Origin of the sequence: uncultured Gilvimarinus sp., from assembly GCF_963975215.1 — a bacterium.
Lineage (GTDB): Bacteria > Pseudomonadota > Gammaproteobacteria > Pseudomonadales > Cellvibrionaceae > Gilvimarinus.
The window spans coordinates 1-57,671 of the sequence record NZ_CAXBFW010000021.1; the positions used below are offsets into that span (position 1 = coordinate 1).

Consider the following 57,671-nt stretch of genomic DNA (forward strand, 5'->3'; position numbering starts at 1 on the left):
AAAACACATTAGCCTATGAGGCTAGTTGGCTGACACAGAGTTTTGAACACCCTCGATGCCGCCGTTGAGCTAAGTGCCAAAACACTTGCCATCGTCGCAACGATTGTTCCCTTTACTGAGTTCATAGCTCTTCCCCTATCGACATTTACAGTCGCAATGATTCAATACGCCTTGGTGGCGCATTGCCGATATTTTAGCATCCTATGGATGACGGGGGCAGGGGGGAGGACAAGATTACAAAGGGATACGAGGGCCGCTGTTATTGCTCGGTAAAGCTCCAGGCCAGCACCCGGGTGATTTTTTTGCCCTGAGTCATGGGGATCTCGTTAATTTGGCTGGCGCCCAGTTTGCGCAGCTGCTTTGTTAGCGGGGGCACATTCTCGCTTTTGGATACTAAACTGCTAAACCAACGGCATTGCTCGGCAAATGTATGGCTCTCTTTAATCAGTTTTTTAAGAAACAGCCGCTCACCACCGTTGCACCACAGCTCGGCGGCTTGGCCGCCAAAGTTTAAGGTGGTGGCACCTGTTGAGCTTTGTTCGTCGGCGGCAGAGCGGTTGCGCGCCAGGTTTTTTAGTTTGCGCAGGCTACCTTTTAGCGCTTCGGCTTCACTGGTATGAAACGGCGGATTACACACGCTTAGGTCATAGTGCTCGCCGGGCTGGATAATACCGGCAAAAAACTGGTGTTTGTCGTGCTGGTGGCGAAGCTCAATCCGCGGTTTAAGCGCTGGGTTGGCGGCGATGATGTTTGCGACATTATCCAGTGATTGCTGATTAATATCGCTGGCAACACAGTGCCAACCGTATAACTGAGTGGCTAAGAGTGGATAAATGCCACTGCTGCCGGTACCGATGTCGAGCATCGTAACCGGGCTCGCGGGTGCCGGTGTAGCGGTGGACGCGGCAAGGTTAAGCAGCTGCGCCATATAGTGAATATAATCGGCCCGGCCAGGCACGGGTGGGCAGAGGGCGCCATCCGGGATATGCCAATCTTTAATGTGATAATGGTGCTCTAGCAGGGCCGCATTTAGGGTTTTAACGGCCTCGGGGTCGGCGAAATCGATTGTCAGCTGCTGGTGTTGGTTGCGCGCCACAAATCGGGCTAACGCTGGATGTGCGGCGATGAGCGCGGTAAAGTCGTAGGGCCGGTTGTGCAGGTTGTTTGGGTGCAGCTCCTTTGTTTGATTGGGCGTGCTCACAGGCGTGTGTCCGAAGTTTGGTGGTTAACAGTTTGGTGGTTAACAGTGGCACCGCCCTGAACGACCGGCAGTGGCGCTCGGGTGCCGCTGCTCGCTTTAATCGTCGTCGCCGGCGTCGGCTGCGCGTATGCGCTCTTGGCGCTCTTGCTCCTCTTCTAATGCGGCTTTAATTTCTTCCAGCACCGAGTCTACATCGGCATTGTCTTCCGGGTCGTCAAATTCACCAGTCAGTTGGGTGTCGGGTTGTAGCTCACCCTCTTCGTACAGCGCCCACATCTCGTCGGCGTAGCGGGTGTCGAGTAGCTCGGGGGCAAACTGGCCGTAGTATTCGGTCATGTTGCGCACATCGCGTTCGAGCATGCTTTTGGCGTTGTTGTTGGCGGCGGCGTCGACGGCCTGAGGCAGGTCGATAATGACCGGGCCGTACTCGTCCACCAACACGTTAAACTCGGATAAATCTCCGTGGATTAAGCCGGCACAGAGCATTCTAACCACATCCTGCATGACAACGGCGTGATCTTCCAGGGCTTGCTCGGTCGACATGCTGACGTCATTGAGCCGCGGCGCGACGTCGCCGTCATCGTCGGTAATCAGCTCCATCAATAACACGCCATCAAAGCAACCGTAGGGCTTGGGCACCCGCACGCCGGCGGCTGCGACTTTATACAGGGCGTCTACCTCGGCGTTTTGCCAGGTGTCTTCCTGCTGCTGGCGGCCAAACTTTGAGCCTTTTTCCATGGCGCGGGCACGCCGGCTGTTACGCACTTTGCGGCCTTCCTGGTACTGCACGGCTTTTTTAAAGCTGCGTTTGGCGGCGTCTTTGTACACTTTGGCGCAGCGGATTTCATTGCCGCAGCGAACTTTATAGACGGTTGCTTCTTTACCGCTCATCAACTGGCTTATGACCTCATCGACCAGGCCGTCGTCCACTAGGGGCTGTATTCTTTTGGGTGTCTTCATGGGCCTCAAACTGTTTCGCAGTGCCAGCACCTTTGGGTGGTGAAATGCAGGGTGACGTTATTTAACAGGCTGTTAATCCGGGCGCTATTGTCTGGTTTTTATAGCCTCTTGTGCAAGCGGGGCGTTTGGCGCTGGCCAGAGGGTGTGGCAGGGCTCACCAAGAAGGGGGATCGCATGGCCCGTCCGGTTTGGTTTATTCCCGCTTGTAGCGCGGGCGATTAGGTGGGCCGGTATTACGCCACAGTGTTGCGGCGCTGCCGGCGGAGTCAGCCCGTGTAGATCGAGAGGACGTCTCGCGTAGCGCCATTGTGGATGCTGCTGGATGTGGAGCTCAGAAAGCGCTTTAAACCCTGCTTACCGTGGCTGCCGGTCACGATCAAGTCGGCGCCAAGTTTATTGGCAATGACGTGAACTTCCTCGCCGGGGTCGCCAAAGGCGATGTGGATGTGATCGTGCGGGACCCGATGCTGATCGGCTATGGCACACAGCTTTGGGTAAACCGATTGCCTGATGTGCATCTCATTGACGCTGTGGTTACTGCCTGTCGCACCGCCATAGCCGGTCACCGGGTGCTCTTCGATATGGACTATGTAAAGGTGTTCTGGCGCGGCAATAGATGCCGCCCGGCTCAGCAATCGGCCGGCCTCCTGCTCCAGGCTCAGGGCGACTACAATGCGTTTATAGCTGCTCATGGTTTTCTCGTCTCTTGCTGGGCAATCTTTAGTATAGCTTAGCGGGCGAGCCCAGCGTTGCGGCCCGGTGAACAAAAATCTCAGCCCATACGTATAGCACCATACCCTACAGGTTTTTGGCAGGAGGCGGATGATGAATCTTATTGATTTACACGATAGCCGGTTATTAGTAACCGGGGGCACAGGTTTTATTGGCCAGTTACTCTGCCGGGAGTTGTGTCATAGCGGTGCCGAGGTGACCGTGCTGACGAGAAACCCGGCAAAGGCTCGCCAGAGCTTTGCTACGTTGCCGGTTATGGCAACCGATATGACTGGCTTGGCCGAGTGCGACCGCTTTGACGGCGTGGTTAATCTGGCCGGCGCCACCGTTTTAAGCCGGTGGAGCGCTAAGCGCCAGAGGGTGCTGCGAGATAGCCGAATTACCTTTACCCAAAACCTGTTGCAACAGCTTGATAAAATTGGCCCGCCAGCGGTATTGATCAGCGGCAGCGCTATTGGCTTTTACGGTGATACGGCTGACGATACCGCCACCGAAGCGTCGGCCTGCGGAGAGGGTTTTGCCGCGCAGCTTTGCCACGATTGGGAGGCACAGGCTTTGGCAATGGAAGCGCCCAACACCCGGGTTTGCCTGTTGCGCACCGGTATTGTGCTGGATCACGGCGGCGGTGCATTGGGCTCGATGTTGTCGGCGTTTCGGCTGGGCCTCGGCGGGCCCATTGCGGGCGGGCAGCAGTGGATGAGCTGGATTCACCGGCAGGATTTAGTATCGCTGATTATCTGGTTACTAAGCCGGCAGGATGTTAGCGGGCCCGTTAACGCGGTAGCGCCAGCGCCTGTCAAGAACGCTCAGTTCGCCTCTGCCTTGGGCAACGTGTTACACCGCCCGGCGGTGTTACCGGCGCCCGGCTGGGTGTTGAAGTTACTATTGGGCCAGGCCGCTCAAGAGTTGCTGCTAAGCAGTAACCGCGTGGCACCGCAGGTGGCGTTAGAGGCGGGCTTTAATTATCGCTACCGCGATTTAACCGCTGCGCTAAACGCGAGTGTATAAAAAATTATCTTGCTGGGCTTGTAATGATTTAAGCCGACCCTATATAGGTTATGTACCGGCTCAAAAGAGGGGTACAAAACAGCCTGATCCGATGGATAGGCACTTTAAACATATTGCTCACTTTGAGGATATTATTTATGCGTAATTTTGATTTAACACCACTGTATCGTTCTTCTATTGGTTTTGACCGCGTTGCCGGGCTGCTGGATAGCTTATCGCGCAGCGAGCAGAGCCAACCGAGTTATCCGCCGTACAATATTGAACTGACCGGTGAGGATCACTACCGAATTTCTATGGCTGTGGCCGGCTTTGACCGCTCCGAGCTAAACATCGAAGTAAACCAAAACAACCTAACGGTTGCTGGCAATAAGCATGCTGACGACAAATCGCGCACTTACTTGCATCAAGGCATTGCCGCGCGCAATTTTGAGCGCCGCTTTCAGCTGGCCGATCATGTGCGGGTAGAATCCGCCACGGTTGAAAACGGACTGCTGCACGTTGACTTAGTGCGCGAAGTGCCCGAGGCCATAAAGCCCCGCACTATTGAGATCTCTGATGGCTCGCCACAGCCGACGAGTGTCACTCAGGCGCGCAATAGTGATACGGCCGCGGCTTAATAGCACTGCTTAATACGTTAGGTTTCCCAGTCAGGTTTTCTAACGAACAAAACGCCGGCATCGCCGGCGTTTTGTGTGTCTGAGTATAAACTTTATGCCCGCCACTTTAGCTTGCCCACTGTGTGCCACACATTGCTCTTATGATGGCGCGGCCGTATTTTACCGCGATCGCAAGCGCGCTTATCTGCGCTGCGAATTGTGTGATCTAATTTTTGTTCCCCCCGAGTATTATCTGTCGCCCGAGCGTGAAAAAGCCGAGTACGACTTGCACGATAATCAGCCGGATGATCCTGGCTACAGACGCTTTCTAAGCCGGCTTTTTACGCCTTTAGTCAACCAGCTGGCGCCCGGTTCTGTCGGTTTGGATTTTGGCTGTGGGCCTGGCCCGGCGCTGGCGGCCATGTTGCGTGAGCGAGGTTTTGCGGTGGCGCTGTACGATGTGTTCTATCACCCCGACCGGTCGGTGCTTAATCGGCAATATGATTTTATAACCGCCACTGAAGTCGTCGAGCATTTGCATGACCCACAACAGCAGCTGCAATGCCTGTGGGATTGCTTGGCTCCTGGCGGCATACTGGCCATTATGACTAAGTTGGCATTGGATGTTGATGCGTTTGCCCGCTGGCACTATAAAAATGATCCGACCCACGTGTGCTTTTTTTCCCATACAACCTTTGAATTTTTAGCTGAGCGGTTTAGTGCGTCACTTGAATTTATCGCCGACGATGTGATTTTTTTAACCAAGCCGCGTAAGTAACTGGCCAAACTAATCTGTGCGAAATAATTTGGCTCGCACCATCTCGCGGTAAGCGCTTGGTGTGGTGCCCAGTTGTTGTTTAAACAGCTCGGTAAAATAAGCGCTGTCTTGATAGCCGGATTTTTCGGCCACCTCCACAATGCTCAGGTTGCTGGTTTTTAGCAGCTCGCGGGCAATTTTAATTCGCACATCGCGCAAATAAGCCAAGGGCGTTGCGGCTGTGGCATTTTTAAAGCGACGGTTTAATGTGCGGGTGCTCATACCAAAACGCTGAGCCAAATCGGCCACCGTTATGGCGCGCGGGTAATTGTCGTGTAGCCACAGCTGGATTTGAATGATCGCCTCATCCGGGTGGGGGTGGCTGGTGTCTTCGTAAAACGCCGAGCTCTCATAGGAGCGTCGAATCTCGTGAGAAAAATGCCGCTCGACGTGGCTTGCTACCGTTTTACCCATTAATCGCTGAATAAAGTACACCGTTAAGTCTGCGAGCGAGTTAACACTGGCGGCGCAATACAAATTGCCTGCCTGAGTAATAAAGTGCTGCCGCTTGAGGTGTACATTCGGGTAATTTTTTTGAAATTGATCAAAGTAATGCCAGTGGGTGGTAGCGACTTTGTCATCCAGTAGGCCGGCTTCGGCCAAAAAACAGCAGCCGGTACCCACGCCACAAATGGTGGCGCCGTTGTGATGCTGCTCTTTAAGCCATTCGATTAAGGCGCCCGCACGGCGCAACACCGGGCGCGGGTTACGCCAAAGCGCGGGCAAATAGATAATATCGTTATCGGGCGCTTCGTCTAAGGTGACGTCGGGTGCCCAACGCATACCGGTGGGTTTGGGCAGCGCGGTGCCAGCTGCCACTGCCGTGCGCATGGCAAGGTTGACCCGGCTCGCCTGAGTGGATTGATGGCGGGCCAGCTGAGCAGTTTGCAGCATCTCGAGCGGCAGGGTGGTGCCGGTGGTGAGCATGTGCTCAGACAAAACAAAGGTGATTTGGGTTGTGTTGTCGCTCATGGGGGCCTCATTTGCACGCTTGTGGCCAGAATACCATAGTATATGGCTGGTATGGCCATGACCCTCTATTGTTTAAGCTTCTACACTCTGCGCTGCAAATACTTCCTGTCACAGCTTTGGAGAACGCTATGTCGCGCTTGCCGGTTATTGTCGGGTTTGGTGGCTTTAATGCCGCCGGCCGCAGCTCGGGTCACCACGCCTTTCGGCGCATGATTATTGAGAGCTTAGACGATACCGCCCGACGAGAAACCCTGGCGGCGCTGGCCGTTATGATGGGCCGGGTACGCTTTGGCGAAAGCGGGTGGCAGGATCTGGAAGGCCGAGCCTTGAGCCTGGCGGATATTGAGGCGCGCTTTGGCGACGAGGTGCTTAACGGCAGCTTGATCCGCCGTATCGACCCTGGCTTTTTTGATGTCGACAGCGTGCATTGGCAAAAATCGGCCACGCTTAACCCCGAGAACGACAATCAGCGTTTTGTGATGAAAACCCGCGAGTTACCCGAGCCGTTACCGGCTAATTGGCAGGTAACCGAGCTGGATGCGCGTCAGGTGTTGGTTGAAGTTGCCGGGGCGCTGGAGGTTAAGATCGACAGCTTCCGCGATTGTCCGGTTAAATCCGCGGGGCAGCTGCCGCAGGGATTTGACCCGACGAACTTGTACAACGCCCGGTTTCACCCGCGTGCGCTGCAATTAGCCGTTATCTCGGCCTCGGATGCGGTGCGCTCTATTGGTATCGACTGGGCCGATATTGTGGCGCAAATCAACCCCGATCAGGTCGGTGTTTACGCCAGTAACGTTATGAGCCAGCTGGATGAGGATGGTTTTGGCGGTTTGCTGCAGTCGCGTTTGCGCGGCGGCCGGGTAAGTACCAAGCAGTGCCCGCTGGGGCTCAACAGTATGGTCGCCGACTTTGTGAATGCTTACATACTGGGCAGTGTCGGCCATACCGGCGCCAACGCCGGGGCCTGCGCATCCTTTTTATACAATCTGCGCTCGGCGGTCGAGGACATTACCAGCGGCCGCTGCCGGGTAGCCGTAGTGGGCAACGCCGAGGCGCCCATTCTACCCGAGGTGATTGATGGCTACGCTACCATGGGCGCGCTGGCGAGCGAAGATAAACTGCAAAAAGTCGATGGCGCCGAGACTACCGACCCGCGCCGCTCCAGCCGCCCGTTTGGGGAAAACTGCGGCTTTACCATTGCCGAGTCGGGCCAGTATGTGGTGCTGATGGACGACGAGCTGGCCATGACATTGGGGGCCGATATTCACGGCGCGGTTAACGATGTGTTTATTAACGCCGACGGCTATAAAAAGTCCATTACCGCGCCGGGCCCGGGCAATCATATTACCTTTGCCAAAGCGGTGGCCTCGGCCCGCGCTATTTTGGGTGACGAAGCGATCCGCGAGCGCTCTATGGTGCACGCCCATGGCTCTAGTACGCCGCAAAACCGCGTCACCGAGTCGCAGATTTTTGATCAGGCCGCGGAGTACTTTGGTATTACTAACTGGCCGGTGGCGGCGGTTAAGGCCTATGTGGGCCACTCGTTGTCGCCCGCCAGTGCCGATCAGATGATGGCGGCGTTGGGCACTTTTAAATACGGGGTGATTCCCGGCATCAAAACCATTGATGCGGTTGCCGATGATGTATACGGCGACCGGTTGCATATTCCGCTGGGGGATTTCACCCCGGAGCAGGGCATAGATGTGGCCTTTTTAAACTCTAAGGGCTTTGGCGGCAATAACGCCACGGCCAGTGTGCTGGCGCCCCGCGTGGTTGAGCGCATGTTGCGCAAGCGTTACGGCGATGCCGCGTTTGAATCCTATTGCGAGCGGCGCGAGCAGGCCCGCACAGCGGCCGCCGCCTACGACAGCGCCGCTACCAAGGGTGATTTTGCCACTATTTATCGCTTTGGCGAGGGCATGATTGACGAGTCTAAGGTAGTGTTTGACGCCAATGGCGTGAACCTGCCGGGCTTTGCCAAGCCGGTCTCGCTGGACATTGGCAATCGCTTTGATGACATGATCTAGAACTGATCTCGCGCTATTGCGTAAAACTTGCTCAATAGCGCTATACAACGGCAATCGTTTCCCTTAGAATACGGCGCCTTTCGCGGTGGACTCGCTCCGCTGATGAACCTAATTTTAAACCGTGTGCGGGCAAGGCCTGCGCCAATGAAACTACAGGAAAGCAAGAATGGTAACTATTCGTCTGTCACGTGGTGGCTCTAAGAAGCGTCCTTTTTACCACCTGACTGTAACCAACAGCCGCAGTGCCCGTAATGGTCGTTTTATCGAGCGTGTAGGTTTCTTTAACCCTATCGCCCGCGGCCAGGAAGAGCGCCTGCGTGTTGATCAGGAGCGTGTTAACTACTGGGTTGGCCAAGGTGCACAGCTGAGCGAACGCGTTGCCAAGCTGGTTAAAGACGCAGCCTGATTACTCGCCCGGTGTCTGCAGGTTCTTCTAATCTGGTCAACGTCGGGCAGGTGACCGGCGTGTTCGGTGTGAAAGGGTGGATAAAAATCCGCTCGCACACAGAGCCCGCCGCCAATCTCTTTGACTACGCACCCTGGTGGCTTAAAACCGCCCACGGTGTAAAAGCTTTTGAGATTGATGAGTATCGCGAGCACGGCAAAGGTTTTGTCGCCCACATCAAAGATGTTGATGACCGGGATATAGCGGCGCAGTACACAAATTGTGTTATTGCCGTTGAGCGCGATCAGCTGCCGCCCTTGGAAGAGGGCGAGTTTTACTGGCATCAGTTGCAAGATATGGCTGTGCTTAGCCGCTTTGACGGAGGTGAATATCGCCTCGGTTCGGTTAAGAAGCTCATGGAAACTGGTGCCAATGATGTGCTGGTAGTAGCGCCCGATGCCGATAGCATCGATGAGCGCGAACGCCTGATCCCCTATGTGCCGGATCAGTTTGTTACCCACATCGATCAGGCGACAAACACCATCGAGGTGGACTGGGATCCATCTTTTTAGGGCCGACAACAACGGGAGCCCCAGGTGTTTGAGCCAGATGACCCAGATGACAAAGTTGCGACAACCATGAAAATTGCGGTTGTAACGCTATTTCCAGAGATGCTGGCCGCGGTGCGCGATAACGGCATCACGGGCCGCGCGGTAACGCGAGGGCAGCTGGAGATACAGTGCTGGAACCCGCGGGATTTTACCGCCGACCGGCATAAAACCGTGGATGATCGCCCTTACGGGGGTGGCCCCGGCATGCTTATGAAAGTACAGCCACTGCGCGACGCGGTAGACGCGGCCAGACAGTGGACGGGCGACGCCCGGGTGCTCTACCTCTCGCCTCAGGGGCAAGTGTTTGATCAGTCGGCCGCCACGCAAATGGCGCAACGCGGCAATTTGATTTTAATTGCCGGGCGCTACGAAGGCATCGACGAGCGCTTAATTCAGGCGGTGGTCGATGAGGAGTGGTCCATCGGTGACTATGTATTATCGGGCGGCGAGCTGCCAGCGATGGTACTGATCGACGCGGTTACCCGCTTGTTGCCGGGCGTACTGGGCGATGCCCAGTCGGCAGTGGAGGATTCATTCAGTGACGGGTTGCTCGATCACCCGCACTACACTCGCCCGGAAGTACTTGATGGCGAGGCGGTACCCGCGATTTTGCTCTCGGGTGACCATGAAAAAATTCGGCGTTGGCGCTTACAACAAGCGCTGGGGCGAACCTGGCTCAGACGGCCAGATTTGTTGCAAAGCAAAAACTTAACCGAGGAGCAGCGGGCGCTGCTGACGGACTTTCGTCGGGACCTTGATAACGATTGATTCTAGCTGTGAAGCTACAAACTCTTTAGGAGAATTGAAATGACCAACAAAATCATTCAAGAGCTCGAAAACGAACAGCTCAAACAAGACGTACCTTCGTTCTCACCAGGCGACACCGTTGTCGTTCAGGTTAAAGTAACCGAAGGTAGTCGCGAGCGTCTGCAGGCTTACGAAGGTGTTGTTATTGCCAAGCGTAACCGTGGTTTGCACTCGGCTTTCACCGTGCGCAAAATCTCTCACGGTGTTGGTGTTGAGCGTACTTTCCAGACTCACAGCCGTCAGGTTGATAGCATCGCGGTTAAGCGTCGCGGTGATGTGCGTCAGGCTAAGTTGTACTACTTGCGTGACCTGACCGGTCGTGCCGCACGTATTAAAGAAAAGTTGGGTTAATCGCTCAGCAATACTAAGCGCACGTTTTGTTAAGTGCGTTTTGTATAAAAAAAGCCGATGTGGGAAACTACATCGGCTTTTTTTATGGCCCATCTTTTATGGGGCATTTACAGTCACTGCAGCGGAATAACCATGACATCTACGCCCTTGTCGGCTGCCGATACGGCAGTGATTGATGCCTATCTGGATCGCGTGTGGTTGGAAAAAGGCCTGTCGGAGAATTCGCTGGCCAGCTACCGGCGCGACTTACAAGGGTTGGCGCGGTACCTTGCCGGGCAGGGGAGGTCACTGGCCGCGCCCATAACCGGCGAGCCGTTATTGGGTTATCTGGCCTGGCGCCACGGCAAAGGTTACACCAGTCGTTCTACCGCCCGGCTGCTGTCCTGCTTGCGAGGCTTTTATCGCGATCAGGTACGCGAAGGGCTGCAAGAGCTCGATCCGCTGGTGGGTATTGAGAGCCCCAAGCTGCCTAAATCGCTGCCAAAACTTTTAACCGAGCGGGATGTCGAAGCCCTGCTTAATGCGCCGGATATTTCTGATCCGGTGGGCCTGCGTGATCGCGCCATGTTAGAGGTGCTGTACGCCTGCGGTTTGCGCGTGTCCGAGCTGACGAGCTTAACCCTAACGCTGCTAAACCTGCGTCAGGGCGTGGTTAAAGTGATGGGCAAGGGCAGTAAAGAGCGCTTAGTGCCATTGGGCGAAGAGGCAAGCTACTGGCTGACACGCTATATGCGCGAGGCGCGGCCGCTGCTGGTGGGGGAAAAGCCCCTGGAGGTGTTGTTCCCCAGTACCCGGGTACAAGCCATGACGCGCCAGACCTTTTGGCACCGTATTAAGCACTGGGCTCTGGTGGCTGGTATCGACAAGCCGCTGTCGCCACACACATTGCGTCACGCATTTGCCACGCACTTGTTAAATCACGGTGCTGATCTGCGGGTGGTGCAGTTGCTACTAGGCCACAGCGATCTGTCGACCACACAGATATACACCCATGTCGCCCAGGCGCGGATGCAGGGGTTGCATCAACAGCACCACCCCCGGGGCTAAAGCCCGTGGATGAGTTTGTATGGTAAACTGGCCCCGGAAACGTAATGTACCCGGGAACATTCCCTAACGAGTAGAGTTTATGGTTTTACGAGTCATCAAATACGGTTTGGCGTTGGGTTTGTCCGCAGCGCTGACAACAGGCGCTTATGCGGAAGAAGCCACATCTGCGGCCTCCCCGGAGGCGGCGTCTCCCGAGGAGACTATTAAACAAGCCCTCACGGCATTAACCGATGGCGCTCAGTTGGGTGCGATACGCCCGGCGGCGATTGATGGCTTGTACAACGTGCAAATCATCGGTGGTCCGGCGGTGATTATCTCGGCGGACGGCAAGCACCTGATTATGGGTGAGATGTTTGACGTTACTGACACGGGGCTGGCCCCGGTGCAGGACCCTTACTTGCTTAACAGCCGTCGCGAGTTCATCTCGAGCTTGGGTGAGCACGACAGCATTAAATTTGCGCCCGAGGGCGAGACAAAGCACGTCGCTTACGTGTTTACCGATGTCGATTGCGGTTATTGCCGCCGTTTGCACAGCCAAATGCACAGCTATAACGAAATGGGCGCTAACAAGCCCGGCTACAATGATCTGGGTATTGAGATTCGCTACCTGGCTTACCCCCGTGCCGGCGCTAACAGCCCCTCGGCGGCTAAACTCGAAAGCGCCTGGTGCGCCGACGATCAAAAAGCGGCGCTGGATAAACTAAAAAACCTCGAATCGGTTGAACCCGCCACCTGTGAAAACCCCATTGAGCAACAGTATTTAAAGGGCGGAGAAATGGGCGTAACGGGCACCCCGGCTATTTTACTGCCCGATGGCCGCCTCTTTGTGGGCTATCAGCCACCAGAGCAGCTTTTACAGGCAATCGAGAAAAAGTAGTGACTCCCGCTGGCCGGGCTGACGCCCGGCTGGCAACCCCCTCGCTAGGCAATTGACAGCAACCCTCGTGCTGAGTAAGGTTGCCGTCTTTTAATTGTTCAGAACTCCATCATAAAGAGGAATCGATGTTGAAACCGGTCAGATTAGGTATCTGCGGTCTGGGAACCGTAGGCAGTGGCACCGTAAACGTACTGGCGCGCAACGAGCGCGTCATTAATGCCCGCGCCGGTAGCGACATTAATGTAGAGCAGGTTGGCGCGCGCCGGGACAACCCCCACTGCGACATGACCGCGTTAAATGTCACCCGCGATGTGTTTGATGTGGCCCGCAACCCCAATGTCGATGTCGTGGTCGAGCTGATGGGCGGTGTTACCGTTGCCCGCGATTTGATTATGACCGCCATCGAACATGGCAAGCACGTGGTTACCGCCAACAAGGCCCTGATTGCCGAGCACGGCAACGAGATTTTTGCCGCCGCCGATAAAAAAGGTGTGACCGTGGCATTTGAAGCCGCGGTGGCCGGCGGGATTCCGATTATTAAATCCATTCGCGAGGGGCTTGCGGCCAACCGTATCGAGTGGCTGGCCGGCATTATCAATGGCACCGGTAACTTTATTCTGACCGAAATGCGCGACAAAGGCCGCGACTTTGACGATGTGTTGGCCGAGGCTCAAGAGCTGGGCTACGCTGAGGCGGACCCGACGTTTGATGTAGAGGGCATTGATGCCGCCCATAAGCTGGTGATTTTGGCCTCTATGTCGTTTGGTATTCCGCTGCAGTTTGACAAAGTGTTTACCGAAGGCATCAGCAAAATCGAGCCCGTGGACGTTGCCTACGCCGATGAGCTGGGCTATCGCATCAAACACCTGGGCATTGCCCGTCGCACCCGCGATGGTATCGAGCTGCGCGTGCACCCGACGTTAATCCCCGCCAAGCGCCAGTTGGCTAACGTTGATGGCGTGATGAATGCCATTATGGTGAAAGGCGATGCAGTAGGGCCCACCATGTACTACGGCGCGGGTGCCGGCGCCGAGCCAACGGCCTCGGCCGTAATCGCCGATATCGTTGATGTGGCCCGCACCCTTACCGCTAACCCCGAGCACCGGGTGCCGCACCTGGGCTTCCATCAAAGCAGCTTAGGCGAAGACGATATTCTGCCTATCGAAAATGTCGAGACCGCTTATTACCTGCGTATGTCGGCGCTGGATAAGCCCGGGGTGTTATCGCAGGTGGCGACTATCTTAAGCGACTCGGGTATCAGTATCGAAGCGCTGATTCAGAAAGAAGCGCCCGACGATGAAGAAATTGTACCGCTGATTCTGCTGACCAACCGCGCCGTTGAGAAAGATCTGGCCACGGCGATCAGCAAGATTGAAGCGCTTAGCTCAATCACCGGGGCGATTACCCGCATCCGTCTTGAGCCGTTAAAATAAACGGGCGGCTAGCCCGCCTTTATTGAACATGTTAATCAGGTTACTAGCGTGAAATACATCAGCACTCGCGGCCAAGCGCCCGCACTGTCATTTGAAGAAGTGGTACTGACCGGCCTGGCCCCCGATGGTGGCCTTTATGTGCCCGAAACACTGCCCGAGTTTAGCCGCGAAGAGATCGCCAGCTGGGCGGGTTTATCCTACGAAGAGCTGGCCTTTAAGGTTATCTCGCCGTTTGTGGACGGCGCCGTGCCCGATGCCGACCTGAAAAAAATTATTGCCGATTCCTACGCGACTTTTCGTCACAAAGCCATTGCGCCGCTGGTGCAAACCGGTCACAACGAGTTTATTTTAGAGTTGTTTCAGGGCCCCACGCTGGCGTTTAAAGATTTTGCGCTGCAGTTTTTGGGGCACCTGCTCGATTACATCTTAAAAAAGCGCGATCAAAAAGTGGTGGTGATGGGTGCAACCTCGGGTGATACCGGCTCGGCCGCGATCGAAGGCTGCCGCCGTTGCGACAACATCGATATTTTTATCTTGCACCCGCACAATCGCGTGTCCAACGTACAGCGTCGCCAAATGACCACGGTACTGGAAGACAACGTGCACAACATTGCGCTGGACGGTAACTTTGACGATTGCCAGAACATGGTTAAAGCCAGTTTTGCCGACCAGTCGTTTTTGCCCGAAGGGCGCCAGCTGGTGGCGGTTAACTCCATCAATTGGGCGCGCATTATGGCCCAGATCGTTTACTACTTTTACGCCTCGCTGGCGTTGGGTGGCCCCGCCCGTCCGATTTCGTTCTCGGTGCCCACCGGTAACTTTGGCGATATTTTTGCCGGCTACCTCGCTAAGCGTATGGGCCTACCGATCGATCAGCTGGTGATTGCCACCAACAGCAACGATATTTTGCACCGCGCCATTAGCGCCAACGATTTAAGCAAACAGCAACTCGAGCACACTTTGTCGCCCAGTATGGACATCATGGTATCGAGCAACTTCGAGCGTATGTTGTTTGATTTGTACGATCGCGACGGCAGTAAAATTGCGCAGTTGATGGAAGACTTTAAATCCGGCGCCATGCACTTAGATGAAAACGCCCTCAGCCGCGCGCGCGAGTTGTTTGCCAGCCATCGGGTGGATGACGAGCGCATGCTCGAAGTGATTCGCGAAGTGTTTGAAAACACCGAGTATTTGCTCGACCCACACACCGCCATCGGCGTCGAGGCTGCCCGGGCTACCCGCCGCAATCAAGATGTGCCTATGGTGTGCCTGGCCACCGCACATCCGGCTAAGTTCCCCGAAGCGGTACAAAAGGCCGGCCAAACCGAAGACCCAGCGCTGCCCCATCATATGGCCGATTTGTTCGAGCGCGAAGAGCGCTACGAAGTACTGCCTAACGATGCCGAAACCGTACACAAGTTTATGTCCGGTCATTTGGCTTGTTGATTGTGTGTCTGACGTCTGAAGCCGAACGTCAGACGCTGCACTTCTAATCGCGTACGAAGCATAGTTATCGATTGTGCTTCGTGCGTCAGACTTCAGACATCTGACGTCCGACGAGTCTTCAATGCAAAAACTTATCAAACGCCGCTCTACCGAGGCCGCTTTTAGTAGCGATTCGCTCCCCCCTTTACTGGCGCGTATTTATGGCGCGCGGGGCGTAACCGACGAGCGTGAATTGGCGCTTACGCTAAATGAATTGCTCAAGCCATCCATGAAAGGCTTGCCCGAGGCGGCGAGTTTGCTGGCCGATGCGGTGGTGGCCGATGCCCGTATTTTAATTGTCGGGGATTTTGACTGCGATGGCGCTACTAGCTCGGCTCTGGCGGTGTTGGCATTAACGGCCATGGGCGCGCGCCAGGTTGAGTTTTTGGTGCCCAACCGATTTGAATACGGCTACGGTTTAACGCCCGAGATCGTGGCGGTAGCGGCCGAGCGGGAGCCGGATTTAATCGTTACCGTGGACAATGGTATCTCCAGTATCGATGGTGTGGCGGCCGCCCAAGCGCTGGGCATTGCGGTGTTGGTTACCGATCACCACTTGCCGGGTGCGCAATTGCCGGCGGCCGAGGCGATTGTAAACCCCAACCAACCCGGTTGTGACTTTCCCAGTAAAAACCTGGCCGGTGTCGGGGTTATTTTTTATGTGCTTAACGCCTTAAGGCGAGAGCTTAGCCAAATTGGTTGGTTTGCCGAGTCCGGCATTAAAGAGCCCAACATGGCGCAGTATTTAGATTTAGTTGCCCTGGGCACCGTGGCCGATGTGGTGCCGCTGGATCACAACAACCGTATTTTGGTCGAGCAGGGGCTACAGCGTATTCGCGCCGGTGTGGCGCGCCCTGGTATTTTGGCAATGCTTGAGGTGGCCGGCCGCGGTCGCGAGCGCTTGGTCGCCGCCGATTTAGGCTTTGCCTTAGGGCCGCGCTTAAATGCCGCCGGCCGGCTCGACGACATGAGCATTGGTATTCAGTGTTTGTTGAGTGACGATTTAATTGCCGCGCGCGAGCTTGCTGTAGCACTGGACGATTTTAACCGCGATCGCAAAGCCATTGAGAGCGGCATGCAGCGCGAAGCCTTGCAAATGCTGGATGGCTTAGAGGTAAGCGAAAATGGCGAGCTGCCCTGGGGCTTATGCCTGTACGATGCCCGCTGGCATCAGGGCGTTATCGGTATTCTCGCCTCGCGTATTAAAGATCGCCACCACCGTCCGGTCATTGTTTTTGCCGATGCCGACGATGGCACCATTAAGGGCTCGGCGCGCTCGATTCCCGGGCTGCATATTCGCGATGCGCTGGATGCTGTTGCCGCGCATCACCCCGAGCTGCTGCATAAATTTGGCGGCCACGCCATGGCGGCGGGTATGAGCCTGGCCAAAGACGATTTTGCTGCGTTTGCCAGCGCTTTTGATGCCGAGGTAAGGCGTCAGTTAAACGATGATGACTTACAGGCCGTGGTACTGAGTGACGGCATGTTAAGTGATACGGAGTTTGACCTCGGCTTAGCGCACCAGTTGCGGGCGGCGGGCCCCTGGGGGCAGCACTTTCCCGAGCCATTGTTTGATGGCGAGTTTACCTTAGTGCAACAACGCATCGTCGGCGATAAACATTTAAAGCTGGTGCTGGCGCCGGAGGCGAATAATCAGCTCGCCATCGATGCTATCGCTTTTAATGTGGATTTAGAGGTGTGGCCGAGCCCTGCAACCACGCGTGTTCGCGCCGCGTTTAAACTGGATGTTAACGAGTGCCGGGGTCGTGAGTCGCTGCAGTTGATGCTGGATTATATCGAGCCTCTCGATTAACCCTTAAAGCAGGGGTTGTAAAAAGGGCCAGACGTTGTCGAGCAGTGTGGCCTGCGCGTCCGTGTTAGCGTGGATGCCGTCATTTTGCATCAGCTCCGGCTCCAGTGCGATGCCCTCTAATAAAAAAGGCACTAACGGCACGTTAAACTGCTCGGCCAGCTCCGGGTATACCTTGGCAAACAGTTGGGTATAGCGGGCGCCGTAATTGGGTGGTATTTGCATGCCCACCAGTAGCACGGTGGCGCTAGCGGCTTGCGCTTTTTTAATAATATCGGTGAGGTTCTGCCGCATCAGTTTAATGGGTTGACCGCGCAACCCATCGTTACCGCCTAACTCGACAATAATAATCTCGGGCTGATGAGTTTTCAGCAACGCATCCAGCCGGCTCAGGCCCCCCTGGGTCGTCTCGCCGCTGACGCTGGCGTTAATGACCTGATAGCGACTCGCGTGGTCTTGTTGTGCTAAGCGCTCGCGCAGTAATTGCACCCATCCCTGTTTTAAGTCCATGCCGTAGCCGGCGCTTAAACTATCGCCTAGCACCACAATTGTGGCGGGTTTTGCCTGCGCGTACACCGCGCTTAGGGTAAGTAGTAGCAAGGCAAAAACAGCGTGGTAAAAACGCTGATACACAGGTAATCGCATGGGCCGGGTCCGAAATTAACGAGAGCAAAGGGCAAGCCTACCTCAGTGGTTGGTGGCAGGCAATTGTCTGGCGTGGGGATGTGAGCTTGTAGTGCTTATGGTGTATTCTGCAGCTTGATCAACAGTAGGGGAAGGCCTTGAAGTCGTCGTCATTTACCCAGGCGCTATACCGCAAGCTGCGCAATGAAGAGGACGCCCGGGTGTGCAAATCCATTGCCCCTGAGGCCTGCCACCAAGTGCCGGGTAATTTTCTGCGTTTAATTTTTACCCACTTTTTGTCAAAGCTGGGCGACGCCTGCGCCAACCCCAAAATTGTGCTCCCCTGGCTGCTGGAGTCACTGGCGGCCCCGGCGTATTTGCTGGGCTTTTTGGTGCCTATCCGCGAGTCCGGCTCACTTTTGCCGCAACTGATGTTGGCCAGCTACGTTAGGCGGTTGCCCATTCGCAAATACGCCTGGTCCCTTGGGGCATTGCTGCAAGGGTTGTGTGTCTTGGCTATGGCTGCGGTTGCTATGGTGCTGGAAGGCGCTATCGCCGGATTTAGTATCGTCGGTTTGCTGGTGGTGTTTTCTCTGGCGCGGGGGCTCTCGTCGGTGGCGGCTAAGGATGTGCTGGGTAAAACCATTCCGCAAAAGCGCCGCGGCCGCGTTAACGGTTGGTCGGCCAGTGCCGCTGGGTTGGTGACCGTCCTGTTAGCGGTGGCACTGATACTGCATCAGGCGTCCGGCAATGAACTTACGGCGGCAACGCTGTTACTGGTGTTAGCCGGCGGGCTTTGGCTGTTAGCGGCCTTGTGTTTTTTACGCGTTAAAGAGTATCCCGGCGAGGTGAGTGGTGGCGGTAATGCCTTAACCGAGGCCGTAAAGCGTTTAAGCATTTTATCCAGCGATGCGCCTTTTAGGCGTTTTGTGATCGCCCGGGCGCTGTTGTTGTGCTCGGCGCTTACCGCACCTTATTACGTCGCTCTGGGACAGCAACACTTAGGCGGGCAAAGCGCGCTACTGGGTTATTTTATGCTGGCCAGTGGTTTGGCCAGTTTACTGTCGGCGCCTTTTTGGGGGCGTTTTGCCGATGCCTCCAGCCGCCGGGTGATGGTGTCGGGCGCAATCATCAGTGCGGCTTTGGGCCTTGTGGTGTTTTTGCTGGATCTGTTTGAGGTTGGTTTGGCCCAGTTTTTTATGTTGCCGCTGTTGTACTTTTTACTGACCGTTGCCCATCAGGGCGTGCGGGTCGGGCGCAAGACTTATGTGGTTGATCTGGCCGAGGGCAACCGCCGTACTGATTATGTTGCGGTAAGCAACAGCGTGATTGGTGTGGTGTTGTTGTTAATGGGGGCAAGTGGCGTTTTGGCCAGTAGCCTGGGTTACGGCGCGGCTATTTTAGCTTTATCGCTGGCGGGTGTCGCAGGCGCCGTTATGGCGTATCGGTTGCCCGAGCTGGGTTAGTGTTGCTAGTGCCTGCTAGCTGACTTAAATAATTATTTTCACAAGAGCGAGTGTTATGCAAAACATTATCAGTGCCCAAGGTTTGGTTAAAACCGTTACCACCGCGGCCGGCGAGCTTACCATCTTAAACGATATTTCACTCGCGGTAGCGGCCGGTGAGTCGCTGGCGATTACCGGCGCCTCGGGCTCGGGTAAGTCTACGCTGTTGGGCTTGCTGGCCGGTTTGGATGTGCCCAGCGCGGGGGTTATCTCGCTGGCGGGTAACGACTTAACCAAGCTTGATGAAGAGGGCCGTGCCGCCGTCAGGGCGCGTCATGTGGGTTTTGTGTTTCAGTCGTTTCAATTGTTGCCGGGGTTGACCGCGCTTGAGAACGTCATGTTGCCGCTCGAGCTGCGCGGCCAAAAAGGCGCCGAGGCCTCGGCCAAAACCTATCTGGATAAAGTCGGGCTGGCGCAACGGCTTGGCCATTATCCGCCGCAGCTTTCGGGGGGCGAGCAGCAGCGGGTTGCCATTGCCCGCGCGTTTGCCTGCGAGCCCGAAATTTTGTTTGCCGATGAGCCCACCGGCAATCTCGATAGCGCCACCGGGCAAACCATTAACGATTTATTGTTTGGCTTAAACGCCGATGCCGGCACAACCTTGGTACTTATTACGCACGAGCAACGTTTGGCCGCACGCTGCCAGCGCCATATTCAAATGGCGGCGGGTGAGCTGCTCGGCTCTGCCGCTGTGGAGGTATAACCGTGCTCGCATTACGGCTGTTGTGGCGCAATTGGCGCGCCGGTGAAATTAAACTACTTGCCATTGCCATTATGTTGTCGGTGGCGGTGGTTAGCACCATTGCCATTTTTACCGATCGCTTAGAGGCCACATTACTGGAGCAAAGTAATTCTCTGCTGGGCGCCGATAAAATTGTTGCCAGTAATCAGTTGCCGCAACCGGCCTGGCAATCGGAGGCCGAGGCCGAGGGCATTCAGCAAACCCGCGTTGCCCACTTTGCCTCGATGGTGTTTGCCGACGATGAAATGCATCTGGCCTCGGTTAAAGCGGTTGAGGCTAATTACCCGCTGCGCGGCTATATCGATGTCAGCCAAACCGCCTTTGCCGTCGATAGTAGCCTTATTCAGCGCGCCGGCGGCGTACCCGCACCGGGTGAAGTGTGGGTGGATTCGCGGCTATTGCCGTTGCTCGGCATTGAACTGGGCGATGCGCTGCAAGTGGGGGAGCGCTCGTTGCAGGCGACCCGCGTGATTATCGATGAGCCAGACGGAAGTGGCCCCTTTAGCCTGATGGGCGCGCGGGTGATGATGAATTGGAGCGATCTGGCCAGCACCGAGGTGATTCAGCCGGGTAGCCGGGTCGAGTACCAGTGGTTGTTGGCCGCTGTGCCGGCAGAGCTTAATAATTTTATGGCCTGGCTGGAGCCCGAATTATCAGAGCACGAAGAGGTAATGGACATCGAAAACGCCCAGCGTCGGCTGCAAGGGACGCTGCAAACCGGGCGGCGCTTTTTGGTGCTAGCGGCCATTATGGGCGTACTGCTTGCCGGTGTGGCTATTGCGTTGGCGGCCCGTCAGTTTGCCGAGCGGCACATCGCCCCGGTGGCGCTGCTTAAAAGCCTCGGCTCGTCGGCGCGGCAAATCCGTTACTTGTATGTTGCTCAGCTGGTGGTGTTGGCGCTGTTGGCGTCGGCGGTAGGGCGGGCATTAGGAGGTGCGCTGCAGGCTTTGGTGGCCGAGGTGGTGTTGCGCCTGTATCAGGTGGTGATGGCGCCGGCGACGCTCGGCAGTTATGCAATGAGCTTTATCAGCGGGCCTTTGTCGCTTTTGGGTTTTGCCTTGCCGGCGCTGTGGTTTTTGCCCACGGTGCCGCCGGTAAAAGTTTTGCGGGCCGAGCTGGCGGTGAAAACCAGTGCGGTTGTCTGGCAGGTGGCGGCGGCTAGTGGTGTGTTGCTTGTTTTGGTGGCAGTGTTTAGCCGCAACTTGCAATTGGCGCTAACGGTAATTGCCGCGCTGGCGGTGGTGGCGGTGCTGGCCGTGGGTTTGGCCTATGGCCTGTTAGCGGTGGGGCGCAAGCTGGGCGCCCAGGCCGGCAGTTATTGGCGTTTGGCTTGGGCAAGTATTCAGCGCCGCCGCGCGGCCAGTGTGTTGCAGGTGGTGGTGTTTGCGACAGCGATGATGTTACTGCTCACCCTGACGGTGGTGCGCACCTCGCTGATTGACGAGTGGCAGGTAAAAGTACCCGATGATGCCCCCAACCATTTTTTGCTGAACATTGCCCCGGCAGACGTGGACGTATTTAAGCAGTTATTAACCGACAATCAGTTGTCGATCGAGCAACTCTACCCCATGGTAAGAGGGCGGCTGAGCGAGATTAACGGCGAACCAAAACCGCAAGACGCTCTAAACCGCGAGGCGCAACTGACCTGGAGCGCTGAACTGGCGGACAATAATGAGGTGGTGGCCGGGCAGTGGTGGGGCAACTGGAGCCGCGATGAATCTGACTTGCCGGGCGTGTCGGTCGAGGTTGAAGTGGCCGAGCGGCTGGGTATCGAGCTGGGTGATCGGCTGACGTTTTCCATCGGCGGCCTGGTGGCCGAGGCGCAAGTGGCCAGCTTGCGCACTTTGCAGTGGGAGTCACTACAACCGAACTTTTACTTTATTTTTGAGCCGGGCGCGCTGGATAATTACTCGCCCATGCACATGACCAGTGTGTACTTGCCGCCCGAGAAGAAGCAATTTATTAATACCTTGCTCACCCAATACCCCACCGTTGTGGTGATTGAGCTGGACCGCATTATCAACCAAATTCGCACCATCATCGCTCAGGTGAGTGATGGTGTGCAGTTGGTGTTGATTATGGTGTTGTTGGGCGGCTGCTTAGTGCTGATGGCGGCGGTTAGTGGCAGCCTGGAGTCGCGCAAGCAAGAGGTCGGGCTGCTGCGCACCCTGGGCGCCAGCGGGCGGCTGATGCTGGGCAGCGTGTTAGTAGAGTTTGCGCTGCTGGGGTTAGCGGCCGGCACCATTGCGGTAATCGCCTCCGAGGTGCTGTTGCTGGGGCTGCAGGTATATGTATTTGAAATTCCGGTACAACCACACTACGGTTACTGGGTGGCATCGCCCTTGGTGGGGGCTGTGTTGGTCGGGTTGCTGGGCACCGCCAGCTGCCGCCGCGCGGTATCGACGCCACCGGCGATTATTTTGCGTGAGGCGCAATAGGCACCTGATTTTTAATTAAATATCATAATTATCGTGGTTCTGAGGTTGTAATTGCCTGTAATTCCTTTCGTTATTGGTTTAAGGCACTGTATAGGCTGTTTTGTTGAGTCTTTGGTGACGTTTTATTGTCGGCAATAGGCTACGATATCGGCAGCCGTTAACGTTTTTTTGGCTTTAGCACTACACGCTAAAGTAATGTTCGTTTTGGCCGATAGTGTGGGCTAAGGTCTAAAAAATGACTCCATAATTGAGCGTTGAGAATCAACAAAACTGAATTAAGAGAACAATAAATCTTTCCGTTAAACTGATTTTCAAACAACGCTAGTTAGGGAGAACAACATGAGTGAACCATTTTTAGGCGAAATTCGCGCAGTAGGCTTCGATTTTGCTCCACGTGGCTGGGCGTTTTGCGCTGGGCAATTATTGGCTATTTCTCAGTACTCGGCTCTGTTTTCATTGCTTGGCACAAAGTACGGCGGCGATGGCCAAACTAGTTTCGGCCTTCCAGATTATCGGAGCAGAAGCCCGGTTGGTATGGGACATGGCCCGGGTTTGTCGCTAATTACCCAGGGTGAAAAAGGGGGGGCGGAGCATGTCACTGTACTTCAGGCGAACATGCCAGCTCACACCCATAGTACCTCGCAGTTATCTGCTGCGGTTGCCATTCCTGCGGTTACTTCAAGCACCAATGTTTCTGGTGCGCCCTCTGTCAGCAGTATTTTGGGGCCGGTTACCGCTAGTGGTCGCGCTGCAGAGCTTTACAGTACCGATGCCGCAGACGTCACTCTAAAGCCGTTTGATGCCCATGTTACAGGCCATACCGATATGTCTGGTGGCGGTCTACCTATAGACATTCGCAATCCTTTCTTGGGTACCAACTTTATTATAGCTCTGCAAGGGTTGTTTCCCTCGCGAAGCTAGAGGTTAAGGCCGTATTATAGCGGCCTTACGCTTTTTTTGTTTTTGCTTTACGTAATGTAAATTATAAATATCTTTCGAGGGGAAGTAGGGTATGTCGATAATTCACACCGCTATCGGTTTAGCGAATAATTTTAGGTGCGTATGGCAACGTACGGCGGTGATTTTTACCGGTATTTTATTAATAACGACGGTAGAAAATAGTGTCGCGGCGGCAACGGACGAGAACTATAACGACGACGCTAACCAAACCTTCACCTCGAGTATTTTTGATTTAGATGGCCTTCGGTACACTTTATCAGGCCCTAGTGGTACTTATTCATCGGAAGTTTCAAATGGTAGTTACATTGGTGGCGGGCTAGACTTTGTTATGAAATTTGATTCTGGCGGCAGATATGACTTGGCAAGTGTTCGAATCGAGGCTGCGGACGGCAGTAACTTTCGCCTAATGGGCTTTGTGCTTGATGGTCTTGCTTCCGGGAACATTAGCGTTACCTCCAATACAGGTGGTAACGTGAGCTACCCGAGTAATAATATTTTTACTACCGAAACTGTTGACGTCTCTGGCAACTCAAGCTTCGACAACATCTCCTATTTCACGATTTCAGGCCAGGACCTGGTCCTCGATATCGATGACTTGAACTTTGACGAGCTAGTGCCGGACACTGACGGTAACTTAACAGCCGGAGTTGGCGTTACCGAGCCGGTAAGTTTGAACACCGTCGCGGACACCGTTGGCGAAGCGGTGAATGTTTTTGATTTTACCTTAAGTGACGGTGGCACCAACGATGGCCTGCCGCTCAATGTTAGCCAAATCACAGTGAATGTGTCGGGCACCTCTACTGATACCGATCGCGCAAACATTACCTGGCGTTTAAACGGTAACGACGCGAATAATGTGACCGGTACGTATCACGCTGTTAGCGACACGATTACCTTTGCAGGTTTAAGTATTTCTGTTGCCGATGGGGGATCTGAAACCTACACCCTCAACGCCTACTACAACGATAACACCAACGTGGTGGATGGCCGTACGATTGTGCTGAGCGTTGATGGCGATACCAATGTCACCGTGGCTGGCTCGGGCACGCAGATGGCTAGCACCTCGGCGATTACCAATGGCAGCGGCACCGTAATGGACGTGACCGCGAGCCAGTTGACGTTTACCACTCAGCCTGCGGGTAGTGTGTCGGGCGCGGCGTTAAGCACTCAGCCGGTCGTAACCGCACAAGATGCCTTTGGCAATACCGATACCGGCTTTACCGAAACAATCACGCTAATCGAAAGCGCCAGTGGCTCACTAACGAGTAACTCCGTAGCTGCGGTGGGTGGTGTCGCTACGTTTACAAACCTGACTTACACGGCCACAGCTGATCAACAAAGCTTTACCTTAACAGCCAATGATCAGGATGGCGTGGGGTCCAATCTTGCAACGGTTGATGCCACTGCTGTCACCTCCGATGTTGTAGCCACAGCGCTGGCTTTCGCTACGCAGCCGGCGCCACTTAATCTGTCACCGGGCAGTGCCACTAGCTTGACCACGGCGCCCGTCGTGCAAGCGGTGGATTCACTCGGTGTGGTAGATACCGGCTACAGCACAGACATTACCCTGTATGAGGTGAACGGCCCGGGTGGTGTGCTTATGAGTGGCACGGGGGATAACGATGGCAATGGTGCGACGGTATCGCTCACGCCAAGCAGCGGTGTTGCCACCTTTAACGGCATGCAGATTACCTACGCGCCGAGTGGCTCTGGCCCCGAGAACTTTAACTTGCGCGCCGAGTCAGGAGCTTTGAGCGTCGCGGATAGCGCCCAGTTTACCGCTGTCGATAACACGCCTCCGAGTGTAAGCAGCGTATCGCTAACGGGCGGCCCGGCGGCGAATGCCAGCTCAGTGAGCTACATTGTAAGCTTTGATAAAGCCGCCAATAACGTCAGTGTGGATGATTTTGCGTTGACGACCACCGGCACCGCCACAGCAGATATCGCCAGCGTATCGGCGGCATCGGGCAGTGCGATTACTGTCACGGTTAACAATATTGCGGGCGAGGGCACACTGCGTCTAGACCTGAATAGCAACACCAATATTGTCGACGGCAATGGTAATGGCAATGGCACCAATGGCTATGTGGCGGCCTTTACCAGTGGCGACACTCACACCCTTGATGCGGTGGCACCAACGGTAACGGGTGTCACCGCTACCGCCGCCGATGGCACCTATGGCGTGGGCGATGTGATCAGCCTGGCGGTGAGCCTGAGTGAGAGTGTGACCGTGACCGGTACACCGACGTTTACGCTGGAAACCGGTACGTCTGATCGCTCGGTGAGCTACACGAGTGGGTCCGGCAGCAGCACCCTGACGTTTAACTACACGGTTCAAGCGGGCGATACCGCCACTGATTTGGACTACGCCAGCACCACGGCCTTTGCCTTAAACGGCGGAACAGTGGCCGATGCCGCCGGCAACGCCGCTACCTTAACCTTGGCCTCGCCCGGCGCGGCCGGTTCGTTAGCGGCCAACAAAAACATCGTGATTGACTCGGCCGCGCCCACCTTAGCCGCCAGCCAACCGGTGGATGACTCCACAAGCTTTGGCCACGATGACGACTTGGTGTTTACCTTCTCGGAAGCGGTGGTGGCCGGTACTAGCGGCGCTAATACCATTACCGTGCGCCAAGTCTCAGACGATTCAAATGTCGCCAATATCGCCGCCGATAACGCCGCCGTCAGTGTGGCCGGTAGCACCGTAACGGTCGATTTGCCCGGCAACTTAGCCCCGACGACTGAGTACTATCTGCAGATTGGCGCCAACGCCTTTACCGACGCCGGCGGCAACGCCTACGCCGGTATCAGCGATAAAACTGCCCTGAACTTTACCGTGGCCAACAGCGCGCCGGTGGCCGGCAACGATGCCACCAGTACCAATGAAGACACGGCGGTCGATGTTGCGGTGTTGGCTAACGACACCGACAGCGACAGCAGCCTTAACGTCGCCAGCGTCAGCATCGGTACGGCTCCGACCAACGGTAGCACCAGTATTAATACCGGCACCGGGGTGATCACCTATACCCCGCATGCCGACTTTGAAGGCACGGACACTTTTACCTACACCGTCGAAGACGTGTGGGGTGAGGTGTCTAACGTCGCTACCGTCACCGTCACGGTTAACCCGGTGAATGATGCGCCGGTGGCAGCCAACGATACCACCACCACCAACGAAGATACGCTGATTAGCATTAATGTGGCGGCCAACGATAGCGATGTGGACGCGGGCGATAGCCCGGATGCCGCCACCCTTGCTATTGCTGGCGCACCTTCCCACGGTACGGCGGTGGTCAATGGCGGCGTGATTGATTACACTCCCGCGGCCGATTACGAGGGCACCGATACCTTTAGCTACACCATCGAAGACAGCAATGGCGCGACCTCCAACGTAGCTACCGTCACCGTCACGGTGCTTGGCGTGAATGATGTGCCTGTGGCCGCCGCCGACGCCGCCAGTGTGGACGAAGATGATTCGGTCGAGATTAATGTGCTGAGCAACGATAGCGACATCGACGGCACCCTCAATGTCACGACCGTGGCGATTGTCAACGACGGCGCCCATGGTACTGCGGTTGTGAATGCCACCACCGGGGCGATCACCTACACCCCCGACGCCGACTTTAACGGTGCCGACAACTTTACGTATCAGGTGGACGACAACCTCGGTGGCACTTCTAACGAGGCCACCGTCACCGTCACCGTTAACAGCATCAATGACGCCCCCGTGGCCGCCGACGATACCGTGACCGCCTTGCAGGAAGATACCCCGCACAACATCAACGTGTTGGGTAACGATAGCGACATCGATGGCACCCTCAATGTGACCAGCGTCGAGATCGTTACCGCCCCGGCTAACGGTGCCACCAGCGTCAACGCGACCACCGGTATGGTCACCTATACCCCGGGCGAGAACTACTTTGGGAGCGACAGCTTTGGCTATCGGGTGATGGACGATCTGGGTGAGTGGTCTGCCGAGGCCACCGTGGCCCTCACCATCGACAGCGTCAACGACTTGCCCAGCGCGGCCGATGACATCGCCGTGACCGATGAAGATACCGCCGTGCTGATTTCGCTGCTGGATAACGACAGCGATATTGACGGTACGGTTGATATCACCACGGTCACGGTTACCAGCGCCGCCAGCAACGGCAGCGTCGATAACCACGGCGACGGCACCGTCACCTACACACCCGCCGCCGACTTTAACGGCACCGACAGCTTCGGCTACACCGTGCTGGATGACGAGGGCGGCGAGTCTGTTATGGCCAACGTTAGCATTACGGTTAACGCGGTGAATGATGCCCCGACCATTAGCGGCAGCGCGCCTAACTCGGCCCAGGCCGGCAGCGCCTATAGCTTTACCGCCAACGGCGCGGATGTGGATACCGGCGATACCTTAACCTACTCGATTATCAACTTACCCGTGTGGGCGAGCTTTAACAGCAGCACCGGGCGCTTGGCGGGTACGCCGTTGGCCGTCGATGCCGGTACCTATTCCGGGATCGAAATCTCCGTTAGTGACGGCACCAGCAGCGCCTCGCTGCCCGCGTTTGGTATCGAGGTCATCGACCCCAATGCCAACGAAGTGCCCAGCATTGGCGGTTCACCTGTGGCCACCATCACCGTCGGAGAGCTGTACCGCTTTGCGCCTACCGCAACCGACGCCGATGGCGACAGCTTAAGCTTTAGCACCTCGGGCGCGCCCGACTGGTTAGTGCTGGACGCCAACACCGGTGTGCTCAGCGGTATTGCCGGCGACGCCCAGGTGGGCCGCTACGACGACATCGTCATCACCGTTAGCGACGGCCGCGAGAGCGTACAGTTGGCGCCTTTCTCGGTCGAGGTTACCCCCGCGGTGGACAGTGACGGCGATGGCGTCAGTGATTACCAGGAGGGCATAGACGAGACCGATGCCAGCGACATTGACGACTACCTAGACGCAATGCCGCCCATGCTGACGCCGCCGCCGGCGGCAAGCTTCAGCGCCAGTGGCTTGTACACCCGCATTAGTCTGGGTCAGTTGTTAGGCTTAGACGAAAGCGCCAGTGACGACGAGCTGAACAGCGCCTTACGGGCCCTGGCGAGTGACCGTATCGACGCCGACTGTTGTGCGGTATCCGTGCAAGGGGCCGAGAACGGCGCGCTCTATCTGGCGCCGGGTCGTCACACCCTCGAGTGGTGGGCCGAAGATCGCGCGGGCAACCGTGTGCAACAATCGCAACAAGTGGACGTTGCCCCGCTGGTGTCCATGGGGCCCGATCAAACGGTGGCCGAGGGCAGTATTAGCCGCTTCCGGGTGTTTTTAAATGGCCCGGCGCCTGAGTACCCACTCAGCGTGCCCTACGTGGTGGATAGCAACAGCACCGCCAGCGCGGCCGACTACAGCCTTTTGGGCAATAGCGTTACCTTTAACGAGGGCGAGCTTGAGGCGACCGTTGAGGTACTGATAACGCCCGACAGCGAAACCGAGGCAGACGAAACCCTGATAGTGGCGCTCGACTACCGTGCGGGTGAGCCCGCCGATAGCCTTTATAACTTCAACCCGGGCGTTAAATCGCAACACCGCATGACGGTAACCGAGAGCAACGTGCCTGCTATCGTCAGTGCGCAGTTAATGCAAAATGATGAGCGCCGTTCAGTAGTGGCACGTGATGGAGGGCCGTTGCAGTTGAGCGCGAGTGTCTTCGACGCGGAAGGTGAGGCTTACGAGCTGAACTGGTCGGGCATTACCGAGCTTGAGTCTTTGTTCGCCGAGGCGGGCGAAAGTATCGACATTAACCCCGAGCTGTTGCCGGTGGGTGTTTATCGCGCCGCCCTTAGCGTTACCGACAGTGCCGGTCATCTGAGCCATAATCAGGTTGCGTTTGCGGTGGTCGAGACCTTAGCGGCTCTGGGTGCCGAGAGCGACCAGGACGGCGATGGTACCCCGGATGCGGAAGAAGGCTACGTCGACAGTGACGGCGACGGTGTGCCGGATTACCTGGATGCCCATAGCCTCGCTCACGTGACAGCAACCAGCGCCGGGTACAACGACCGCTTCTTACTGGAGTGTCCGGCCGGCTTGATTTGTCATCCGGGCAGCGGCGTCGGTGCCGACGGTGCGTTAATCTGGGTCGAGGTGGATGACCTGCCAGAAGACGAGGGCTTCCAGAATGTGGGCGGTTACTTTGACTTTGGCGTGGGCGGATTAACACAGACCGGTGCACAGGCTCAGGTTGTTATACCGTTACGTGAAGTGATTCCGGCGGACGCTGAGTACCGCAAGTGGCAAAGTGAGACGTGGTTTAGCTTTATCGAAGACGCCAATAATGCGCTTCACTCCAGCGCGGGCGCTGAGGGTTACTGTCCTCCTCCGGGCAGCGATCAATGGCAAAGCGGATTGATTGAAGGCTACTGGTGTGTTCAACTGACCCTTGAAGATGGTGGCCCCAACGATGCCGACGGCGTAGCCAATAGCATGATTCTCGATCCGGGCGGTGTTGCGAAACCCGTGTCTGATACCGGTGACGGCGATGGTGATGGCGAGCCTGAGGTGCCGCCTGCACCACCCACCGACAATGGTGGTGATAATGGTGGCGGTGGTGGTGGCGGCGGTGCTGCCGGCCCCTGGGCGCTGCTGCTACTGGCGCTGGGCTTAATCGCCCGCCAGCGCCGCAGAACCGGCCGCTAATAGTAATAACCTCGCGCTACGGCCCCTTTTGGGGCCGTAGCTTTACAGGGATGTGGTATGTTAATTATTCCGATACAGGACAAGCCCGACTGGTCTCACCCGCCGCTGATTACTCTGGCGCTGATTGCCCTGAACGTTTTTGTTTTTTTGTTTTATCAGGGTAACGACGCGGCCAAGCTCGAATTGGCTCAGGATATCTATCATAACTATCAGCTCGACGATATCGAGCGCCCTTATTACCGCGAGTATCTGCAAGAGTATCACCCCGAGAATGTTGCCCATTGGGACTCGCGCCATGCCAATGGCTCGCCCTTAACCCATGCCATGTTTGATGTTGAGTACGAGCACTACCTGCGCGAGGTGTGGGTGGATCGCGGGCAGAACATTGAGGATGTGAATGGCTGGCGCGATGGCCGCCGGGCCTTTGAGCGCCAACGCAATACGGTAAGCAGTTTACAGGCGGGGCTCGTGCCCGCCGAAGCCCGCCCGGTGAGTTTTATCACCAGTATGTTTTTACACGGTGGTTGGGGCCACCTGCTGGGCAATATGGTGTTTTTGTTTTTATTTGGCTTTACCCTGGAGCGAGCGCTGGGTGCCTGGCGTTACCTGCTGGGCTATGTGGTCAGTGGGGTTGCCGCCGGCGGTTTGTTTGTTGCGCTTAACCCGAGCTCAGAGGTGCCATTGGTGGGCGCCTCTGGTGCCATCTCGGGCCTGATGGGTATGTATTTAGCGCTGTACCGGCTGCGTAAAATCCGCTTTTTTTACAGTGTATTGTTTTACTTTGGCGAGTTTGTCGCCCCGGCGCTGTGGGTGTTTCCGGTGTGGGTCGCGAAAGAACTGTATGGCCACTTTTTTGTCGACTCGAATACCGCTTACTGGGCTCATATTGGCGGCCTGGTGGCCGGGGTGTTTGTGATGCTGGCGTGGCCGGTTAGCCGCCGCGAGTTTGCCAGCCAAGAGGCGCACAATGACCGGGCCGCGCACCTGACGGAGCAGCTGCAACAGGTGCAAGCACTGGCGGCTAATCTTGAATTTAACCGTGCCCGCTCGCGTGTTCGGGTGCTGTGCGAACAGCATAAAACCGACCCGAGGCCGTGGCGCTTGCAGTTTAACCTTTATAAAAATCAGCCCCGCGATCGGGTGTTTCACGAGGTGACCTTCGCCGCGCTAAAACAGTTTGTGCAAACACCCGGTGCCGGGCGCGAGTGGACGACGGCGGCCGATGAAATTGCGCAGGAGTACTGTGCGTTAAGCCCTGAAGCGCCGGCACTGACAGCAAAATTAGCGCAGGCGTTGGCACAGCGCTTTTTGCAGCTGAATAAAAAGGACAGGGCCGAGGTTTACGCCCAGTGGGCACGACAAAAAATGGCGACGACCAGACGGGCATCCGCCTCAGTGCCTAATGAACCGTAATGGTTAGCAGTTGCTCCAGCTCGTTACGCTCTTTGCAGTTGGGGTGTTTGTTAAGGGTGTAGCGGGCTATGGCGCGGCCGTTGTTATCATCACCCAAATACTCGATAAGTGTTTTGGCTACCAGTAAATACGCGGCCGGCAAAAGACGATCGTTAGGCTGGTGTTTGTGAAAATTTTGCAGTAAGCGCACGGCGTTGCGATGATGGCCTTGTTCCGTCATACGCTCGGCAATGGTTACCGCGGTGGCGGGCTTGCTTAGCTTAAAGTTGGCAACGCGCGATTGTACGTCTAACACAATGCCAACGGCCCGCGCCGGTTGCCGCTGATCGAGCAGCAATTGCACTAAGTATTCGGCGTGGTTGGCAAGCGCCTCCTGGTCATCCAGCAGCATTAATAATTTGTGGTAGCGGGTGTGTAACTCGGTATCGTCACGCACGGAGTCGAGCGCCGAGCGCAAGCATTGGCGCGCCTCCGGATATTTTTGGTCGCTGATCAGTACCGCCACCTCACCCAGCGTACGAGCTTTTAAAAACGCGTGTGCGCTCAGCGCTTCGGTGTCGTCAACGGCGGTGTGATACCCCAGCTCGTGCTGGTACTCAAACAGTACATAGCCAAGCATGGTGTAGAGCATAATGCTGAAGTAGGCCACCGAGAAGTTCAGGGCGACAAAGGTGAATATACCGGGCGGCGTCTGTTGCGTGCTGTCGCCAATCATAAATTCGGCCAAAATATAAGGCCCGACGGCGATTGCCTGAGAGCAAAACCAGAGCAGTAAATAGGGCCAGCCAATGATCATCATCAGTGTCATCAGCTTTAGCGGGTTGAGGGCGCTGCGCACCGATTTATCGACGGCTAACAGCATAATGCTGGCCGGCATGGCGAGCGTTAAAAAGCCCATGACCAGTAACCCAAGGCTCGGTGCTACAGAGGCGGCAAAGCTAATCAAAACCCCCATGGCAATCATCAACAGGGTTTGCCGTAAAAACAAGTGGTCCGGGTCATTGAGTAAAACGTCGGCCAGCGAGGGCGCGTGTGTGTGGCCCTGACCGCGCTCATTAATAATGGCAAAGCCGTATTTAATGAGTACCGCCATGCTGAATAAGCTCGCGACCAAACCGGTAAGCCCGCCATTGACGAAAGTATTAAGCAAGGTTAGCAGCGCGAGCACCCCAAGTGCGCGGGCTTGTAGCGGGTAGGCAAAAAAGTGGGGGAGTTGCTGCCAAAAAGGCTTGGCGTCGGTTGCGTTGCCTAAGTAGGCAAGTGGCTGATTGCAGCGGATGCAAGCCGGGTGGCGCGGGCCCCAGTGGTGGCTGTGACCGGCGGGAATGCAGCGCTCCCCGTACACGGTGTCACAGTTAGTGCAGTTCCAGGTTGCCGGGGTTCCGGGAAAAAACTGACATTCCAATTTTGCCATTTAGAGCACTCCATGTGGGCTAAGCTAAGCCGTTGGCCGTGTAGGATCTTGTACCCAGCCGATTCAACCAACTTCCTTTAACGTCTTTTGTAAAGTTTTGCCGAGGGAAAACTTACCGTAGTGCCACGGTTAAAGAGCCAGGCGGCTCGATTTTATGTGGCGCTCTATGGCAAAAAGAATACCACAAACGGCGCGGCTTACACACGGTTGTCATTACTGTTTGTGCCGCTAACCCGCTCGCTTATGTGATAGCGTGGGCGTTTTTTTACTTCGGTGTAGAGTTTTGCTAAGTATTCGCCAATAACACCAAGGCTAAGCAGTTGCACGCTGCCAATAAACAGTAGCGGTAACAGAATCGAGGTCCAGCCCGGTATCGCGTTGTCGGTAAATATCCGGGTTGCAAGAACCCAGAGTAGAGTTAGCAGAGACAGAGCGCTGGCGGTAATGCCCAGTAAGGTGATGGCCCGCAGCGGCGCAGTAGAGAAACTGGAAATACCGTGCCAGGCAAGCGATAACATTTTACGCAGCGGGTATTTGCTCTCGCCCGCAATACGGCTTTGGCGGTCGTACTCGACGATGGCGGAGTCGAACCCTACCTCGCGTACCATACCGCGTAAAAACAGCTGGCTTTCAGGGTATTCGAGCAGGGCATTAAGGGCCCGGCGGCTCATAAGGCGAAAGTCGGCGTGATTAAAGACCAAGTCGACGCCCAGCTTGCGCATGACGTGGTAGTAGCCCTCGGCGGTGAAGCGTTTAAATTTGGTGTCCGTGTCCCTTGCGGCGCGCACGCCGTACACGACCTCGCTGCCGGCGAGATAGGCGTCGACCATTTTATCAATATTAACCGGGTCGTCCTGTAAATCGGCATCAATACTAACGACCATATCTTCGCTGGTGTTTTCAAGCCCGGCCAGCAAAGCATTTTGGTGGCCTTTATTGCGCGACAGGCGCAAGGCGACGATGCGCCCCGGGTGCGCCTCACAGGCCTCGCTTAGTTGTTGCCAGGTGTTGTCCCGGCTGCCGTCGTCAACAAAATACAGCTGCGAGGCCGGGCTGATTTTATGGGCGGCAATGAGCCTGTCTAAGGTTTCTAGCAGCACCGGAATACTGGTGGGCAGCATTTCCTGCTCGTTGTAACAGGGCGCGACAATGGCGAGTGTATGTTCGGACATAAGATTACTTGTAGATCCAGTATTTGTGCAGCAAAAAGTTGCTGATAAGTGTGATTATGGTCGCCACGCATTGCGATAATAAGTAATGCGGTAAAACAAGCTGTGCCAGATAAAACACCAGAGTATTGATCAGCAGGCCAATCAGTGCGGTTACCGCAAAGCGGCTGAATGCCTCTGTATGGCGCTTGTTGGACTGAAAGGTCAGATAGTAGTTGGCCAGATAGTTAAACAGTGCCGATAGTGAAAATGCCAGCGCAGAGCTGGCCACTGGTGTTAGGGGTGTCAGCTCGGCAAAGACAATTAACAGCAGGTACTGTAGCCCGGTTGCCGCGGCCCCCACCATCGCGAAGCGCCCGAATTGAGTGTCCAGCAGCTGTCGCAATGATCGCATCCGGCGCGGCGGTGTTTGTGTGTGCGCAGGTGTTACCACCTTTTTCTCCTGACATTAGCGGTCAATACGGCTGTATTTGATTGCGTTCTTGGCCCAATGTGTTGTTATTTCTTATTGCTGCGAGGCGCTTCTGGACGCGCTCTATCAGGGGCAGTTATATTGGTGCTTGCTGTCGCTGGTGGGCCATTATAACTCAGCAGCGTGGCAAGCTTTAGCGCAGTGTTTATACCATACCAAGCCGTCAGACGCAGGTGTGGTGTACTAATTTTTTAATAAGAGGTGATCTATGGCGCAACAACAACCTGACCATCAGCTCGACCAGCTTATTGGTCGATTGCACGAACTGTTTGCCGACGAGGGTGAGAGCGATGCGCAAAAACGCTTAATGCATGAGTTAGATCGTCACACTCACGCGCGCGGCACCGACGATGTCAAAGATCCGCGCCCGGTGGATACGCTGGAGGCGATGCTGGAGGAGTACGAAGAAGAGCACCCTCAGGTATCGGCGGTATTAGGGCAGATAGTTAACGCGTTAAAAAACATGGGAGTTTAGCGTCGGGGCGTGCGGCGCTGATTGAGCGCCGCGGTTACATTTAGGCCCAGCCAACAGCCGCCCGGGGCCGCTCGATGTAAAAGTACTCGGCGCTGCCGGTGGCGGGGTGGTTGGGGTGGCGCAAGTGATGGTGGTCTGCGCTAGAGCCCATATACTCCCAGCAGTCGCTGCCATTGATACACAGATGATCACCATCGTTCATGGGGTAGTAGGCTAGCTCATCCCACATTCTGGCCCACTCTGGGTGAGAGGTGTCCAAATATTCCATCGATTCTTCCCAGTGCTCAATCATTATCGTCCCGTTATTGTCGATGTTTCACGCATTTTGTCAAGAACTCTTCTTAACCGTTTGAATTTACTGATATTTGTTGCGATTCCGGGTGCTTTCTTTCGTCCCTATAAGCTAACTACTGCGCAGTCTATAGCCTTTTTTAAGGTAAATCTGACGAGCCTTTCGCAAAATAATTAAGCCGCCGGGCATTGACCTTAACCTCGGGGTAAGCTTTATTGTGGTGAAAACGGCGAGAGCACGATTGTGGTGAAAACGGCGAGAGCACGGGAGAAAGTCTATGAAGATTGGCGAGGTGGCCCGCGAGACGGGGTTGACGGCAAAAGCGATCCGCTACTACGAATCTCAGGGCTTGGTTAAGAGTCGGCGCCGGGACAACGGCTACCGCGACTACGGCGGCGACCATATAAAACAACTGACACTGTTGGCCCGTGCCCGTCGGGTGGGGTTTTCGCTGCAAGAGTGCGCCGAGCTGCTGGCGCTGTTTGGCGACACCGAGCGCCACAGTGCCGATGTAAAACGGGCGGTGCAGCATAAGATTGCCCAGTTAGATGAGCAGCTTAATAACCTGACGCGTATGCGGGACACCCTTGAAGAGCTCGCGCAACGTTGTCAGGGCGATGAGCAGGCGCAATGTGCCATTTTAAATGATCTGAGTGCGGCTAATCGGCCCATGCCGTTTACCCTGCTTGGCGATACCCCAAACTTGCCGGAGGATTCTCATGAGTAGTTGCTGCGGACCACACACCCCTAATGATGAACACAATACCGACCATCACGGCGCCAGTGCTGGCAAGAAGCGTATCGATTATTTGCTGTGGGGCTCGCTTGCCTTGTGCGTGGTGTTTTACGGCGCTTACGCCTTGGGCGTTACCGGGCCCGGTTGGTTTGAGCATTTTAGTCACGGCGTATTCGAGCTGTTAAACACTATGTGGTGGGGTGTGTTGGTGGGTATTTTGTTTGTCGGCCTACTGCACTATGTGCCACAGCAATTGGTGGTTTCTCTGTTGGGGCGCGGTGGCACCGTGTCGGGTATTGTGCGGGCAACCGCCGCCGGGGTACTGCTGGATTTGTGCAGTCACGGTATTTTAATGGTGGGCATGAAGCTCTATCAAAAGGGCGCCAGTCTCGGGCAAGTGATGGCTTTTTTGATTGCCAGCCCCTGGAACTCGCTATCGCTTACCCTGATTATGTTTGCGTTAATTGGTGTGGGCTGGACGCTGTTGTTTATCGCGGTGTCTATGGTGATTGGTGTTATCGCGGGGCTGGTGTTTGATGCGTTAGTCAAGCGCCGCCGGTTGCAGGACAACCCAAATGCAGACCAACAGGACGACGCTCCACGCGCACCGCTCAAGTCGCAATTAGGTGACGTATGGCGCGGTATTAACTGGCACCCCACCGCCTTGGGCGGCGTGTTAAACGAGGGTTTAAAGGGCTCGCGTATGGTGTTGCGCTGGTTGTTGTTTGGGGTTTTGCTGGCGGCAGCCATCCGGGCGTTTGTCTCGGTCGAGATGTTTCAGCAGTGGTTTGGGCCGTCAATCGTCGGCTTGCTGTTGACCATGGTGGCAGCCACCATTATTGAGGTGTGCTCGGAGGGTTCGACTCCCATCGCCGCCGATTTAATGAATCGCGCCCGCGCCCCCGGCAATAGCTTTATGTTTTTAATGGCCGGCGTGGCCACCGACTACACCGAAATTATGGTGATTAAAGACACCATGAAATCCTGGAAGACGGCCTTGTTTTTGCCGCTGGTGGTGTTGCCTCAGGTGCTCTTGGTGGCGGTGATTATGAACCTCTGGGGCGGCGCTTAGATTGCGCCCCGGCGGTAGTTTACAGGCCGTATCTAAGGTAGAATGCGCGCCTTTTAGACAGCAATATTAGGCAGTGTGCACCCATGGAAATTAATCCGCATCTCACCGCATTAAAAGATCTCAAGGCGCGTACCGACGTGCTTAGGGGGTATCTTTGACTACGACACCAAAAAAGAGCGTTTAACCGAGGTTGAGCTAGAGCTCGGTCAGCCCGATGTTTGGAACGAGCCCGACCGGGCCCAGGCACTGGGTAAAGAGCGCTCGTCCCTTGAGGCGGTGGTAAAAACCATTGACGATTTGGATACCGGTGTTGCCGACTGCGAAGAGCTGTTGGATATGGCCAAAGAAGAGGGCGACGAAGACAGCCTGAACGAGGTGATTGAGGAGATCGAGGCACTCGATCAGCAACTGCAAAAGCTTGAGTTTCGTCGGATGTTCTCGGGTGAGATGGACGAGAACAGTGCCTATCTGGATATTCAGTCGGGATCGGGTGGCACCGAGGCGCAGGACTGGGCCGAAATGGTGCTGCGCATGTATTTGCGCTGGGGCGAGGCGAAAGGCTTTAAGGTGTCGTTAGAAGAGGCCTCGGCCGGTGAAGTGGCGGGTATTAAAAGTGCCACTATCCGCTTTGAAGGCGAGTACGCCTTTGGTTGGCTGCGAACCGAAACCGGGGTCCACCGCTTGGTGCGTAAATCACCGTTCGACTCAGGCAACCGTCGCCATACATCGTTTTGCTCGGTGTTTGTCTCGCCCGAGATCGACGACGACATCGAAATCGATATCAATCCCTCTGATGTTCGTACCGATACCTACCGCGCCTCCGGTGCCGGTGGCCAGCACATTAACAAAACCGACTCGGCCGTGCGTTTAACCCACGAGCCGACCAATGTGGTGGTGCAGTGCCAAAGCGAGCGTTCGCAGCACGCCAACCGCGACAAAGCCTGGAAAATGCTGCGCGCTAAGTTGTACGAGCTGGAAATTCAAAAACGTAACGCCGATAAACAAGCACTGGAAGACACCAAGTCGGATATTGGCTGGGGCAGTCAAATTCGCTCTTACGTGTTGGACGATCAACGCATTAAAGACCTGCGTACCAGTGTGCAAACCAGCAACTGCCAAAGTGTTTTGGACGGTTCGCTGGATCAATTTATTGAGGCGAGCCTTAAGGCCGGACTTTAATCGAACTCACATTATTAAGTGACCCCTATGAGCAACGATACTACTCAAACCAGTGTTCCAGACGAAAACAAACTGATCGCCGAGCGCCGCGCCAAGCTGGCCGCTATTCGCGAGCGCGGTAACCCGTTCCCCAATAAGTTTCGTCGCACCGATACCAGCGTTGATTTGCAAGCCGAATTTGGTGAAAAGGCGAAAGACGAACTCGAGCAGCTGGATCATCAAGTCACCGTCGCCGGCCGTATTATGGCCAAGCGTGGCCCTTTTATGTTGATTCAGGACGCTGTAGGTTCGATTCAGCTCTACGCCGATAAAGACACGCAAAAAGCCATTAAAGAAAGCGATGGCCAGTGGGATATTGGCGATATCGTTGGCGGCACCGGCCCGCTGCACAAATCGGGCAAGGGTGACTTGTACGTTAATTTAACCGAGTGGACACTGCTGACTAAGTCGCTGCGCCCACTACCGGAAAAATACCACGGCCTGGCCGACCAGGAGTTGCGTTATCGCCAGCGCTACGTGGACTTGATTATGAACCCTGAGGTGCGCGATACCTTTCGCTTACGCTCTAAGTGCATCAGTTTTATCCGCGGCTACTTAGATGGCAAAGATTTTATGGAAGTCGAAACGCCTATGCTGCAAGTGATTCCCGGTGGCGCCACCGCGCGTCCGTTTGTCACGCATCACAATGCGCTGGATATCGATATGTACCTGCGCATCGCGCCCGAGCTGTACCTTAAGCGCTTGGTGGTGGGTGGTTTTGAGCGTGTGTACGAAATCAACCGCAACTTCCGCAACGAAGGGGTATCGACGCGCCACAACCCCGAGTTCACCATGCTGGAGTTTTATCAGGCCTACGCCGACTACAACGACTTAATGGACTTAACCGAAGACATGCTGCGCAAGCTGTGTGAAACCGTGATGGGCAGCACCACTGTGGTGTACCAGGACAGCGAATACGATTTTGCCAAGCCGTTTGCCCGTTTAAGCGTGTTCGACTCGATTTTGAAGTACAACCCGGATCTAACCGCGGCGGATATCAGCGATTTAGAGTCCGCCCGCGCGGTGGCCAAACAACTCCATGTGCCGTTAAAAGACAGCTACGGTTTGGGTAAAGTGCAAATCGAAATCTTTGAAGCCACCGTTGAAGAAAAACTCGATCAGCCAACCTTTATTACTAAATACCCCACCGAGGTATCACCCCTGGCGCGTCGCTCGGACGAAGACGATTTTGTTACCGATCGGTTTGAGTTTTTTATCGGTGGCCGAGAAGTGGCTAACGGTTTTAGCGAGCTTAACGATGCCGAAGATCAAGCTGCGCGCTTTAAAGAGCAAGTGGCTGAAAAAGACGCGGGCGACGACGAGGCCATGCACTACGACGCTGATTATGTGCGCGCACTAGAATATGGCTTGCCGCCCACCGCCGGGCAGGGTATTGGTATCGACCGCTTGGTTATGTTATTTGCCAACGCCTCTACCATTCGCGATGTGTTGCTGTTTCCGCACATGCGTCCGGAGTAACCTATGGCCTTAGGCGCCAGTGTTTATAAAGTACACCTCAATTTGTCGGATACTGACCGGCATGTTTACAACGACAGCAAATTAACGCTGGCGCGGCACCCCTCCGAGACCGAAGAGCGAATGATGATTCGCCTTTTGGCCTACTGTTTTAACGCCTCGGAGGATCTTACCTTTGGCAAAGGCTTGTCGACCGATGACGAGCCCGATTTGTGGGAAGTCGATCCGGCCGGTGTTATTCACCAGTGGATCGAGGTGGGACAGCCGAGTCTCGATCGGGTTAAAAAGGGGCGTTCGCGCTCGGCGGCGCAAATTATTTATAGCGCCGGCCGCGGCCGCGATCAGTGGTGGCAGGCTAATGCCAGCGAGTTTGGCAAGTTGTCGAACTTAACGGTATGGCATTTAAACGAGCTGGAAGTGGCCGAACTTGCCACATTGGCGGCCAAGAATATGACGCTCTCGGTGTGCATTGCCGATGGCAGCGCCTTTATCAGTAGCGCCGAGCAATCGGTTACTGTGACGCCGGTTGGCGAATTGCTTTAATTACCTCAACGAACAAAAGAACACGGCTATGAATATCTTTGATGTCACCGCAGAGAACGCCCAGCAACAAATTATAGATGCCTCTTTTGGCAAACTGGTTATGGTCGATTTTTGGGCCGATTGGTGTGAGCCCTGTAAAACCTTAATGCCTCTGCTGGAAAAAATTGCCGCGGAATACCCCGATAATTTGGTGCTGGCTAAAATTAACGCCGATGATCAGCAAATGCTCGCCTCGCAATTTGGCGTGCGCAGTTTACCAACGGTTATGCTCATTAAAGATGGCCAACCGGTTGACGGTTTTACCGGTGCTCAGCCGGAAGCACAAATACGCGAGATGCTGGATAAGTATTTACCTAAAGCGTGGGAGGCCACATTAGGCCAGGCCCGTGCGCTGTTGGATGAGGCCAGCTACTCCGACGCATTGCCGCTGTTGCGCCAGGCGTTGGAGGAGTCTAACCAAATGCCGCAAATCGCCTCGCTTACCGCTTTATGCTACGCCGAGTTAAACCGGGTAGAAGAAGCCGAGGCATTATTGGCCAATGTAAAACTGGCTGAACAAGACGGCATTTACGAGCAAGCGGTGGCTTTGGTGGAGCTTAAAAAACAGTCGTCTGGCTCGCCCGAGCTGGAAAAACTTGCCGCGGCCTACGAGCAAAACCCGGCGGACAACGAAACGGCTTATGCCTATGCCCTGCAGCTCAATGCCGAGGGGCAGCATCGCCAGGCGTTAGAGATACTGCTTGAGTTGTTTAAGCGCGACCGCGCGTTTAACGACGGCGCAGCGCGCAAAGCCATGACAGATATTCTGGCGACTTTGGGTAAAGGCGACCCATTAGCGGTCGAGTATCAACGCAAACTTTTTACGCTACTGTACTAAAACGATACATAAAAATGACATAAGGAGACGCCATGCGCCTGTGCCCCTTGCTAGCCGCTATTGTATTGGCCGCCGGCTGCGGCCCGGCGCCGTCTTCGGCAACCTCGCCTGCCTCTGAACAAGCGGTTACCCCACCGGATTACGTAACGCTTAACTCTAACGCTATTAAGTTTCGTCGCGGCGATTTAACGCTAAGCATTAACCCGGCCGCTGGCGGGCGAATTAGCTCCCTGCGCTTTGCCGGTAAAGAGCGGCTGATAACTCAGCGCGACGCCAAGGGCGGCAATAACTGGGGCAGCGTGCTTTGGCCCAGTCCGCAGTCAATATGGGGCTGGCCGCCGCCAGAGGCTCTGGATGCTAATCCGTATCAGGTGGCTGTGACTGACACGGGGGTGCGCTTAACAAGCGATATTGACCCCGAGCTAAAGGTGTCTTTTTCTAAGCACTATAAGCTCGGCACTATGGCCAATACGTTGGTGGCGGATTACCGCATTACCAGCCACGCCGAACAAGAGTTGACCTTGGCGCCATGGGAGATCACCCGTCTGCCCGCCGCCGGCTCGGTGTTTTTCCCCACCGGTGAAACCGGCCCGGTGAAAGGGCAGTTTGCCCCGCTGCCGTTAACCTACCAGGGCAATGTTAGTTGGTTTGATTACCCGGCAAACGGCATTGGGCCCGATAACCATAAATTGATGGCCGACGGCGAAGAGGGGTGGCTGGCCTACCACAACGCCGACTGGCTGTTACTTAAAGTGTTTAGCAATGTGCCCGCGCAACTCATGGCACCGGGCGAAGGTGAGATTGAGGTCTACGCCAATGGCGAGAACACCTACATCGAGTTGGAGCAGCAGGGCTTTTTAACCACCTTAATGCCAGAGCAAGCGTTGCAGTGGCGGGTCGTGTGGGTGTGTGAGCGGGTAGCGCCCAATGCCACGCCAGACGAGCTTATTCAGCGCGCGCGAACTTTAGCCGGTAGGGTGCGTACCTTATAAATTAGATGGCACAAAAAAGCCCAGATTGTTCTGGGCTTTTTTGTGGCCGGTAGTTATTGCCGGTGTTTATTGATCGTTGTACAGGTTGGCGTACTTCAGGCCAAAAAACAGTATGTAGCCATAGCACAAAGCGGGCACTAAAAATGACATCTGAATACCGATTTTATCGGCCATAAAGCCTTGCAGCAGCGGGATAAATGCACCGCCGACAATGGCCACGCACAACAAGCCCGAGCCCTGACTGGTGAACTTGCCCAAACGGTACAGCGCCATGCTGAAAATAGTGGGGAACATAATCGAGTTGCACAGGCCCACAGCCAAAATTGACCACATGGCAATTTTGCCGTCGAAGAACACAGCCATTAAGACCAACACGATCGCGGCGATACAGTTAAAGGCCAGCACTTTACCGGGCTGTACGTGGCGCATCACCACAAAGCCGATAAAACGGCCGATCATCGCGCCGCCCCAGTAAAAGCTTACATAAGCGGCAGCTTCATGTTCTTTTAGGCCGGCAATATTTTGTTCGCCAAAAAAGTTAACCAAAAAGCTACCAATGGCCACTTCACCACCCACGTACATAAACAGGCCAAGGGCGCCGAGTATCAGGTGAGTTTTGGTAAAAATGGAATCTTTACTGGCCGGGTGCGCCAGATTTTCTACCGCGTCGCTCACATCGGCAGGTTCATCGTCGTGTGAGATTTTTGGCAGCTTGGCGAGTTTAAAGAAAATGGCCAAAGCAATGAGCGAGCCGGCCAGTACCAGATAAGGCATTTGCACGGCGGCGGCTTCTTTTGCTTTGGCTGCGGCGGTCTCGACCTCTGACATAGCGGCCGGGTCCAGCACTTCACCAGCGGCGGCCAAAATTAATAAACCGCCCAATGCCGGGGCGATGGTGGTACCCAACGAGTTGAAGGCCTGGGTTAAGTTTAGACGGCTAGAGGCGGTGCGCGCCGGCCCCAATACCGTTACGTACGGGTTGGCAGCAACCTGCAAAATGGTAATGCCGGCGGCCAGAATAAAAAACGCTATCAAGAACACGGTATAGGTGCTCATGGAGGCGGGGTAAAACAAAAAGCAGCCAAAGCCTGCAATCACCAGGCCGGTAACGGCGCCGTTTTGGTAGCCAATTTTGCGAATCAATGCACCCGCCGGTAACGACACCACGGCATAGGCAAAAAAGAAGCAAAATTGCACCATCATTGCCTGAGTGTAAGTCAGGGTATAGACGTTTTTTAAGTGGGGGATTAACACGTCGTTCATTGCTGTGAGCAAGCCCCACATAAAGAACAAGATGGTAATAATCACCAGCGGACCAGTGTAACTCTGGTTGGTGTTGCCGCTCACCGTGGTGGCGCCGACACTCTGGGGGGCTGTTGCCATAAATACACCTCAAGAATTTGTTATTAAGTTTGCGTACGCAATTACTGTTGTTAGGGGGAGCAGGCCCTAGTGGTTTGCGTCAGGTGTGCCTTTATTGTGTTGGTCATTGTTGGCGGCATTTGGCTGTTACACAGCCGTTACCGTTATCAGGCGGCGTTACTATAAATCAAACTGACAGCGCTGTCAGCCGGTTTCAGCCAAGAATGCGGGCAATAGGGTAGAATGCACTTTTTATGGGGAGAGTGACTCTTGGCTAAGGCAACTATTGACGATGTCGCCGCGCTTGCAGGCGTCTCGATGAAGACCGTCTCGCGAGTGGTAAATAAAGAGCCCAATGTGCGCGCCAGCACCCGCGATAAGGTGCAGGCGGCGATTGATGAGCTTAATTACCGCCCCAGCCAGTCGGCGCGCTCGCTAGCGGCCAATCGCTCTTATGTATTGGGCTTACTCTACGACAACCCCAGTGCCAGCTACGTCATAGACGTGCAAGACGGTGCCCTCGAAACCTGCCGCCGTGCGGGTTATGACTTGCTGATTCACCCCTGTAAGCGTGATGCCGACGACATTTTGGCCGAGGTGTTAGCGCTGGTGCGCCAAGGGCGTGTCGATGGCCTGATTTTGACGCCGCCACTGTCGGATATGACCACTCTGGTGCAGGCGTTGGTCGATGCCGCGGTGCCTTTTGTACGTTTATCGCCTACCGAGCACACAAGCGCCTGCCCCTATGTGCAAACCAACGATCAGGAAGCCGCCTACGATATGACCTGCCGGCTGATTGAGTTGGGCCATCAGCGCATCGGTTTTATTATCGGCCACCCGGACCACCGCGCCGTGACCCAGCGCTACGCGGGCTATGTCGCCGCTTTTAAAGAGAACGATTTAGCCTTGGATAAAACCCTGGTGGTGCAGGGCTACAATTCGTTTGACTCGGGTCGGGACTGCGCCCGGCAGCTGTTGTCATTAGCCGAGCGCCCCAGCGCTATTTTTGCCAGTAACGATGACATGGCGGCCGGGGTAATTATCGAAGCGCACCATCGCGGAATCGCCATGCCAGCTGAGCTGTCGGTAGCGGGCTTTGATGACACCCCGGTGGCGCATCAGATCTATCCCTCGCTTACCACGGTGCGCCAGCCTATTGCCGAGATGGCCGCCAAGGCCGTAGAGCTGCTGTTAAAGCAACTTAAGGGCAAATCGGTACAGATGCCCGCTGCCATTATGAGCTGCCGCATTTTAGAGCGTGAATCCACCGGTAAGCCAAGCTAAGTCGAGGCGTATTGTTTAATGCTGTGCGTATTAGCGCACCGACGGCGACTCTTCCTCATCTGTAATGGCGTGTAATTGCACCTGTGCGCTCAGTGACCTAGCGTCGTTCTTTTGTTTCCTGCCGGAGAGTGACAATGAGCGCTGTGAATGTGGCTGCCTATTGCAGTGGTGATTTTGGGCCAGGGAAGTGTAAAAAGCACATTCAGGACGTGCAGCAAAGTGGTTTAACAACAATTATCTTGTGGTCTATGCATCTGGGCCGCGCCGGCGATGTAAACCCCGCCGGGTGTCAGGCGATAGCCGGGCAATCCTGGGGTGAGCTGGTGTTTAACGACGGTGATATTCGCATTGTCGACGGCGATACCTTTAACCCCAATAACGATCCCGAGGTGGCTGACTGGCCTCACGACTTGCTGCAGATGAAACAAAACGGCAGCCAGGTTAGTAAGATTTTTATCTCGATAGGGGGCTGGCGGGTCTGCGACTTTCAGACTATCGAGTATATGTTAGAGCACGACATGCAGGATGTATTGCGACGCAATTTTCAAACGCTGCGTGAGGCGTTTACCATCGAAGGGCAGTGCTTGATTGATGGAATTGATTTAGATAATGAAGAGCCCGTAAAAGCCAGCACCATCACGGTGTTTTCTCAGATGCTTTTTGAGCTGGGTTTTGAAGTAACCTTTTGCCCCTACAGTAACCCCGCTCAGTGGCAAGGGTATATGCAAACCCTGTGGGATAAGGGCTACAAAGTGAGCTGGTGGAATTTGCAGTGCTACTCCGGAGGGGCGGAAAACCTCGACCCGGATGAACTGGACCGCTGGGTGGATGCTTTGTCACAGGTGGTGGGCAAGGGGCAGGGAGCGGCTTACATTGTCGCCGGGCTCGCGGTACGCGGGGCAAACGATTCTAACCCGCAAGAGTGTCCCTTTGGTTTAGGGGGTGTCTGTGAGTCGCTAGCGAGCGTCGGCCAGTACTCATTGACGGGGGGCTTTTTGTGGAAGTACGACTCGGTACTCAGCAATGCTCAGCCTTGTTCTGGCGTTGTGCCGCACATGTCGGATTACACCCGGGCGATACGCGAGGGACTGGCAAAACACGACCCGGCCAGATCGGATACGGCGACGCATATGGCGTAATGCTTAATGTCTTGTCAGGGCGAGTAAAAACCGGGAGCTGATTGCTCGGCCCCCGGTTTTTTTATTGGGCATCTGCACTGAGTTTACTCGGTGATTTCAAACTCGCCCTGTAAGCCCGACGCTGAGTCTTTTGCAATCCAAAGGTTAAATTTACCAGGCTCGGTCACTAACTGCATATCGCGGTTATGAAACGCCAGCTCGCGGGTAGGCAAGGTGAACGCAACGGTTTTTGATTCGCCGGGCGCCAGTGTTACCCGTTTAAAGCCTTTAAGTTCGCGTACCGGGCGGGTGCGACTGCCTACCACATCCTGCACATAAAGCTGCACCACTTCGGTGGCGGCGACTTTACCGGTGTTTGTGATAGTCGCGCTGGCTTTTACATTGCCGCTCATGCTCACTTTTGCGGTCTCGACGTTTAGATCTGAGTAGTCAAAACTGGTGTAGGTTAAGCCGTAACCAAACGGATACTCTGGTGTATGGCCATAATCTAAGTGGTTGGATGAGTTACCGGGCACGTGCTGGAATACTCCAATTTCGATATCCGCAATGCGGGTGTAATTGTCATCGGTGGCCGGGCGGCCTGTGGCCATGTGGTTGTAGTACACGGGTATTTGCCCTTCGCCTTTGGGCCAGGTGATGGGCAGGCGGCCAACTGGCGAGTAATCGCCGTACAGCACATCAACCAGTGCCGGGCCGGCCATGGTGCCTGGGTGCCACGCCATCATAATCGCGTCCGATTGCTCGCGAATATCGCCAAGTTCAATGGGGCGGCCCGCCATAATAACCGTCACCAACGGCTTGCCGGTTTCACTTAACGCACTAACCAGCGCTTGTTGCGCACCGGGCAGAGCAATGTCGCCACGGCTGTGACCTTCACCGGATAAAACCGACTCTTCACCACCTACGTACACAATCACGTCGGCTTTTTTAGCGGCTTTTACCGCGTTTTTAAAGCCTTTGGTATTTGTGTCGCGGCTGTAATCCAAACCTTTTACAAAGGTAAACTGGCTGTCGCCACCCAGGTAGTCTTTGAGCGCCGGCACTAAGGGGTGCGAATCTTTTTTGTTGCCGTTGTAAATCCAGGTGCCTAATTGCTCGTGGGGTACATTGGCCAAGGGGCCGATTAAGGCGATTTTGGTTTTTTTGTTGAGCGGCAAGAGGTCGTTGTTGTTTTTAAGCAGCACAAAACTCTGACGCGCGGCATCGCGGGCAGCGGCTAAGTGCTCGTCGCTTAAAATAATCTCATCGCGGTTGCCCCGTGGGTAGGGGTTATCCCACAAACCTAAACGCATTTTGATGCGCAGCATATGACGCACGGCGGTATTGAGTTTTTCCTCGGTAAACTTGCCCTCTTTGATAAGCTCGGGCAAGTGTTTGCGGAAGGTGTCGGTGTGCATTTCAAAATCGACACCGCCGTTAGCGGTAAGCTCGGCGGCGTGTTTCGCATCGCGCGCGTAACCGTGGGGAATCATTTCCATCACCGCATTCCAGTCGCTTACCACAAAACCGTCAAAGCCCCACTCATCGCGCAAGATGGTTTTTAAGGCAAAGTCGTTGGCGGTGGCCGGCACGTCGTTGAGCGTGTTGTACGAGCTCATAATCGTCATCAGCCCGGCATCGACGTTGGCTTTAAAGGGCGGCAAGTATAGATCGCGCAATGTGGCTTCGGGGATGTAAGCGGCGTTGTAATCGCGGCCGCCCTCCGCTGCGCCGTAGCCGACAAAGTGCTTGGCCGAGGCGGCCATGGCGTCGGTGCGGGTTGGGTCGTCGGTTTGGAAACCGCGGGTCATGGCAACGCCCAGGGTCGATGTCAGGTACGGATCTTCACCCAGAGTTTCGGCAATACGGCCCCAGCGCGGATCGTGGGAGATATCGATCATCGGCGCAAAGGTCCAGCGGATACCGTCGGCGGTGGCTTCTTCGGCGGCGACGCGCGCGCCTTGCTCAATCAGCTCTGGGTTCCAGCTGGCCGCCTGACCCAGTGGGATTGGGAAGATAGTCTCGTAGCCGTGAATAACATCCTGACCAAAAATTAGCGGGATTCCGTTGCGGCTTTCTTCCACGGCCATTTTTTGCAGCTCGGCAAAGGCGTTGCTCTCTGCCGACGAGAAGTTAACGTTTAAAAACCCGCCCACTTCACCGTCGCGAATTTGCTGTTTAATGTCGGCGAGGGATTCACCGCTGTACATACCAAAGTCGCGCAGCGCGAGCTGGCCGATTTTTTCTTTTTGCGTCATTTTGCCCAGCAGGGCATCGATGCGCTGTTCGATCTCGGCATCGGTGGCTGCCTGCGCCAGCGGCATGGTTGCCACGAGTGCCGGTAGGCAATAGGTTAAGAGTTTTTTCATGGTGGACTCCATACTTCTAATTAGTGTGCCTAAGCACTCTGTTATTAAGGCGCGCTAACGCGCAGCCAGTTAAAATTCCAGCTGCCGGCTAGTGCTTTAACCCGCAGGGTGTGCTCGCCGGCGGGCAGGGTGATACTGTGGCTGACGCTTTGCCAGGCTTGCCAGTCGCCGGTATCGGGCACCGGGACGGTATCGAGTGTGTTGTCGCCAAGCAGTAGGCTAAAACCGTCCGAACCGCCAACACTCGCCAGCCGGTACTCGATGGTGTAGGTGCCTGCAATATCAACAGTAACGAGGTAGTCCAGCCAGTCGCCGGTATCGATGTAACCAATATCTTGCCCACCGCCGGCATCACTGGTGGTTTCGAGTTGCACGCCACTCATGGCGCTGAAGTGTTCGGCCTGCACAGTACCGGGTAGCGCGGTGGCCACGGTGGCGGTTGCAACACTCGCCGACGGATAGCTCTCGGCGTCGCCGCCGTAACTACTGATTTGGTAAAAGGTGGTTTGCTCGGGTGCGGTAAGATCCAAATACTCCAGGTTATCCACCTCTGCAATAAGCACCCCGGCGCTACCGGCAACGCTACTGCGGTAAATACGGTAACCCTCGACGCCGGGCTCGGTGCTGGCGCTCCAGCTAAGCTGATTGCCAGCGTCGGTTTCAACCAGTGTTAGGTTGCTGGGTGGGTATTGCAGGGTAAATAGCTCGGGCGCCTGATCTGTGGTCAGCCAGTGCTTGAGCTCGGTATGAACATCGTAGTCAAGTGAGCCAAACTCCTTGAACAGCGCTTCGATCTCGGCAAGCGAGGCGGTGTTAAAGTCGAGTTGCGCCAGCGCATTACCGGTTATGTCCTCGCCGTCGACAGGCTGAGTGGGCACTAAATAAATTTCGGCCCAGGCATCGGTGCTGCCGTTGTCTTTAAAGACGCCGGCAAACTGATATTGTTGGCCGCCGGTTAAGCTCACTTTTTGATAGAGCCCGCCGTTGCTCTCGGTGGCGCTTGTTAAACGCAGCGCGCCCTCATTGCCATTGGCTGGCACCTGATTGGTCTGATTAAACTCGACATTCACGGCCTCCCCGGCAGTCCAGGGTGTCCAACTGCTGTTGTCAGTAAACTCTCCGTTGCTTAATAGCTCGGCATCGGTTGCACTGTTTTGTAGGCTAATACTGTCGAGGCTGACGTCCAGGCTGCCGGCATCGCAGCAGGCGCCAGCTTTAATTACCAGATAGTAATCCTGAGCGCCCTCGCCGGGTGCGGTAAAGGTTGGCGTCGAGGTGCCACAAGCGTTACTAAACGTACTGTCCCAACCCGGGCAGGCCCAGGAGTCGGCTTTGGTGAGTAGGCCTAAACGGGTTTGGTTGGTCACCATGCCCCAGGTGCCGTTGCCCTGACCACCGGTGTTGCTGAGCACTTTGTAAGCCCAACTGGTTGCCGCCCACCCGTACTGCGCGTAGGTATCGTAAGTGGCGCGGGCGATTTTGCCGCCCAGCTCGCCGCCTAAGCCGGTCCAGGGTTGAAACTCGCCAATTAAAAAGGGTGTGTCTAGTGCGCTTAAGCGCGCCTGCCACTCACACACGCCGCTAGTGCCGTTAAAGCCGCAGGTTAGCCAATCGCGGTGTACCTGGTAGCCGATTTCACCCCAGCCAAAAATGCCGGGGTAAAAGTGCATCTCAAAGGCGACGTTTTCCATGTCGCGATCGGCGGGGTTGCCGTAGGCGTCAATGCCCTGGCTGTGGCCGGGGAAAATAATGATGTGTTCTTGGTCGACTTCACGCACCTTGTGGTAGAGCGACTCGATGTTATCGGCAAGTGTCTCCGGCGTGGTGCCCCACGGCTCATTTAACAAGCCGTAACCGGCAACGGTATCGCTGGTTTTATAGCGCTCGGCAATTTGCTGCCACAGCCAGGCCGTGCGGTCTTGGTAGTAAGCGGCATCCTGTCCGTTGCCGCCGTCCCAGTACCAGTTTTGCTCGGCGCAGCCAGAGTGATGCTCCCAGCCTTGTGCGCCCACGGCGCCGTGCAAATCTAAAATGACGTACATGTCGCGCGCTTCGGCCGCGCTAATGGCGCGGTCGAGATATTCCCAAGCGTCGTCTCGCAGCGTATAGGGGTTGGCCTCGTCTTCAATCAGGTTCCACATAAAAGGTACCCGCACGACGTTGAGGCCAAACTCGGCCATCTGATCCCAGTCGCGTTCAGTGATCCAGTTGTCGCGAAACAACTCCATTAGCCGCTCGCGCTCGACGCTGCCAAAGCGTTGGTCAAATACGCCCTCTAAGGTGCACTGATCGTTTACGGTGTCGGTGCTCTGGCCCATCATCCAAAACTCTTGCAGCAGCCAGTTGCCAAGGTTGGTGCCTTTTAGCGCAATCGGCGTGCCGTCGGCTTTGACCCATTGGGTGCCTGCAGCGTGCAAACGGGAGAGTTCACTCGCTACCGATGAGCTGCTTGATTGCTCGCTGCTTGAACTAGAAGAAGTGCTGGAACGGCTGCTGACAGAGCTGCTGGAGTTTGTGGTTGAGCTGTCGCTGCTGGAGGAGCCGCAGCCGGCGATGGCAACGCTGGCGGCGAGAGCCAGAGATAAGGGTTGCCAGTGACTAAATATATTAGTGGGAAGTTTCATAGACGGTCTCTTTGTTATTGTTGGCCATTGGCGCTATTCGTTATGGCGCTATTCGTTATGGCGCTATTCATTATGGGTGTATTGTTACGCGCACTCGGGCTGGAATCGTCCCATCTGCACAGTCGCGCGAAAGTGGGACTAACCACAATCCATAGTGGGAACGTCTGGCTCGGGGGTTAGGGTAGCAATGCTCAATCGGTACGCTGATGTGTAAAAAAAGTGCCACGCTTGGTGTCAGGCGTGGCCAACCCGGGTGAGGATGCTGCAATGGGTTTAGCGGGTTTGACCGCACCTGGGCCGCGCTACGCCGAATGCGAGCCGTGACCTTGGTGCGGTCAAACCGATACCACATGTTTAAAAACGGTAGTTGGCGCGAACGCCGTAAAAGCGTGGCATCGACACCGGCCCTTTGATGACGCCATCACCACCGCCGCCCCAGTAAAACTCGGTTTCGTCGGTGGCATTGTTGCAAAATGCCTCCAGGCTCCAATTATCACTGGCGGCGGTGTATTTGATGCCGAGGTTGAGGTTGGTAACGGACTCGCGCGTATCGCTAAAGGCGTCGGGCGTCTCGCTGGCAAACAGCTCTTCGTGCTTTTCGCTGTTAAAAATGGAGTAGTAAGACTTGTCCTTCCAACTGACGTTAACCCAGGGCACCAAGGTGGCACCACGGTGTAAATCAAAGGTGTGGCTATAGTTAATGTTGAGCGAATACTTGGGCGAGCTGGGTAGCTCATTACCTTTTAGGTTGGTGGTCAGTGCAGTGTTTTCCGGGTCGACAGAGTCGGCGTGCTCGATTTCAAACAAGTCGACAGTGGCGTGGGTCCACTGTTGATAAAAATCGCTGACGATTTTAGTGTCGAGGTAACTAACGTAACCGTTGAGGCGGTCGTTTTCGGTCAATGCCCAATCAAACTCGATCTCGACGCCTTTGATCTCGGCTTTACCGATGTTGTCGGTTTGAAACACGGTAAATGGGTCGGCCGAGATCTCACCGGTTTCTTCGCCCGTCTCGCCATCGCGCTCAAACGAGTAAGTCACAAACAGCGGCTTGGCGGTGGCCACTTGCATATCACTGTAATCGCTGTAAAACACAGTGGCTGATAGACGCAAGCTGTGATCTAGCAGGTCGGTTTTTACGCCGGTTTCATAGGTGATCACTTCTTCGGGCTCATAGGTATTGCCCCAGCGCTTTTTCACGATACGCTCGCCGTTTTCGTCCAGCGGGTACTCGGTGGTGGTTGGGTCTTGCTCGTACTGCACGACCACATCCCCAATGCCGCCAGACTTAGTGCCATTGGCAACGTAGGCAAAAATCATGGTGTCATCGGACAGGTCGTAATCAAGCCCTAAGCGATAGTTGTGGTAATCCCACTCGCCTTTGATGTCGTTGTTGGTAACCGAGGTATAAATGCCTTTGTTCCAGAAATAATCCTGCGGTAAATTGTTGAAGGTTTCGCGATCCCACGAGGGGAAGCAGACGCCGCCGTTGAGCTCGGGCGCAAGCAGGTTAGGGTTGCTGTCGTTACAGGACATATTGTGGCCGCCCACGTCTTCTTTGGTGTCGCGGGTGTAGCGATAACCGGCGGTTAGGTGTAGCCGCTCGGTGATGTCGTAGGTGCCTTGAGCAAATACTGCCTGTGAGGCCAGAGTTCGGTCCGATTGGTTCCAGTAATCGGCGCTCGCCATAGAGTTCATCCAGCCGCCTTGCATATCGTTGTTTTCCTCAAAGAAAAACAGGCCGGTAACCCACTGCAGCGGGCCCGCGTCGGTGGACTGTAACTGTAGCTCGTGGGAGTGCGAGACAAAGGTGGCCTCGCGAAAAAAGATCGACATATCCCAGTCGGTGATACCGCGATCTTGATCAGACATCTGCGTGCGGGTTTGCCTAGCCCAGCCGGCGTTGTAGACAAACGCCATAGCATCGCTGAAATCCCAGCGCAGGTTAGAGCGCACATTTTGAATGTTCAGGTCTTGCTCGCCCGGCACACTGACGTTGACGGTGTAAGAATCCGCGCCCGGGCCATAAATGCGTTCGCACCCATCCGAGCCGGGTACCGGTGTCGCCGAGAGGTTGCCGCTGGCATCAAGGTAGTTACCGTCTTCATCGGTGCGCACCCGCAGCGCGGCTTTATCACAGTCAATCGTGTCGGCCGAGCCCGCGCTGTCATCCTGAAAACGCTCGTAGGCGACATACCAGGAGAAGTCTTCACTGGGCTCCCATTGCCCCGCCAGGCGGAAGGAGTACTGATCGGAGTTATTGTAAAAATCCGCCTCGTCGGCTTTAACCAGCTCCTGCACGCCGTCGGCGCCGCCATCCCACCAGCGGGCACGCTGTATCAGGCTTTTGTCTTCTTCAGCGCCGGTATAGAGCGGGGCGTTGCGAATATCCTCGGACAGGTAACGGGTGTCCCACTGGTTGGGGTCGTAGTAGCCGTTGAGGTAGGAGTCGCGCTCTTCGAGCATAAAGGAGCCGCGCAACGCAAAAGTGTCTGTGACGGGTACGTTAATCATGCCGCGCACTTGGCGGTGGTTAAAATTACCTAACTCGACGCCTAAGCTGCCCGCCAGCTCTTGCGTATCGGGCCGCTTGGTGATGATGTTGATGTTGCCAACGGTGGAGTTGCGGCCAAACAGGGTGCCCTGGGGGCCGCGTTGCGCCTCAACCCGCTCGACGTCAAACATCAGCGCCATGGCACCTTGCGGACGCGGGGAGTAAATACCGTCTAAATGTAAGCCCACGGCCGGGTCGCCCAGCTCGGTAATGTTGGTCGAGCGCACCCCGCGCATCGATATCACCGGTGCGGACTGAGAGGAATCTATGGTGATGTCCATATTGGGGACGAGCTTGTCGATGTCTTTGACGTTGGCAATGCCCTGTTGCATCAGAACTTCTTCGGTCATTACGGTAATGGCGATGGGGGTGTCCATCAGATTGGTTTCGCGCTTGGTGGCGGTAACCACAATTTCTTCCAGCACCGGTTTGGATTTGGGTGGGTTCTGGGCGTCGTTTTGAGCCATGGCGTGGGTGGCCAGGCTGGCGTTGACTAACGCGATGGCAAGCGTCAGCGGAGAGCGTAAAAGTTGTTTCATTGTTATGTCGCCTCTTTATCGTGTTTATTGTTATTGGGCTGTGGCAGCCCTGACAGTGCCTTCAGGTGCACTGCGAGACGAAGAATAAAATGGTGGTACAGCCGGGTCGTCCGAGTGCTTGTACTCGAACCAAAACGCTTAAAAATAATGTGTTCGGCTAAGTTTTGCCGAATCGAACTGTTTAAAAATACAACAAAAACAGTGAGTTATATGTTTGTTTAAGTTTGGTGGACAGTTTTACATTGCGGCGGTGAATGCCCGATGTGTCTGTTTGTGGGCGTAAAAGGTGACGCTAGACCCAGCGCTCAGAGACGGCAGAAGTTCAATGAATAACCCATTGCGACAGGGTGTGGACAAACGGTTTTTAAGCCGTAAAGCGTGTTTTCGGTTAGAAAGATGATGTGTGGTTTTGCACGTTCGTTAGTTGGCGCAACCCGGTGATCGGCAGGCGTCGGTCACCGGGTTGCGCGCTACAAAAAACTACTGAGCGTTAAGGCGCCAGAGGTTTAGATTCCAGCCACCGCTTGCTACGTACAGACTGATGTCTTGCTCGCCGGCGGGCAAATAAACCGTTGGCCCATTAACGGTTTGCCACGTTTGCCAGCCGCCGGTGGCAGGAATGGCAGTGCTGCCGAGTGGTGCGCCGTTATGAAAGCTGGCGTCTACCGTGCCGCCGCCCGGTGAGGCGACGCGGTATTGCAGCTGGTAATTTCCGGCCTGTGGAACATTGACGCGATACACCATCCAGTCCCCGGTATCCAGGTAGCTGGCATTAAAGTCGCCGCCTTGTGGGTCGCTCGTTACTTCTACACTAGCACCCGAGTGCCAGCGAAAGTGTTCGGCCTCAATGCTGCCGCTGCCCGCCGTCGGTTGGTAATTCATCCAATACTGAATGTCACCATGGGTCGACAGTGACTGCGTGGCAAATTGGGCAAACCAAGACTCGATTTGGCTCTTACTGGCCGTGCTTATATTAATGCCGCCAAAACCCGAGGTGTTGGTAACAATACCCCAGGGCCAGCCGTTGTTGGGGTTGCCGCTGTGAGCATTGGGGGAGACGGTTTTGTAAGACCAGGCCGTGGCAGCCCAGCCAAATGCATTGTAGGTGTCGTAGGTTTTACGGGTGATTTCACCACCGTTGGCGCCGAGCTCGGTCCAGGGCTGAAACTCGCCAATAAGAAACGGCACTTGGCGATTGTTGATGTCATTGTCCCAGTCGCAGGTACCACCACCTGCGCCGTCATCGCAAAATAGCCAGTCGAGGTGGACGTCGGTTGGGTCGTCATTGTCGCGCCAACCAAAAATCCCCGGGTAAAAGTGCATCTCGTAAGCAACATCGTTTCCGGGTACGCCAAAGTAATCGATTCCAGTGGCGTTGTGCCCGTGTAAAATCACGATATGCTCGGCATCTTTTGCCCGCACCGTGGCGTACAAACTGTTTAGGTTGTTGGCCAGCGTCACACCATCGGTGCCCCAGGGCTCGTTTAACAGGCCATAGGCAGCGACGTTACCATTGCCCGCATAGCGCTGGGCAATCATGTCCCAAAGCCAGGCCGTGCGGTCCTGGTAGTGAGCGGCCGATTGGCCGTTGCCGCCGTCCCAGTACCAATTGCGGTTTGAGCAGCCCGAGTGGTGCTCCCAGCCCTGGCTGCCGGCGGCGCCGTGTAAATCTAAAATTGTGTAAATCCCGCGCTCGGCCGCCTCGGCGATGGTTTTGTCCAAAAACTCCCAGGCATCGGGGCGCAACGTGTAGGGGTTGTTCTCGTCTTCAATTAAGTTGTGCGGAAAGGGCAGTCGCACCACATTAAACCCGAGCGCCGCGACCCGGTCCCAATCTCTGTCCGTCATCCAGCTGTTGCGGAAAATATCCATCAGTCGCTCGCGTTCGGCGTAGCCAAAGCGGCTGTCGAGGGTGGCCTCTAGTGTGCACTGATCGTTAATGGCGCCGTTGCTGTTGCTGATGGCATTACCCATCATCCAGAATTCCAGTTGCAGCCAATTACCGAGGTTAAGGCCTTTCAGTCGCACCGGCTCGCCGTTGATGGCCCAGTCTTTTCCCTGTTGCCGAATCATCGGCAGCGAGCCGCCCGGTGGCGGGTTGGTGGCGGTTGGTTCCAGTTGCAGCCAATTGATGTTCCAGCCACCCGTCTCGGCCCATAGTGCGATGCTCTGAACCCCACTATTGAGGTAAACCTCGTCGCTGACCGTCGTCCAGTTTTGCCAGCCGCCGGTGGCGGGCAAGGTGAGCGCGTCGGTTAAATCCTGTGCGTTTTGGCTTAAAATCAGTTGCCCGCCGGCCGGCGACGCAATGCGGTACGAAATAGCGTAGGTACCTGCAGTGGGTACATTAACGTCGTATTGCAGCCAGTCGCCGGCGTCAATCCAGCCGACGTTTTGGCCACCGCCGCTATCGCTGGTGGGTTCAAGCTCCACGCCTTGCTGGCTGGTGTAGTGTTCGGCTTGCAGCTGGGCGGGCAGGGTGGTTTGTGCGGCAGCGTTAGCCGCGCTGACAAGCGCCGCGAGCGCAAGGCTGGTGGCGATACAAATCTTGCTATATGTCTGGCTTTGGGGCGCAGACACTATTTTATCGGCCGGTAACGGCTGTGTTGAAGTGTTCATAGTCTTACCTCGTTGGTTATTATTGGGCGCGGATGAGCCGCGTCGCATCACCGAGATAGCGCAATGCGACCCTAACCCTAGAGGGGTTTTGGCGGCACGTCGTTCGCCTTGGCGAAACAAACTTAGAGATACGCGTTCGCCTGCGTGATGTTTAACCGAACCTCGAAAAATGCGCTTGTTTGCGGGCAGTGCCGTGGTAGTCATCGTTGAGTTCCGCTATGATCGGCGGCATTACCGGCCGCACTATGACAGATTAAAACTGCCGACGTGGTGGGGCATAAGAGAATAACAATACATCGAGTAGTGGTTTCGCTATGGATCAAGTCCTGTTTAATTTTCACGATCTGATACTTATGATGACCGCACTGCAGTGTTTGTTTTTTGCGGTGTTGTTAGTGGCCACAAATCGACGAGGCATAAAAAGCACGTATTTTTTAGCGGCTTTTCTGCTTGCTCATGCCTGTATCCCACTGCATGAAATGGCGTTATGGGGCGCTGAGTTTAAGTTTACGGTACGCGAGAGCTGGCCCGAGCTGTATTTTATTGGTGGCTTTGCCTACTACCTTGATGGCGTTTTACTGTACCTGTGCGTCAAATCGTTACTGTTTAGAGATTTTCATCTCAAGCCACGCGATGCGCTGCATCTGCTTCCTTTCCTTCTCTTCGGCGTATTTATGTGGGTCGGTTTTTATCATTTGCCACAGCCGCTGCGGTTACAGGCCATCAACAGCGAGAGCTTTGTCTACGGCGCGCCCTACGTGGGGATGGAGTTTTTCTGCAAGTGCTTACGGGTGGGCTATGCGCTGGCTTGCTTGCGCCTTATTGTGGACTATAAGTATCGGTTGCAACGCACCCACTCGAACATTGAAAAGGTCGATACCAATTGGGTTACTACGCTGGTGGTGGGCTTTTTAGTGGTTATGACCATGGAGGTGGTGTTGGCGGTGGCCAAGATAGTCAGCTTAAACAAGAATTATGATTTAAGCGTGTTT

44 protein-coding genes (1 of these 44 running past the window's edge) are annotated in these 57,671 nt (G+C 55.4%); 30 read left to right on the top strand and 14 right to left on the bottom strand.

Annotated features, from left to right (window positions below):
• Positions 1–259 precede the first annotated feature (259 nt).
• From rlmF to AAC019_RS13050, 3 genes are all read right to left on the bottom strand, one after another.
• Positions 260–1,201, bottom strand: coding sequence for a 23S rRNA (adenine(1618)-N(6))-methyltransferase RlmF (rlmF, locus tag AAC019_RS13040; RefSeq protein WP_339899412.1), 942 nt, complete (start codon positions 1,199–1,201; stop codon positions 260–262).
• Positions 1,202–1,297: 96 nt separating this feature from the next.
• Complete coding sequence (locus tag AAC019_RS13045; protein ID WP_339899413.1) at positions 1,298–2,161, bottom strand: PA4780 family RIO1-like protein kinase; 864 nt, start codon at positions 2,159–2,161, stop codon at positions 1,298–1,300.
• A gap of 266 nt (positions 2,162–2,427) precedes the next feature.
• Positions 2,428–2,853 carry a universal stress protein gene (locus AAC019_RS13050; RefSeq protein ID WP_339899414.1) on the bottom strand — a complete coding sequence of 142 codons (426 nt, stop codon included), beginning with the start codon at positions 2,851–2,853 and terminating at the stop codon, positions 2,428–2,430.
• 130 nt (positions 2,854–2,983) lie between these two features.
• Between AAC019_RS13050 and AAC019_RS13055 the strand changes: the two genes are divergently transcribed.
• From AAC019_RS13055 to AAC019_RS13065, 3 genes are all read left to right on the top strand, one after another.
• Entirely contained in the window at positions 2,984–3,901 is a 918-nt protein-coding gene (locus tag AAC019_RS13055) for a TIGR01777 family oxidoreductase (RefSeq protein ID WP_339899415.1), read from the top strand.
• Between the two features lie 137 nt (positions 3,902–4,038).
• Positions 4,039–4,518: an Hsp20 family protein gene (locus AAC019_RS13060; RefSeq protein WP_339899417.1), complete on the top strand. Its 480-nt coding sequence runs from the start codon at positions 4,039–4,041 to the stop codon at positions 4,516–4,518.
• A gap of 94 nt (positions 4,519–4,612) precedes the next feature.
• Positions 4,613–5,275 carry a class I SAM-dependent methyltransferase gene (locus AAC019_RS13065; protein WP_339899419.1) on the top strand — a complete coding sequence of 221 codons (663 nt, stop codon included), beginning with the start codon at positions 4,613–4,615 and terminating at the stop codon, positions 5,273–5,275.
• 9 nt (positions 5,276–5,284) lie between these two features.
• On the opposite strand, the gene AAC019_RS13070 is transcribed toward AAC019_RS13065, so the two are convergent.
• On the bottom strand, positions 5,285–6,286 hold the full coding sequence (locus AAC019_RS13070; RefSeq protein WP_339899420.1) for a helix-turn-helix domain-containing protein: 1,002 nt from the start codon (positions 6,284–6,286) through the stop codon (positions 5,285–5,287).
• A 128-nt stretch (positions 6,287–6,414) separates the two neighbouring features.
• On the opposite strand from AAC019_RS13070, the gene AAC019_RS13075 reads away from it, so the two are divergent.
• The 10 genes from AAC019_RS13075 to recJ all read left to right on the top strand — a co-directional run bounded on the left by AAC019_RS13075 (position 6,415) and on the right by recJ (position 17,122).
• Positions 6,415–8,313, top strand: coding sequence for a beta-ketoacyl synthase (locus AAC019_RS13075; RefSeq protein ID WP_339899421.1), 1,899 nt, complete (start codon positions 6,415–6,417; stop codon positions 8,311–8,313).
• A gap of 166 nt (positions 8,314–8,479) precedes the next feature.
• Positions 8,480–8,719, top strand: a complete 240-nt coding sequence (gene rpsP / locus AAC019_RS13080) for a 30S ribosomal protein S16 (protein ID WP_339899422.1) — start codon at positions 8,480–8,482, stop codon at positions 8,717–8,719.
• 11 nt (positions 8,720–8,730) lie between these two features.
• The gene (rimM, locus tag AAC019_RS13085; RefSeq protein WP_339899423.1) at positions 8,731–9,270 is read left to right on the top strand and encodes a ribosome maturation factor RimM; all 540 of its coding nucleotides are present in this window, start codon (positions 8,731–8,733) and stop codon (positions 9,268–9,270) included.
• A 66-nt stretch (positions 9,271–9,336) separates the two neighbouring features.
• Positions 9,337–10,077 carry a tRNA (guanosine(37)-N1)-methyltransferase TrmD gene (gene trmD / locus AAC019_RS13090; protein ID WP_339899474.1) on the top strand — a complete coding sequence of 247 codons (741 nt, stop codon included), beginning with the start codon at positions 9,337–9,339 and terminating at the stop codon, positions 10,075–10,077.
• Positions 10,078–10,116: 39 nt separating this feature from the next.
• A complete protein-coding gene (rplS, locus tag AAC019_RS13095) occupies positions 10,117–10,467 on the top strand; it encodes a 50S ribosomal protein L19 (RefSeq protein WP_339899424.1) in 351 nt (116 codons plus the stop codon).
• Positions 10,468–10,599: 132 nt separating this feature from the next.
• Positions 10,600–11,514 carry a site-specific tyrosine recombinase XerD gene (xerD, locus tag AAC019_RS13100; protein ID WP_339899425.1) on the top strand — a complete coding sequence of 305 codons (915 nt, stop codon included), beginning with the start codon at positions 10,600–10,602 and terminating at the stop codon, positions 11,512–11,514.
• A 79-nt stretch (positions 11,515–11,593) separates the two neighbouring features.
• Positions 11,594–12,391 carry a thioredoxin fold domain-containing protein gene (locus tag AAC019_RS13105; protein WP_339899426.1) on the top strand — a complete coding sequence of 266 codons (798 nt, stop codon included), beginning with the start codon at positions 11,594–11,596 and terminating at the stop codon, positions 12,389–12,391.
• Between the two features lie 125 nt (positions 12,392–12,516).
• The gene (locus AAC019_RS13110) at positions 12,517–13,824 is read left to right on the top strand and encodes a homoserine dehydrogenase (protein ID WP_339899428.1); all 1,308 of its coding nucleotides are present in this window, start codon (positions 12,517–12,519) and stop codon (positions 13,822–13,824) included.
• A 48-nt stretch (positions 13,825–13,872) separates the two neighbouring features.
• Positions 13,873–15,270 (top strand): threonine synthase, encoded by a 1,398-nt coding sequence (thrC, locus tag AAC019_RS13115; protein WP_339899430.1) that lies wholly within the window; start codon positions 13,873–13,875, stop codon positions 15,268–15,270.
• Positions 15,271–15,391: 121 nt separating this feature from the next.
• Complete coding sequence (recJ, locus tag AAC019_RS13120; protein WP_339899431.1) at positions 15,392–17,122, top strand: single-stranded-DNA-specific exonuclease RecJ; 1,731 nt, start codon at positions 15,392–15,394, stop codon at positions 17,120–17,122.
• 3 nt (positions 17,123–17,125) lie between these two features.
• On the opposite strand, the gene AAC019_RS13125 is transcribed toward recJ, so the two are convergent.
• A complete protein-coding gene (locus AAC019_RS13125; protein WP_339899432.1) occupies positions 17,126–17,764 on the bottom strand; it encodes an arylesterase in 639 nt (212 codons plus the stop codon).
• A gap of 137 nt (positions 17,765–17,901) precedes the next feature.
• On the opposite strand from AAC019_RS13125, the gene AAC019_RS13130 reads away from it, so the two are divergent.
• From AAC019_RS13130 to AAC019_RS13155, 6 genes are all read left to right on the top strand, one after another.
• Positions 17,902–19,209 (top strand): MFS transporter, encoded by a 1,308-nt coding sequence (locus AAC019_RS13130; RefSeq protein WP_339899433.1) that lies wholly within the window; start codon positions 17,902–17,904, stop codon positions 19,207–19,209.
• Between the two features lie 55 nt (positions 19,210–19,264).
• Complete coding sequence (locus tag AAC019_RS13135) at positions 19,265–19,951, top strand: ABC transporter ATP-binding protein (RefSeq protein ID WP_339899434.1); 687 nt, start codon at positions 19,265–19,267, stop codon at positions 19,949–19,951.
• A 2-nt stretch (positions 19,952–19,953) separates the two neighbouring features.
• A complete protein-coding gene (locus AAC019_RS13140) occupies positions 19,954–22,428 on the top strand; it encodes an FtsX-like permease family protein (protein WP_339899435.1) in 2,475 nt (824 codons plus the stop codon).
• A 339-nt stretch (positions 22,429–22,767) separates the two neighbouring features.
• The gene (locus AAC019_RS13145; protein WP_339899436.1) at positions 22,768–23,349 is read left to right on the top strand and encodes a tail fiber protein; all 582 of its coding nucleotides are present in this window, start codon (positions 22,768–22,770) and stop codon (positions 23,347–23,349) included.
• Positions 23,350–23,440: 91 nt separating this feature from the next.
• Positions 23,441–30,061 (top strand): Ig-like domain-containing protein, encoded by a 6,621-nt coding sequence (locus AAC019_RS13150; protein WP_339899437.1) that lies wholly within the window; start codon positions 23,441–23,443, stop codon positions 30,059–30,061.
• A gap of 57 nt (positions 30,062–30,118) precedes the next feature.
• On the top strand, positions 30,119–31,474 hold the full coding sequence (locus tag AAC019_RS13155; RefSeq protein WP_339899438.1) for a rhomboid family intramembrane serine protease: 1,356 nt from the start codon (positions 30,119–30,121) through the stop codon (positions 31,472–31,474).
• On the opposite strand, the gene AAC019_RS13160 is transcribed toward AAC019_RS13155, so the two are convergent.
• The 3 genes from AAC019_RS13160 to AAC019_RS13170 all read right to left on the bottom strand — a co-directional run bounded on the left by AAC019_RS13160 (position 31,461) and on the right by AAC019_RS13170 (position 34,490).
• Positions 31,461–32,888 carry a hypothetical protein gene (locus AAC019_RS13160; protein ID WP_339899439.1) on the bottom strand — a complete coding sequence of 476 codons (1,428 nt, stop codon included), beginning with the start codon at positions 32,886–32,888 and terminating at the stop codon, positions 31,461–31,463. The genes AAC019_RS13155 and AAC019_RS13160 overlap by 14 nt on opposite strands.
• Positions 32,889–33,085: 197 nt before the next feature.
• Complete coding sequence (locus AAC019_RS13165; protein ID WP_339899440.1) at positions 33,086–34,060, bottom strand: glycosyltransferase family 2 protein; 975 nt, start codon at positions 34,058–34,060, stop codon at positions 33,086–33,088.
• Positions 34,061–34,064: 4 nt separating this feature from the next.
• The gene (locus AAC019_RS13170) at positions 34,065–34,490 is read right to left on the bottom strand and encodes a GtrA family protein (RefSeq protein WP_339899441.1); all 426 of its coding nucleotides are present in this window, start codon (positions 34,488–34,490) and stop codon (positions 34,065–34,067) included.
• Positions 34,491–34,737: 247 nt separating this feature from the next.
• Between AAC019_RS13170 and AAC019_RS13175 the strand changes: the two genes are divergently transcribed.
• Entirely contained in the window at positions 34,738–35,004 is a 267-nt protein-coding gene (locus AAC019_RS13175; RefSeq protein ID WP_339899442.1) for a DUF4404 family protein, read from the top strand.
• A 40-nt stretch (positions 35,005–35,044) separates the two neighbouring features.
• Here the strand turns inward: AAC019_RS13175 and AAC019_RS13180 are convergent, their stop codons facing one another.
• Positions 35,045–35,296, bottom strand: a complete 252-nt coding sequence (locus AAC019_RS13180) for a 4-diphosphocytidyl-2C-methyl-D-erythritol kinase (protein ID WP_232301205.1) — start codon at positions 35,294–35,296, stop codon at positions 35,045–35,047.
• Positions 35,297–35,573: 277 nt separating this feature from the next.
• On the opposite strand from AAC019_RS13180, the gene cueR reads away from it, so the two are divergent.
• The 7 genes from cueR to AAC019_RS13215 all read left to right on the top strand — a co-directional run bounded on the left by cueR (position 35,574) and on the right by AAC019_RS13215 (position 42,210).
• Positions 35,574–36,023 (top strand): Cu(I)-responsive transcriptional regulator, encoded by a 450-nt coding sequence (gene cueR, locus AAC019_RS13185; protein WP_339899445.1) that lies wholly within the window; start codon positions 35,574–35,576, stop codon positions 36,021–36,023.
• A complete protein-coding gene (locus tag AAC019_RS13190; RefSeq protein ID WP_339899446.1) occupies positions 36,016–37,104 on the top strand; it encodes a permease in 1,089 nt (362 codons plus the stop codon). The genes cueR and AAC019_RS13190 overlap by 8 nt, the downstream gene beginning before the upstream one ends.
• Positions 37,105–37,187: 83 nt before the next feature.
• Positions 37,188–38,283, top strand: a protein-coding gene (gene prfB / locus AAC019_RS13195; RefSeq protein WP_339899447.1) for a peptide chain release factor 2 whose coding sequence is annotated in 2 segments (ribosomal slippage) — positions 37,188–37,259 and positions 37,261–38,283 — 1,095 coding nt in all. Because the reading frame shifts where the segments join, the coding sequence is not laid out codon by codon here.
• Positions 38,284–38,310: 27 nt separating this feature from the next.
• Positions 38,311–39,801: a lysine--tRNA ligase gene (gene lysS / locus AAC019_RS13200; RefSeq protein WP_339899448.1), complete on the top strand. Its 1,491-nt coding sequence runs from the start codon at positions 38,311–38,313 to the stop codon at positions 39,799–39,801.
• A gap of 3 nt (positions 39,802–39,804) precedes the next feature.
• On the top strand, positions 39,805–40,341 hold the full coding sequence (locus AAC019_RS13205) for a YaeQ family protein (protein WP_339899449.1): 537 nt from the start codon (positions 39,805–39,807) through the stop codon (positions 40,339–40,341).
• Positions 40,342–40,369: 28 nt separating this feature from the next.
• Complete coding sequence (gene trxA / locus AAC019_RS13210; RefSeq protein WP_339899451.1) at positions 40,370–41,218, top strand: thioredoxin; 849 nt, start codon at positions 40,370–40,372, stop codon at positions 41,216–41,218.
• 32 nt (positions 41,219–41,250) lie between these two features.
• The gene (locus tag AAC019_RS13215) at positions 41,251–42,210 is read left to right on the top strand and encodes a DUF4380 domain-containing protein (RefSeq protein WP_339899452.1); all 960 of its coding nucleotides are present in this window, start codon (positions 41,251–41,253) and stop codon (positions 42,208–42,210) included.
• A 66-nt stretch (positions 42,211–42,276) separates the two neighbouring features.
• On the opposite strand, the gene fucP is transcribed toward AAC019_RS13215, so the two are convergent.
• A complete protein-coding gene (gene fucP, locus AAC019_RS13220; RefSeq protein WP_339899453.1) occupies positions 42,277–43,593 on the bottom strand; it encodes an L-fucose:H+ symporter permease in 1,317 nt (438 codons plus the stop codon).
• Positions 43,594–43,842: 249 nt separating this feature from the next.
• On the opposite strand from fucP, the gene AAC019_RS13225 reads away from it, so the two are divergent.
• Both AAC019_RS13225 and AAC019_RS13230 read left to right on the top strand, forming a co-directional pair.
• Complete coding sequence (locus AAC019_RS13225) at positions 43,843–44,856, top strand: LacI family DNA-binding transcriptional regulator (protein WP_339899454.1); 1,014 nt, start codon at positions 43,843–43,845, stop codon at positions 44,854–44,856.
• A gap of 134 nt (positions 44,857–44,990) precedes the next feature.
• Entirely contained in the window at positions 44,991–45,995 is a 1,005-nt protein-coding gene (locus tag AAC019_RS13230; protein ID WP_339899455.1) for a hypothetical protein, read from the top strand.
• A gap of 83 nt (positions 45,996–46,078) precedes the next feature.
• Here the strand turns inward: AAC019_RS13230 and AAC019_RS13235 are convergent, their stop codons facing one another.
• The 4 genes from AAC019_RS13235 to AAC019_RS13250 form a co-directional block, all read right to left on the bottom strand.
• Positions 46,079–48,343, bottom strand: a complete 2,265-nt coding sequence (locus AAC019_RS13235) for a glycoside hydrolase family 3 N-terminal domain-containing protein (RefSeq protein WP_339899456.1) — start codon at positions 48,341–48,343, stop codon at positions 46,079–46,081.
• Between the two features lie 44 nt (positions 48,344–48,387).
• Complete coding sequence (locus tag AAC019_RS13240; RefSeq protein WP_339899457.1) at positions 48,388–50,967, bottom strand: cellulase family glycosylhydrolase; 2,580 nt, start codon at positions 50,965–50,967, stop codon at positions 48,388–48,390.
• Positions 50,968–51,321: 354 nt separating this feature from the next.
• Positions 51,322–54,060 (bottom strand): TonB-dependent receptor, encoded by a 2,739-nt coding sequence (locus AAC019_RS13245; protein WP_339899458.1) that lies wholly within the window; start codon positions 54,058–54,060, stop codon positions 51,322–51,324.
• A gap of 480 nt (positions 54,061–54,540) precedes the next feature.
• A complete protein-coding gene (locus AAC019_RS13250) occupies positions 54,541–56,679 on the bottom strand; it encodes a carbohydrate-binding protein (protein ID WP_339899459.1) in 2,139 nt (712 codons plus the stop codon).
• A gap of 314 nt (positions 56,680–56,993) precedes the next feature.
• On the opposite strand from AAC019_RS13250, the gene AAC019_RS13255 reads away from it, so the two are divergent.
• Positions 56,994–57,671, top strand: partial view of a helix-turn-helix domain-containing protein gene (locus AAC019_RS13255; protein ID WP_339899460.1) — the 5' portion only. The gene runs 504 nt beyond the window's last position; the window shows 678 of its 1,182 coding nt (coding positions 1–678); the start codon lies at positions 56,994–56,996; its stop codon lies off the right edge, out of view.

Coding starts and splice junctions, on each gene's coding strand:
- AAC019_RS13045 (WP_339899413.1), bottom strand. CDS start 2,161: ATGAAGACACCCAAAAGAATACAGCCCCTAGTGGACGACGGCCTGGTC.
- AAC019_RS13050 (WP_339899414.1), bottom strand. CDS start 2,853: ATGAGCAGCTATAAACGCATTGTAGTCGCCCTGAGCCTGGAGCAGGAG.
- AAC019_RS13055 (WP_339899415.1), top strand. CDS start 2,984: ATGATGAATCTTATTGATTTACACGATAGCCGGTTATTAGTAACCGGG.
- AAC019_RS13060 (WP_339899417.1), top strand. CDS start 4,039: ATGCGTAATTTTGATTTAACACCACTGTATCGTTCTTCTATTGGTTTT.
- AAC019_RS13065 (WP_339899419.1), top strand. CDS start 4,613: ATGCCCGCCACTTTAGCTTGCCCACTGTGTGCCACACATTGCTCTTAT.
- AAC019_RS13070 (WP_339899420.1), bottom strand. CDS start 6,286: ATGAGCGACAACACAACCCAAATCACCTTTGTTTTGTCTGAGCACATG.
- AAC019_RS13075 (WP_339899421.1), top strand. CDS start 6,415: ATGTCGCGCTTGCCGGTTATTGTCGGGTTTGGTGGCTTTAATGCCGCC.
- rpsP (WP_339899422.1), top strand. CDS start 8,480: ATGGTAACTATTCGTCTGTCACGTGGTGGCTCTAAGAAGCGTCCTTTT.
- trmD (WP_339899474.1), top strand. CDS start 9,337: ATGAAAATTGCGGTTGTAACGCTATTTCCAGAGATGCTGGCCGCGGTG.
- rplS (WP_339899424.1), top strand. CDS start 10,117: ATGACCAACAAAATCATTCAAGAGCTCGAAAACGAACAGCTCAAACAA.
- xerD (WP_339899425.1), top strand. CDS start 10,600: ATGACATCTACGCCCTTGTCGGCTGCCGATACGGCAGTGATTGATGCC.
- AAC019_RS13105 (WP_339899426.1), top strand. CDS start 11,594: ATGGTTTTACGAGTCATCAAATACGGTTTGGCGTTGGGTTTGTCCGCA.
- AAC019_RS13110 (WP_339899428.1), top strand. CDS start 12,517: ATGTTGAAACCGGTCAGATTAGGTATCTGCGGTCTGGGAACCGTAGGC.
- recJ (WP_339899431.1), top strand. CDS start 15,392: ATGCAAAAACTTATCAAACGCCGCTCTACCGAGGCCGCTTTTAGTAGC.
- AAC019_RS13125 (WP_339899432.1), bottom strand. CDS start 17,764: ATGCGATTACCTGTGTATCAGCGTTTTTACCACGCTGTTTTTGCCTTG.
- AAC019_RS13135 (WP_339899434.1), top strand. CDS start 19,265: ATGCAAAACATTATCAGTGCCCAAGGTTTGGTTAAAACCGTTACCACC.
- AAC019_RS13145 (WP_339899436.1), top strand. CDS start 22,768: ATGAGTGAACCATTTTTAGGCGAAATTCGCGCAGTAGGCTTCGATTTT.
- AAC019_RS13150 (WP_339899437.1), top strand. CDS start 23,441: ATGTCGATAATTCACACCGCTATCGGTTTAGCGAATAATTTTAGGTGC.
- AAC019_RS13155 (WP_339899438.1), top strand. CDS start 30,119: ATGTTAATTATTCCGATACAGGACAAGCCCGACTGGTCTCACCCGCCG.
- AAC019_RS13160 (WP_339899439.1), bottom strand. CDS start 32,888: ATGGCAAAATTGGAATGTCAGTTTTTTCCCGGAACCCCGGCAACCTGG.
- AAC019_RS13165 (WP_339899440.1), bottom strand. CDS start 34,060: ATGTCCGAACATACACTCGCCATTGTCGCGCCCTGTTACAACGAGCAG.
- AAC019_RS13175 (WP_339899442.1), top strand. CDS start 34,738: ATGGCGCAACAACAACCTGACCATCAGCTCGACCAGCTTATTGGTCGA.
- AAC019_RS13180 (WP_232301205.1), bottom strand. CDS start 35,296: ATGATTGAGCACTGGGAAGAATCGATGGAATATTTGGACACCTCTCAC.
- cueR (WP_339899445.1), top strand. CDS start 35,574: ATGAAGATTGGCGAGGTGGCCCGCGAGACGGGGTTGACGGCAAAAGCG.
- AAC019_RS13190 (WP_339899446.1), top strand. CDS start 36,016: ATGAGTAGTTGCTGCGGACCACACACCCCTAATGATGAACACAATACC.
- lysS (WP_339899448.1), top strand. CDS start 38,311: ATGAGCAACGATACTACTCAAACCAGTGTTCCAGACGAAAACAAACTG.
- AAC019_RS13205 (WP_339899449.1), top strand. CDS start 39,805: ATGGCCTTAGGCGCCAGTGTTTATAAAGTACACCTCAATTTGTCGGAT.
- trxA (WP_339899451.1), top strand. CDS start 40,370: ATGAATATCTTTGATGTCACCGCAGAGAACGCCCAGCAACAAATTATA.
- AAC019_RS13215 (WP_339899452.1), top strand. CDS start 41,251: ATGCGCCTGTGCCCCTTGCTAGCCGCTATTGTATTGGCCGCCGGCTGC.
- fucP (WP_339899453.1), bottom strand. CDS start 43,593: ATGGCAACAGCCCCCCAGAGTGTCGGCGCCACCACGGTGAGCGGCAAC.
- AAC019_RS13230 (WP_339899455.1), top strand. CDS start 44,991: ATGAGCGCTGTGAATGTGGCTGCCTATTGCAGTGGTGATTTTGGGCCA.
- AAC019_RS13235 (WP_339899456.1), bottom strand. CDS start 48,343: ATGAAAAAACTCTTAACCTATTGCCTACCGGCACTCGTGGCAACCATG.
- AAC019_RS13240 (WP_339899457.1), bottom strand. CDS start 50,967: ATGAAACTTCCCACTAATATATTTAGTCACTGGCAACCCTTATCTCTG.
- AAC019_RS13245 (WP_339899458.1), bottom strand. CDS start 54,060: ATGAAACAACTTTTACGCTCTCCGCTGACGCTTGCCATCGCGTTAGTC.
- AAC019_RS13250 (WP_339899459.1), bottom strand. CDS start 56,679: ATGAACACTTCAACACAGCCGTTACCGGCCGATAAAATAGTGTCTGCG.